The sequence below is a fragment of the Rugamonas sp. FW305-51 genome (genome assembly GCF_058786935.1).
In genome coordinates, this window is record NZ_JBYSZG010000026.1 from 1 (window position 1) to 55,072 (window position 55,072).

Annotated in this window: 57 protein-coding genes, 1 tRNA gene and 1 riboswitch (1 of these 59 cut by a window edge); of the genes, 28 read left to right on the forward strand and 30 right to left on the reverse strand. The window is 65.5% G+C overall.

Features of this window, described 5'->3' with window-relative positions:
• Window positions 1–58: 58 nt before the first annotated feature.
• The 10 genes from AC3WOS_RS17670 to petA form a co-directional block, all read right to left on the reverse strand.
• Window positions 59–481: an AAA family ATPase gene (locus AC3WOS_RS17670; protein WP_492717335.1), complete on the reverse strand. Its 423-nt coding sequence runs from the start codon at window positions 479–481 to the stop codon at window positions 59–61.
• Window positions 478–795, reverse strand: coding sequence for a hypothetical protein (locus AC3WOS_RS17675; RefSeq protein ID WP_492717336.1), 318 nt, complete (start codon window positions 793–795; stop codon window positions 478–480). Before AC3WOS_RS17675 ends, AC3WOS_RS17670 begins: the two co-directional genes overlap by 4 nt.
• A gap of 442 nt (window positions 796–1,237) precedes the next feature.
• Entirely contained in the window at window positions 1,238–1,474 is a 237-nt protein-coding gene (locus AC3WOS_RS17680; protein ID WP_492717337.1) for a helix-turn-helix transcriptional regulator, read from the reverse strand.
• A 189-nt stretch (window positions 1,475–1,663) separates the two neighbouring features.
• Window positions 1,664–2,887, reverse strand: coding sequence for a tyrosine-type recombinase/integrase (locus tag AC3WOS_RS17685; RefSeq protein ID WP_492717338.1), 1,224 nt, complete (start codon window positions 2,885–2,887; stop codon window positions 1,664–1,666).
• A gap of 176 nt (window positions 2,888–3,063) precedes the next feature.
• A tRNA-Thr gene (locus AC3WOS_RS17690) sits at window positions 3,064–3,139 on the reverse strand.
• A gap of 26 nt (window positions 3,140–3,165) precedes the next feature.
• A complete protein-coding gene (locus AC3WOS_RS17695; RefSeq protein ID WP_492717339.1) occupies window positions 3,166–3,639 on the reverse strand; it encodes a ClpXP protease specificity-enhancing factor in 474 nt (157 codons plus the stop codon).
• A gap of 82 nt (window positions 3,640–3,721) precedes the next feature.
• Window positions 3,722–4,333 carry a glutathione S-transferase N-terminal domain-containing protein gene (locus tag AC3WOS_RS17700; protein ID WP_017877976.1) on the reverse strand — a complete coding sequence of 204 codons (612 nt, stop codon included), beginning with the start codon at window positions 4,331–4,333 and terminating at the stop codon, window positions 3,722–3,724.
• A 128-nt stretch (window positions 4,334–4,461) separates the two neighbouring features.
• Window positions 4,462–5,226, reverse strand: coding sequence for a cytochrome c1 (locus AC3WOS_RS17705; RefSeq protein WP_492717340.1), 765 nt, complete (start codon window positions 5,224–5,226; stop codon window positions 4,462–4,464).
• A 33-nt stretch (window positions 5,227–5,259) separates the two neighbouring features.
• Window positions 5,260–6,672 (reverse strand): cytochrome b, encoded by a 1,413-nt coding sequence (locus AC3WOS_RS17710; protein ID WP_492717341.1) that lies wholly within the window; start codon window positions 6,670–6,672, stop codon window positions 5,260–5,262.
• A gap of 1 nt (window position 6,673) precedes the next feature.
• Window positions 6,674–7,282 carry a ubiquinol-cytochrome c reductase iron-sulfur subunit gene (petA, locus tag AC3WOS_RS17715; protein WP_492717342.1) on the reverse strand — a complete coding sequence of 203 codons (609 nt, stop codon included), beginning with the start codon at window positions 7,280–7,282 and terminating at the stop codon, window positions 6,674–6,676.
• Between the two features lie 343 nt (window positions 7,283–7,625).
• On the opposite strand from petA, the gene mscL reads away from it, so the two are divergent.
• From mscL to AC3WOS_RS17730, 3 genes are read left to right on the forward strand one after another with little or no spacing between them, the layout of a single operon-like run.
• Entirely contained in the window at window positions 7,626–8,060 is a 435-nt protein-coding gene (gene mscL, locus AC3WOS_RS17720) for a large conductance mechanosensitive channel protein MscL (protein WP_492717343.1), read from the forward strand.
• Window positions 8,061–8,114: 54 nt separating this feature from the next.
• Window positions 8,115–9,257: a Do family serine endopeptidase gene (locus AC3WOS_RS17725; RefSeq protein ID WP_492717344.1), complete on the forward strand. Its 1,143-nt coding sequence runs from the start codon at window positions 8,115–8,117 to the stop codon at window positions 9,255–9,257.
• Window positions 9,258–9,309: 52 nt separating this feature from the next.
• Entirely contained in the window at window positions 9,310–9,999 is a 690-nt protein-coding gene (locus AC3WOS_RS17730; RefSeq protein ID WP_492717345.1) for a DUF2461 domain-containing protein, read from the forward strand.
• A 150-nt stretch (window positions 10,000–10,149) separates the two neighbouring features.
• On the opposite strand, the gene AC3WOS_RS17735 is transcribed toward AC3WOS_RS17730, so the two are convergent.
• The 5 genes from AC3WOS_RS17735 to AC3WOS_RS17755 all read right to left on the reverse strand — a co-directional run bounded on the left by AC3WOS_RS17735 (window position 10,150) and on the right by AC3WOS_RS17755 (window position 13,134).
• A complete protein-coding gene (locus tag AC3WOS_RS17735; RefSeq protein ID WP_492717346.1) occupies window positions 10,150–11,202 on the reverse strand; it encodes an NAD(P)H-dependent glycerol-3-phosphate dehydrogenase in 1,053 nt (350 codons plus the stop codon).
• A gap of 46 nt (window positions 11,203–11,248) precedes the next feature.
• On the reverse strand, window positions 11,249–11,692 hold the full coding sequence (locus tag AC3WOS_RS17740) for an SH3 domain-containing protein (RefSeq protein ID WP_492717347.1): 444 nt from the start codon (window positions 11,690–11,692) through the stop codon (window positions 11,249–11,251).
• A gap of 129 nt (window positions 11,693–11,821) precedes the next feature.
• Window positions 11,822–12,298 (reverse strand): protein-export chaperone SecB, encoded by a 477-nt coding sequence (gene secB, locus AC3WOS_RS17745; RefSeq protein WP_492717348.1) that lies wholly within the window; start codon window positions 12,296–12,298, stop codon window positions 11,822–11,824.
• A 159-nt stretch (window positions 12,299–12,457) separates the two neighbouring features.
• Entirely contained in the window at window positions 12,458–12,718 is a 261-nt protein-coding gene (grxC, locus tag AC3WOS_RS17750) for a glutaredoxin 3 (RefSeq protein ID WP_492717349.1), read from the reverse strand.
• Window positions 12,719–12,732: 14 nt separating this feature from the next.
• Window positions 12,733–13,134 carry a rhodanese-like domain-containing protein gene (locus tag AC3WOS_RS17755; RefSeq protein ID WP_492717350.1) on the reverse strand — a complete coding sequence of 134 codons (402 nt, stop codon included), beginning with the start codon at window positions 13,132–13,134 and terminating at the stop codon, window positions 12,733–12,735.
• Window positions 13,135–13,240: 106 nt separating this feature from the next.
• Here AC3WOS_RS17755 and gpmA point away from each other — a divergent pair, with 106 nt between their 5' ends.
• The 18 genes from gpmA to AC3WOS_RS17845 all read left to right on the forward strand — a co-directional run bounded on the left by gpmA (window position 13,241) and on the right by AC3WOS_RS17845 (window position 33,638).
• Window positions 13,241–13,987 (forward strand): 2,3-diphosphoglycerate-dependent phosphoglycerate mutase, encoded by a 747-nt coding sequence (gene gpmA, locus AC3WOS_RS17760; RefSeq protein ID WP_492717351.1) that lies wholly within the window; start codon window positions 13,241–13,243, stop codon window positions 13,985–13,987.
• 67 nt (window positions 13,988–14,054) lie between these two features.
• Window positions 14,055–15,488 carry a murein hydrolase activator EnvC family protein gene (locus AC3WOS_RS17765; protein WP_492717406.1) on the forward strand — a complete coding sequence of 478 codons (1,434 nt, stop codon included), beginning with the start codon at window positions 14,055–14,057 and terminating at the stop codon, window positions 15,486–15,488.
• A 58-nt stretch (window positions 15,489–15,546) separates the two neighbouring features.
• Window positions 15,547–17,127: a S41 family peptidase gene (locus AC3WOS_RS17770; protein WP_492717352.1), complete on the forward strand. Its 1,581-nt coding sequence runs from the start codon at window positions 15,547–15,549 to the stop codon at window positions 17,125–17,127.
• A gap of 31 nt (window positions 17,128–17,158) precedes the next feature.
• A complete protein-coding gene (locus AC3WOS_RS17775) occupies window positions 17,159–17,923 on the forward strand; it encodes a HesA/MoeB/ThiF family protein (RefSeq protein ID WP_492717353.1) in 765 nt (254 codons plus the stop codon).
• Between the two features lie 70 nt (window positions 17,924–17,993).
• Entirely contained in the window at window positions 17,994–20,138 is a 2,145-nt protein-coding gene (locus AC3WOS_RS17780; RefSeq protein ID WP_492717354.1) for an amidohydrolase family protein, read from the forward strand.
• 125 nt (window positions 20,139–20,263) lie between these two features.
• A complete protein-coding gene (gene gspG / locus AC3WOS_RS17785; protein ID WP_492717355.1) occupies window positions 20,264–20,707 on the forward strand; it encodes a type II secretion system major pseudopilin GspG in 444 nt (147 codons plus the stop codon).
• A 17-nt stretch (window positions 20,708–20,724) separates the two neighbouring features.
• Entirely contained in the window at window positions 20,725–21,189 is a 465-nt protein-coding gene (locus AC3WOS_RS17790; RefSeq protein ID WP_492717356.1) for a GspH/FimT family pseudopilin, read from the forward strand.
• A gap of 3 nt (window positions 21,190–21,192) precedes the next feature.
• Complete coding sequence (gene gspI / locus AC3WOS_RS17795; protein ID WP_492717357.1) at window positions 21,193–21,582, forward strand: type II secretion system minor pseudopilin GspI; 390 nt, start codon at window positions 21,193–21,195, stop codon at window positions 21,580–21,582.
• Window positions 21,579–22,349 carry a PulJ/GspJ family protein gene (locus AC3WOS_RS17800; RefSeq protein ID WP_492717358.1) on the forward strand — a complete coding sequence of 257 codons (771 nt, stop codon included), beginning with the start codon at window positions 21,579–21,581 and terminating at the stop codon, window positions 22,347–22,349. The genes gspI and AC3WOS_RS17800 overlap by 4 nt, the downstream gene beginning before the upstream one ends.
• Complete coding sequence (gene gspK / locus AC3WOS_RS17805) at window positions 22,346–23,311, forward strand: type II secretion system minor pseudopilin GspK (protein WP_492717359.1); 966 nt, start codon at window positions 22,346–22,348, stop codon at window positions 23,309–23,311. Before AC3WOS_RS17800 ends, gspK begins: the two co-directional genes overlap by 4 nt.
• A 27-nt stretch (window positions 23,312–23,338) precedes the next feature.
• Entirely contained in the window at window positions 23,339–24,574 is a 1,236-nt protein-coding gene (gene gspL, locus AC3WOS_RS17810; protein WP_492717360.1) for a type II secretion system protein GspL, read from the forward strand.
• Complete coding sequence (locus AC3WOS_RS17815) at window positions 24,571–25,092, forward strand: type II secretion system protein M (RefSeq protein ID WP_492717361.1); 522 nt, start codon at window positions 24,571–24,573, stop codon at window positions 25,090–25,092. The genes gspL and AC3WOS_RS17815 overlap by 4 nt, the downstream gene beginning before the upstream one ends.
• A gap of 34 nt (window positions 25,093–25,126) precedes the next feature.
• Window positions 25,127–25,903, forward strand: a complete 777-nt coding sequence (gspN, locus tag AC3WOS_RS17820) for a type II secretion system protein N (protein ID WP_492717362.1) — start codon at window positions 25,127–25,129, stop codon at window positions 25,901–25,903.
• The gene (gene gspD, locus AC3WOS_RS17825) at window positions 25,900–28,131 is read left to right on the forward strand and encodes a type II secretion system secretin GspD (protein WP_492717363.1); all 2,232 of its coding nucleotides are present in this window, start codon (window positions 25,900–25,902) and stop codon (window positions 28,129–28,131) included. Before gspN ends, gspD begins: the two co-directional genes overlap by 4 nt.
• Before the next feature lie 9 nt (window positions 28,132–28,140).
• The gene (gene gspE / locus AC3WOS_RS17830) at window positions 28,141–29,562 is read left to right on the forward strand and encodes a type II secretion system ATPase GspE (RefSeq protein ID WP_492717364.1); all 1,422 of its coding nucleotides are present in this window, start codon (window positions 28,141–28,143) and stop codon (window positions 29,560–29,562) included.
• A 10-nt stretch (window positions 29,563–29,572) separates the two neighbouring features.
• Window positions 29,573–30,793: a type II secretion system inner membrane protein GspF gene (gene gspF / locus AC3WOS_RS17835; protein WP_492717365.1), complete on the forward strand. Its 1,221-nt coding sequence runs from the start codon at window positions 29,573–29,575 to the stop codon at window positions 30,791–30,793.
• Between the two features lie 11 nt (window positions 30,794–30,804).
• Window positions 30,805–31,383: a type II secretion system protein N gene (locus AC3WOS_RS17840; RefSeq protein WP_492717366.1), complete on the forward strand. Its 579-nt coding sequence runs from the start codon at window positions 30,805–30,807 to the stop codon at window positions 31,381–31,383.
• A 17-nt stretch (window positions 31,384–31,400) separates the two neighbouring features.
• Window positions 31,401–33,638, forward strand: a complete 2,238-nt coding sequence (locus AC3WOS_RS17845) for a patatin-like phospholipase family protein (RefSeq protein ID WP_492717367.1) — start codon at window positions 31,401–31,403, stop codon at window positions 33,636–33,638.
• Between the two features lie 46 nt (window positions 33,639–33,684).
• Here the strand turns inward: AC3WOS_RS17845 and AC3WOS_RS17850 are convergent, their stop codons facing one another.
• Window positions 33,685–34,434: a helix-turn-helix domain-containing protein gene (locus AC3WOS_RS17850; protein ID WP_492717368.1), complete on the reverse strand. Its 750-nt coding sequence runs from the start codon at window positions 34,432–34,434 to the stop codon at window positions 33,685–33,687.
• Between the two features lie 178 nt (window positions 34,435–34,612).
• On the opposite strand from AC3WOS_RS17850, the gene AC3WOS_RS17855 reads away from it, so the two are divergent.
• Window positions 34,613–35,227 carry an outer membrane beta-barrel protein gene (locus AC3WOS_RS17855; RefSeq protein WP_492717369.1) on the forward strand — a complete coding sequence of 205 codons (615 nt, stop codon included), beginning with the start codon at window positions 34,613–34,615 and terminating at the stop codon, window positions 35,225–35,227.
• A 63-nt stretch (window positions 35,228–35,290) separates the two neighbouring features.
• On the opposite strand, the gene AC3WOS_RS17860 is transcribed toward AC3WOS_RS17855, so the two are convergent.
• The 4 genes from AC3WOS_RS17860 to AC3WOS_RS17875 all read right to left on the reverse strand — a co-directional run bounded on the left by AC3WOS_RS17860 (window position 35,291) and on the right by AC3WOS_RS17875 (window position 38,772).
• Window positions 35,291–35,485: a hypothetical protein gene (locus AC3WOS_RS17860; protein WP_492717370.1), complete on the reverse strand. Its 195-nt coding sequence runs from the start codon at window positions 35,483–35,485 to the stop codon at window positions 35,291–35,293.
• 11 nt (window positions 35,486–35,496) lie between these two features.
• Entirely contained in the window at window positions 35,497–36,831 is a 1,335-nt protein-coding gene (hslU, locus tag AC3WOS_RS17865) for an ATP-dependent protease ATPase subunit HslU (RefSeq protein ID WP_492717371.1), read from the reverse strand.
• Window positions 36,832–36,835: 4 nt separating this feature from the next.
• Window positions 36,836–37,372: an ATP-dependent protease subunit HslV gene (hslV, locus tag AC3WOS_RS17870; RefSeq protein WP_492717372.1), complete on the reverse strand. Its 537-nt coding sequence runs from the start codon at window positions 37,370–37,372 to the stop codon at window positions 36,836–36,838.
• A 74-nt stretch (window positions 37,373–37,446) separates the two neighbouring features.
• Window positions 37,447–38,772 carry an STAS domain-containing protein gene (locus AC3WOS_RS17875; RefSeq protein ID WP_492717373.1) on the reverse strand — a complete coding sequence of 442 codons (1,326 nt, stop codon included), beginning with the start codon at window positions 38,770–38,772 and terminating at the stop codon, window positions 37,447–37,449.
• An 86-nt stretch (window positions 38,773–38,858) separates the two neighbouring features.
• On the opposite strand from AC3WOS_RS17875, the gene AC3WOS_RS17880 reads away from it, so the two are divergent.
• A complete protein-coding gene (locus tag AC3WOS_RS17880; protein WP_492717374.1) occupies window positions 38,859–39,092 on the forward strand; it encodes a hypothetical protein in 234 nt (77 codons plus the stop codon).
• A 13-nt stretch (window positions 39,093–39,105) separates the two neighbouring features.
• On the opposite strand, the gene dksA is transcribed toward AC3WOS_RS17880, so the two are convergent.
• The 6 genes from dksA to AC3WOS_RS17910 all read right to left on the reverse strand — a co-directional run bounded on the left by dksA (window position 39,106) and on the right by AC3WOS_RS17910 (window position 45,342).
• The gene (dksA, locus tag AC3WOS_RS17885; protein WP_492717375.1) at window positions 39,106–39,558 is read right to left on the reverse strand and encodes an RNA polymerase-binding protein DksA; all 453 of its coding nucleotides are present in this window, start codon (window positions 39,556–39,558) and stop codon (window positions 39,106–39,108) included.
• A 215-nt stretch (window positions 39,559–39,773) separates the two neighbouring features.
• On the reverse strand, window positions 39,774–40,826 hold the full coding sequence (locus AC3WOS_RS17890) for a CobW family GTP-binding protein (RefSeq protein ID WP_492717376.1): 1,053 nt from the start codon (window positions 40,824–40,826) through the stop codon (window positions 39,774–39,776).
• Window positions 40,827–40,966: 140 nt separating this feature from the next.
• Entirely contained in the window at window positions 40,967–41,920 is a 954-nt protein-coding gene (locus AC3WOS_RS17895; RefSeq protein ID WP_492717377.1) for a tyrosine recombinase XerC, read from the reverse strand.
• A gap of 7 nt (window positions 41,921–41,927) precedes the next feature.
• Window positions 41,928–42,599 carry a DUF484 family protein gene (locus AC3WOS_RS17900; protein WP_492717378.1) on the reverse strand — a complete coding sequence of 224 codons (672 nt, stop codon included), beginning with the start codon at window positions 42,597–42,599 and terminating at the stop codon, window positions 41,928–41,930.
• Window positions 42,600–42,753: 154 nt separating this feature from the next.
• Entirely contained in the window at window positions 42,754–44,049 is a 1,296-nt protein-coding gene (locus AC3WOS_RS17905; protein WP_492717379.1) for a porin, read from the reverse strand.
• A gap of 261 nt (window positions 44,050–44,310) precedes the next feature.
• A complete protein-coding gene (locus AC3WOS_RS17910) occupies window positions 44,311–45,342 on the reverse strand; it encodes a porin (protein ID WP_492717380.1) in 1,032 nt (343 codons plus the stop codon).
• Window positions 45,343–45,824: 482 nt separating this feature from the next.
• Between AC3WOS_RS17910 and AC3WOS_RS17915 the strand changes: the two genes are divergently transcribed.
• Window positions 45,825–47,345 carry a tetratricopeptide repeat protein gene (locus AC3WOS_RS17915; protein WP_492717381.1) on the forward strand — a complete coding sequence of 507 codons (1,521 nt, stop codon included), beginning with the start codon at window positions 45,825–45,827 and terminating at the stop codon, window positions 47,343–47,345.
• 160 nt (window positions 47,346–47,505) lie between these two features.
• Here the strand turns inward: AC3WOS_RS17915 and dapF are convergent, their stop codons facing one another.
• From dapF to AC3WOS_RS17930, 3 genes are read right to left on the reverse strand one after another with little or no spacing between them, the layout of a single operon-like run.
• Window positions 47,506–48,369, reverse strand: coding sequence for a diaminopimelate epimerase (gene dapF, locus AC3WOS_RS17920; protein WP_492717382.1), 864 nt, complete (start codon window positions 48,367–48,369; stop codon window positions 47,506–47,508).
• An 18-nt stretch (window positions 48,370–48,387) separates the two neighbouring features.
• Window positions 48,388–49,269, reverse strand: a complete 882-nt coding sequence (locus AC3WOS_RS17925; RefSeq protein ID WP_492717383.1) for an LpxL/LpxP family acyltransferase — start codon at window positions 49,267–49,269, stop codon at window positions 48,388–48,390.
• Window positions 49,266–50,150 (reverse strand): lysophospholipid acyltransferase family protein, encoded by an 885-nt coding sequence (locus AC3WOS_RS17930; protein ID WP_492717407.1) that lies wholly within the window; start codon window positions 50,148–50,150, stop codon window positions 49,266–49,268. The genes AC3WOS_RS17925 and AC3WOS_RS17930 overlap by 4 nt, the downstream gene beginning before the upstream one ends.
• Before the next feature lie 163 nt (window positions 50,151–50,313).
• Between AC3WOS_RS17930 and metK the strand changes: the two genes are divergently transcribed.
• From metK to metF, 4 genes are all read left to right on the forward strand, one after another.
• Window positions 50,314–51,480, forward strand: coding sequence for a methionine adenosyltransferase (gene metK / locus AC3WOS_RS17935; protein ID WP_182151443.1), 1,167 nt, complete (start codon window positions 50,314–50,316; stop codon window positions 51,478–51,480).
• Between the two features lie 115 nt (window positions 51,481–51,595).
• Window positions 51,596–51,665, forward strand: a riboswitch (S-adenosyl-L-homocysteine riboswitch).
• A gap of 26 nt (window positions 51,666–51,691) precedes the next feature.
• Window positions 51,692–53,119, forward strand: coding sequence for an adenosylhomocysteinase (ahcY, locus tag AC3WOS_RS17940; RefSeq protein ID WP_492717384.1), 1,428 nt, complete (start codon window positions 51,692–51,694; stop codon window positions 53,117–53,119).
• A gap of 135 nt (window positions 53,120–53,254) precedes the next feature.
• Window positions 53,255–53,611, forward strand: coding sequence for a phage holin family protein (locus AC3WOS_RS17945; RefSeq protein ID WP_492717385.1), 357 nt, complete (start codon window positions 53,255–53,257; stop codon window positions 53,609–53,611).
• Complete coding sequence (metF, locus tag AC3WOS_RS17950) at window positions 53,598–54,425, forward strand: methylenetetrahydrofolate reductase [NAD(P)H] (protein WP_492717386.1); 828 nt, start codon at window positions 53,598–53,600, stop codon at window positions 54,423–54,425. Before AC3WOS_RS17945 ends, metF begins: the two co-directional genes overlap by 14 nt.
• A 51-nt stretch (window positions 54,426–54,476) precedes the next feature.
• Here the strand turns inward: metF and AC3WOS_RS17955 are convergent, their stop codons facing one another.
• Window positions 54,477–55,072: the 3' portion of a 5-formyltetrahydrofolate cyclo-ligase gene (locus tag AC3WOS_RS17955; RefSeq protein WP_492717387.1), read on the reverse strand. It continues 22 nt past the right edge of the window; the window shows 596 of its 618 coding nt (coding positions 23–618); the start codon falls outside the window, past its right edge; its stop codon occupies window positions 54,477–54,479.

Here is a 55,072-nt window from a genome sequence, read left to right on the forward strand (position 1 = left end):
CGTTGTTCGCTGAACTTTTCAGCAAACATCCGCAGGCGGCTTGAGACAAGAGTGTCCGCTATTGACAGTACACCTCAATCAGACGCGGCACAAGTGTATCGTCGGCCACATCTTCACTGGACCAAATCAAAACGTTACCTGTTCCGTTGCTGCGGGTACCGTCGGGCCAGTTACCGCCTGCGGTGAGAACAGCGGCCAAGGCCAGAGCCAATGTAGTCTTGCCGGTGCCCGCAGCGCCGGCCAAGATTGTTAGCTTGCCGGCCGGGAGCCAGCCAGGCCATATCCAGCTTATTGCTTGGGGCTTGATCTCCGATCCGCGGCGAATTTTCACGACTCGTGCTTCTGCAGATGGGGTGGCGCGAACAATCGGCTGTGTATTGCCAGCCGTTTCCAGCAGTATCCGTGCTGCCCGCGCCTCATCGTCCTCCTGGCCGAGTTTAAAGCCCGACATTCTTTCGCTTATGTATCTATTCGGGATCATGGTTTTGCTAGCTTCAAAAAGGCAGTGCGATTGTGATCGCTGTCGATCAGTAGTAGCCGCCTTGGCCTCGATTGGTAGAGGCGGTCGGACAGTGCACGCAGTTGACCGTAACGTATCAGATCGCCAGGAAACGCCAAGACAACATCAAGACCGGCGACTGCACTGCATTCTGCTAGCGAAGGCAGGTTCGCAAAATCAATCTCGATAGCGTTTTGCTTCGGTGGTCGGAATCCGATGCCGAGCCAGATCGTGCCGTCGGCAGGTGCAAGGCCTAGCTCCGCTCGGATGCGCGCAAGTTCAGCGAGAGTGCTCATGCGGTAGCCACCGTCCTTTGCTGCTCATTATTTGACTGGTGGATCCTGCTTGCGCCAGTCACCTTGGGCGCCGGCTTGGTTGCGCGATCGCATGCGAACAGGCCTGCTTTTGCGCACGGTACGGCAAGCGCTACTTCCATGTTGCAGCGGAAACTTTTTAAGGCTTCGGCGAGTGGTGCCCGCTTTGCAGTATCTATGGTCTGAAGGAATGGCTTGGTGAACTCGAAAATACAGCTGCCCATGTAGTGGGCGACGCGAATATTGCGAGCGGCAGTTCTCAAGGTGGGAGACTCACAATATTCTTGGCCACCGGAGCTGTCCAAATGAATTGGAGTTTGGCCACTACGAGCACGCGAAGAGCGCGGAAGGAGGCATTCAAAACAGTTCGCGCCCTTCGCCCCCTTCGGTGCATTTCCTTGCGGCTTGATACCAAAACTTCGCATCAGCGTGCGTTCCTACCCGTTGGGCTTGGGACAGCTTGTTGCACAATAAAGGCGTCAACTTCGGCGGTATCCCAAACAGTGATAGATGTTCCCAGCTTAAATGGTTTTGGGAACTTTCCTTCACGAACCCAGCGCCATATGGTTGCAGGGCTTACTGGGAGCTTGCCTATCTTGGTTGGGGTACTGGCTAACTCACTGATTCGAATGACTTGCGGTGACACTTGATTCTCCGTCATGGCACGACATAGTGCGATGACGGGGATACTAACTTCTTAAACACGCTTTTAGCCGAAAAAGTGAACAAAAGGTAATCAAATTTTTTGGCGCCTCAATCTTCCGTTGCTGACTGAGGACCAATACTCTTATCTGCTAGGCAGCTGTCCGGCCAGCTTAAGTTGCTACAAATGAGAGGTCATCCATCAGGGCTAAGCCGCTCCTCGCAATTGAACTACTTCCGCACCGATGCGTAGCTTGTCCAAGTAGTCTGCCCATCGCTGCATCATTTCCCGTCGGGCTGGCAGATGGGCGGTTCGGTTGTAGGCCCGGCCGTTAGCATCCTTGACGGCATGCGCCAGCTGGTGTTCGATCAGATCTACGCGTTCGCCCAGTACTTCATCCATGATCGTACGCGCCATTGCCCGGAAGCCGTGACCAGTCATTACCTCCTTGGGGTAGCCCATGCCACGCAACGCGGCGTTAATCGTGTTCTCGCTCATGCATGTCTTGCTGCGAAGACTGGGGAAGACGTACTTGCCTGATCCGGTCACCGGGTGCAGCGAGCGCAGGATCTCGACCGCTTGCAACGATAGCGGCACCATGTGTTCAACCTTCATCTTCATCTTGCTGGCCGGTATGCGCCATTCTGCCGCGTCAAGGTCAATCTCGCTCCACTCAGCGGTACGGAGCTCACCAGGGCGCACGAACACCAGCGGCGCAAGCTTCAGCGCGGCGACAGCCGCCGGGAATCCGTTGTAGTCGTGGATCGCTCGCATGAGCGCGCCAGCCTGCTTGGGTTCTGTGATTGCGGAAAAATGCGTTCTCGGAACCGCTGCCAATGCCCCCTTAAGATCTGCCGTCACATCGCGCTCAGCCAAGCCGGCGGCAACTGCATACCTGAATACTTGCCCGCATATTTGTTTGACGCGGTGAGCTGTGTCGATCGCGCCCCGTGCCTCCATTTTTTGAACAGTCGTCAGCACATCCAGTGGCTTGATGGTGGATATAGGAGTCTTACCCAAGAAAGGGAAGACATTGTTTTCCAATGCAGAGGTGACTTTTTCCTGGGTATTGGCGCCCCGTTCTGCGGAAGTTTTCTGGAGCCACTGACGCGCCACGACCTCAAACGTTTGCTCTGCTGCTGCGGTCCTGGCTAGCTTTTCCTCGCGTTTGGCCTGGCTCGGATCGATAGGCGGTATCGATGCCAGAAGTTTGCGGGCCTCTTCACGGCGTGCCCTTGCTTGAGCTAGCGATACAGCAGGGTAAATCCCCAGCGCTAGCGTCTTCTGCTTGCCATTAAATCTGTAATTCATGCGCCAGCATTTTGCTGTCGCGGTTACCAGCAAATACATGCCGCCGCCGTCGCTGAGTTTGTCGCCAGCTGGCGCTCCACTGTGCTTCACCAGCCGGATACCTGTGTCCGTTAATGCCATTGCCTCGCCCTTTGTTGGTATGCAGTTTTTTCCACTTCGTCGATACCAACAAAAATCCCATCATTTTGTTGGTATCCCATGCTATTGCATAACTTGGGGCGAGACAACAAAAAACCCGCTTCACCTATGAGGCGAGCGGGTTTCGATACTGCGTAATACAGGGTGATGCATGTTGCTGGTGCCGACTGCCGGTTTCGAACTGGCCACCTGATGATTACAAATCAACTGCTCTACCAAATGAGCTAAGTCGGCGAAACTTGTACGGTGCGGATTATAGCTTATTTAATCCGCGTGAGGGTGGGGCGGCCACCCTTTTTGGGCGGGTCGTTATCGTCGTCGGGCGCGCCGGCCGGCGCACTTTTCGGCTCGCCCTGGGCGGGCGGCACGGCGCTCAGCGACGGTGCGGCCGGCGCTTCTTCCGGCGCCCCATCGGCATAGCCGAGCTGGGTTTCGAACGCCATGCCCTGGCCGTTTTCGTTGGCGTAGATGGCCATCACGTTGTTGACCGGGACGAAGATTTCGCGCGAGACGCCGCCGAAACGGGCGTGGAAACGGATGCTGTCGTTGTCCATCTTGAGGCCGGAGGTGGCGCCGAAACTGATGTTGAGGACGATTTCGCCCTTCTTCACATATTCCATCGGCACTGTGGTCGAGGCGTCGACCTTGACGGCCAGGTAGGGCGTGTAGCCGCTATCGGTGCACCATTCGTAGATGGCGCGCAGCATGTAGGGCTTGGTTGAGATTTCGGACATGATGAGTCAGCAGTAAAACGCGGCGCGCCGCCGCTGTGGGCCGCGGCGCGCCGATACTTCGAGTAAGGCGGTCGACGTCCGCTTAGCGGCGCATGACCTTTTCCGACGGGGTCAGCGCTTCGATGTAGGCCGGACGCGAGAAGATGCGCTCGGCATACTTCATCAGCGGCGCAGCCGTCTTCGACAGTTCGATGCCGTAGTGATCCAGACGCCACAGCAGCGGCGCCACGGCCACGTCCAGCATCGAGAACTCGTCGCCCAGCATGTACTTGTTCTTCAGGAACAGCGGGGCCAGCGTCGTCAGGCGGTCGCGGATTTCAGCGCGGGCCTTGTCGTGGCTCTTGTCGTTGCCCTTGGCGCGTTCGCTTTCGAGCACGTGCACGTGGACGAACAGTTCCTTTTCGAAATTGAACAGCATCAGGCGGGCGCGGGCGCGCATCAGCGGGTCGGCCGGCATCAGCTGCGGGTGCGGGAAACGCTCGTCGATGTACTCGTTGATGATGTTCGATTCGTACAGGATCAGTTCGCGCTCGACCAGGATGGGGACCTGGCCGTACGGGTTCATGGTCGAAATGTCTTCCGGCTTGTTGAACAGGTCGACGTCGCGCACTTCAAAGTCCATGCCTTTTTCAAACAGGACCAGGCGGCAGCGTTGGGAAAATGGGCAGGTTGTACCCGAATAGAGAACCATCATTTTTATAGTTCCTTAGAAACAAAGGGGGTGAACCCGAAAAAACGGATCACCCCAGATCGCGCCCGCCAGTGCGGGCCACGCAAACACATGCGCCGGGGGGATTGTAACAGCGCCCCCGGCACACTCACTTATTTGACTTCTTTCCAGTACGATGCGTTCAAGCGCCACGCCAGCAAGGCAAACAGCGTCATGAACATCACCACCGCTACGCCGAGGCGTTTGCGGGTACCCTGGGCAGGTTCAGCCATCCATTCCATATAGCCTACCAGATCGGCTACGGCCGTATCGTACTCGATCTTGGACAACTTGCCTGGAGTGACTTGTTCGAAGCCGGCGAAACGGTGCACTTTTTTGCCTTCTTCGTGCGGGTCCGCCACTTCTTCCATCTTTGCCGTCTGCACGCCCTGCAGTTCCCACAGCACGTGCGGCATGGCCACGTTGGCCAGCACCAAGTTGTTCCAGCCGGTGGGGCGGGTGTCATCCTTGTAGAAGGTGCGCAGATAGGTGTACAGGTAGTCGCCGCCGGTGCCGGCGCCCGACGCCTTGGCGCGGGCGATCACGGACAGGTCGGGCGGCACCACGCCGAACCATGCTTTCGCATCTTTCGGGTTCATGGTGGTAACCATCATGTCGCCCACTTTTTCACCGGAAAACAGCAGGTTGGCCTTGATCTGGTCTTCCGTCAAGCCCAGGTCCTTCAGGCGGTTGTAGCGCATGGAGGAGGCGTTGTGGCAGTTCAGGCAATAGTTGACGAACAGCTTGGCGCCGTTCTGCAGGGCGGCCATGTTGTTGGAACGGTCAGGAGCCTTGTCCAGCGGGTAACCACCTTCGTTGGCCAGTGCCAGGCCTGGCAGCAATGCCAGGATAGCGAGCAATTTCTTAGGAAAATTCATGTAATGTCCTTTGTGTGCTGAGCGTGGGTCGGCTTAGTGCGCGTGGAACGTCACACGGTCCGGCACTTTCTTGAAGCTACCCATGGTGCTCCACCACGGCATCAGCAGGAAGAAGCTGAAGTAGAACAGCGTGCACACTTGCGAAATCATGGTCTTGGTTTCCGTCGGCGGCTGGGTACCCAGGTAGCCCAGCGTCAGGAACGACAGGCCGAACAGCAGGTACACATATTTGTGCCAGTCAGGACGGTAGCGGATGGACTTGACGGGCGAATGGTCCAGCCATGGCAGGAACGCCAGGATCACGACCGAACCGCCGAAGAACACCACACCCCAGAATTTCGCGTCCAGCACCTGCGGCAGCATGCCGACGATGGCGACCAGGGCGATGGCGCCGATGGCCATCTTGACCTTGCTCGGCAGACGGGACTTGAGCCACACGAACGACACGTAGGCAGCCGTGGCGACCATCAGCACGTACATGAAGTCGGCCGTGGTGGCGCGCAGCACCGAGTAGAACGGCGTGAAGTACCAGGTCGGGGCGATGTGCAGCGGGGTCTTGAGCGAGTCGCCCGGCAGGAAGTTGTTGTACTCCAGGAAATAGCCGCCCATTTCCGGCGCGAAGAACACGACGGCGCTGAAGATGGTCAGGAACACGGACACGCCGAACAGGTCGTGCACGGTGTAGTACGGGTGCGATGGGATGGAGTCCAGCGGGTGACCGTCCGGGCCCAGGTTTTCCTTCACTTCGATGCCGTCCGGGTTGCTCGAACCGATTTCGTGCAGGGCGATCAGGTGCGCTGCCACCAGGCCCAGCAGGACCAGCGGAATGGCGATCACGTGGAACGCGAAGAAGCGGTTCAGGGTGGCGTCGGACACCACGTAGTCGCCGCGGATCCACAGCGACAGGTCAGGGCCGATGAAGGGGATGGCGCCGAACAGGTTGACGATCACCTGGGCACCCCAGTACGACATCTGGCCCCATGGCAGCAGGTAGCCGAAGAACGCTTCGGCCATCAGGCACAGGAAGATGGCGAAACCGAACAGCCAGATCAGTTCGCGTGGCTTGCGGTAGGAACCGTACATCAGGCCGCGCGTCATGTGCAGGTAGACGATGATGAAGAACGACGAGGCGCCGGTCGAGTGCATATAGCGCACCAGCCAGCCCCACGGTACTTCACGCATGATGTATTCGACCGAACCGAAGGCCAGGTTGGCGTCCGGCTTGTAGTGCATGGTCAGGAAGATACCGGTGACGATCTGCAGCACCAGCACCAGCATGGCCAGCGAACCGAAGATGTACCAGAAGTTGAAGTTTTTCGGAGCGTAGTACTTGCCCCATTGGTCGTTCCACAGCTTGGTCAGCGGGAAGCGGTCGTCGACCCAGCCCAGCGCCTTTTGCGCTACCGGTGCGTCGGCAGGGAATTTTGTTTCTTTGAAAGCCGCCATATTATGCCTCGCCCTTTTCGTCTTTGCCGATGACCAGTTTGGTGTCGCTCAGGTACATGTGGCGTGGCACTTGCAGGTTGTCCGGTGCCGGTTTGTTCTTGAACACGCGGCCGGCCATGTCGAAGGTCGAACCGTGGCAAGGGCACAGGAAGCCGCCTGCCCAGTCGTCCGGCAGCGAAGGCTGCGGACCGGGGGCGAATTTGGACGATGGCGAGCAACCCAGGTGGGTGCAGATGCCGACCGCCACCAGGATTTCCGGCTTGATCGAGCGGTGCTCGTTGCGGGCGTACTCGGGCGTGAATTCGGCCGGGTTACGCTTCGATTCCGCGTCCGCCACCTTGCCGTCGGTCTGCTTGAGCGAGGCGATCATTTCTGGCGTGCGCTTGAGGATCCACACGGGCTTGCCGCGCCATTCCACCGTTTTCATCTCGCCCGGATTGAGGGTGGAGATATCCACTTCCACCGGCGCGCCGGCGGCTTTTGCCCGCTCCGACGGCTGGAATGTACTTACCAAGGCTCCTGCGGTACCTACACCGACCACACTGCCCGCCGCACACGTGGCGACGAGCAAGCCACGTCGGCCGGAATCGACCTGCTTTTCGTTACTCATACAAACCCCAATCAGTCAAAATGCGAACAAAACTCGAAATCTTTGCGATGCGCTAATATAGCTGCCAGCAACCTTAAATTATATGTGAACAGTGTTGCGAATTAAAGCAAAAACGTTGCTCAGACCGTAATTGAGATCAAGCCGGAGCCACTCAGAACTTGAATTCTGGCGGCCCCGCCCCGATGTGAGGCCACCCGCCTGGTCCAATTGATGCATGTCAAGCTTATAGCGCAAATTGCATGCGCTGCGTGCAACTCTGTGCCTTGTTTGGCTTCTATTTGAAACAATAGTATGATCCAGACGCAAGTTTGTTCAAAATTGACCACAAAGCGAGGATAACAAGATGGCAATGATGCAGGAATTTAAAGAATTTGCCATGAAGGGCAACGTGGTCGACCTGGCCGTCGGTGTGATCGTGGGCGGCGCGTTCGGCAAGATCGTCGATTCCCTGGTGCAAGACATCATCATGCCTCCCGTCAGCAAACTGTTTGGCGGCCTCGATTTCGCCAATTACTATTTGCCGCTCAATGGCCAGAACCCGACCCTGAGCCTGGTGGAAGCGAAGAAACTGGGCGCCGTCTTCGCGTACGGTAACTTCGCCACCATCCTGTTAAACTTCGTCATACTGGCATTCGTGATCTTCCAGATGGTGCGCATCATGAACAAGGCCCGTCACCTGGCCGAACCGGTCAAGCCGGCCGAGCCGGAAGCGGCGCCGCCCACGCCGGAAGACGTGCTGCTGCTGCGCGAGATCCGCGACGCCCTGAAGAACCGCTAGACCCCCGGCCACGCCGCGCCCCATCGGGCGCCGTGTCCACCTGATAGAAACGCTATGCGACGACTGTGGTTATTGTTTGCGCAAACGGTGACCATCGTACTGGCACTGTATTTTGTCTATACGGCCCTGGGCAACGGGACCGTCGGTGGACGGGTTCCCCTGTCCGGCGGCCCCGCGCCGGCGCTGGCGCTGCAAACGTCGTCGGCCCACGCCTCGGGCACCTTCCGCCTGGCGGCGGCGCGGGCCATGCCGGCCGTCGTCAACATACTCACCAGCAAGGCGCCGCGGCGCGGCAAGCGCCTGCTGCGCGACCCCTTCTTCAAGAAATTCTTCGGCGAACGGGACGGGGAACCGGACGATGAGGAGTCCAGCCTCGGTTCCGGCGTCATCGTCAGCGCGGAAGGCTACATCCTTACCAACAACCACGTGGTGGAAGCGGCCGACGAGATCGAGGTGGTGCTGGCCGACGGCCGCAAGGCGGCCGCCAAGGTGGTGGGTACGGACCCGGAAACGGACCTGGCCGTCATCAAGATCGGCCTCGACAAGCTGCCCGTCATCGTGCTGGGCCAGCCGGAGCAGGCCCAGGTGGGCGACGTGGTGCTGGCCATCGGCAACCCGTTCGGCGTGGGCCAGACCGTGACCATGGGCATCATTTCCGCCCTGGGGCGCAACAACCTGCACATCAACCATTTCGAGAATTTCATCCAGACCGACGCCGCCATCAACTTCGGCAACTCGGGCGGCGCCCTGATCGATACCAACGGCAACTTGCTGGGCATTAACTCGGCGATCTATTCGCAGACGGGCGGCTCGGTCGGCATCGGTTTTGCCATCCCCGTCTCCACGGCCCGTTCCGTGATGGACGCGATCATCAAGTCCGGCCACGTGGTGCGGGGCTGGATCGGGGTGGAAACCCAGGAGATCACGCCGGAACTGGCGGAAAGCTTCGGCCTGAGCCGGCAGAGCGGCGCCATCATCGCCGGCGTGGTGCGCAACGGCCCGGCCGACAAGGGCGGCATGAAACCGGGCGACATCCTGCTGTCGGTGGAAGGACGTCCCGTAGCCGACACCAACGAAATGCTGAACCTGATCGCCCAGCTCACCCCGGGCGGCAAAGCGAAAATGACGGTGCTGCGCAAGAGCCGCGAGACGACGCTCGACATCGTCGTCGGCAAGCGGCCTGCCAGCGTCAAATAAGGCTGGCGCCCCTGGCGCGGCCACCATTCCTTCAAACATTACCGGACCCTGCATGCACCTGCGCGACCTGACCCAATTTCTCAACGAGCTGGAAGACAACAACAACCGTCCCTGGTTCATCATGAACAAGCCGCGCTACGACATCCTGCGCGAGGAATTCCTGCAAGTGGTGACGGAGCTGATCGCCGCGCTGGGCAAGTTCGATCCGGCCGTCAAGTTCTGCAATCCCAAGAAAGCCATGTTCCGCATCAACCGCGACGTGCGCTTTGCCAACGACAAGAGCCCGTACAAGACCCGTTTCTCAGCCGCCATCGCGCCCAACGACATGCGCCGGCCCAGCAAGTCGGGCGGGCCGACCTATTACATGCAGATGGATGGCAACGGCAAGCTGCTGTTCGGCGCCGGCGAGTACATGCCGCCGCCGGGCCGCCTGCGTGCCCTGCGCCAGCACATGGTGGACGACGCGGCCGGCTTCAGCAAGGTGCTCAAGAACAAGCGCCTGCGCGCCACCTTCGGCGACATCCAGAACGAAGGCAAGCTGATGCGTCCGCCCAAGGGCTTCGACCCGGAGGCCGAGCACATCGAATACATCAAGCTCAAGAGTTTCTTCGTGTGGACGGAAGTGGACCTGCCCATGAACCAGCCGGAACTGCTGGTGCCGACCATCGCCGGCGGCATGCACGATGCGTTCGCGCTGGTGAGCTGGATGCGGCAAGCGAAGGAAGAGGAAGTGGCCGAATAAGGCCGGCATGTCAGCCGGTGCCGGGCAGCTGGTCCGCGCTGCGGGACGCGTGCCGGCTTTCAGCCGCCGTCCCGGTTCACGGCCGGCCAGGAAATGCCTGCGGCGTCGCGGAACAGGCAGGCCGTTCCAGCCATCTCCCGTGAATTGGTCTTAATTGCCGCCAGAGGGCGCGATCTTCTCGTCGCGCGGATCGCGCGCCAGCAGGCGCGACACCATGGCCTTGGGCTGGTCGCCGTCGAACAGCACGCCGGCCACGGCATTGGTGATGGGCATGTCCACGCCCAGCGTGCGGGCCAGTTCGCGCACGGCCTTGGCGCACGGCACGCCCTCGGCCACATGGCCCAGCTCGTGGACGATGGCGTCCAGCGGCTTGCCCTGCGCCAGGCCCAGGCCCACGCGCCGGTTGCGCGACAGGTCGCCGGTGCAGGTCAGGATCAGGTCGCCCATGCCCGTCAAACCCATGAACGTCTCGATCTGGCCGCCCAGGCGGGTGCCGAGCCGGGTGATTTCCGCCAGTCCCCGCGTGATCAGGGCCGCGCGCGCATTGAGGCCCAGGCCCAGGCCATCGGCCACGCCGGTGGCGATGGCCAGCACATTCTTGACGGCGCCGCCCACTTCCACCCCCACCAGATCGGTACTGGCGTAGACCCGGATATTGCCGCCATGCACGGCGGAAACGACGGCGTCACGCAGCGGCGCCGAATCGGAAGCGATGGTCAGCGCGCACGGCAGGCCGCGCGCCACTTCCTGCGCGAACGAGGGGCCGGACAGGGCGCCGGCCGGCACCGCGTCGCCCAGCACCTGGCGCACGATCTGGTGCGGCAACAGACCGGTGCCGTATTCGAAGCCCTTGCACAGCCACACGAGGTTGGCGATGGGGCGGGTCTTCAGCTGTTCCAGCAGGGGCCGCAGGCCGGCCACGGGGCAGGCCGCGATCAGCAGGCCGTCCGGGCCGGCCGCGTGGGCCACGGCCGCATCGAAATCGTGCTCGACGGCCAGGCCGGCAGGGAAGGGGAAGCCGGGCAGGTAAGCCGGGTTTTCGCCGGCCGCGGCCATGGCTTGCATGGCGGCCGCGTCGCGGCCCCACAGGCGCACGGCGTGGCGCTGGGCCAGGGCGATGGCCACGGCCGTGCCCCAGGCGCCCGCGCCCAGCACGGTGATCTTGCGCGCAACGGCGCTCTTATTGCTTGGAATGTCTTGCATGGCGCCTCGAACAGCGTTGATTGGGCGGCATGGCGCCGCCCCGGCCTCACAGGCCCCAGATGTCGGTATTCTTGATAAAACCGGTCAGGCCGTCGCGGTGACGCACCTTGACCCAGCCGCCGGCGGCCGATTCGACCAGCTCCAGCAGCACGCCCTTGTCGGCGATGAAAACGGGGGCGCCATTGTCGTCCGCCGTGGCGCGAACCTTGACGTTGACGCTGCGTACGATGACGTTGCGCTTGGCGCTCAGGCCCTTCGCTTCAGTCCATGCCAGTTCGCCGCTCAGGTCGCGCACCTTGACCCAGTCGCCATAGGTCAGCACCACTTCCAACGGCGTGCCGCGCGGCACGATGAACAGCTTGCCGCCTTTGGTGGAGGGGGCGTCATACAGAATGGCCGGGGCGGCGCCCACCGTCTTGAAGTCGAACGCCTGGCTGCCGGCCGCGGCCAGCATCAGCAAGGCGCCTGCGATCCAACGGGGTAAAGTCATTGCTTGCCTTAGAGGTAACAAACCGGCGGGCGCGTCTGGCGCGGCCCGCCGGTCTGGCTTGCAGAAGTCATTTCAAAAAGCCCGTGGCGTCGTTATGGTGCCGGGCCACGGTCATTCTGAAACGCCTTCTCAGTTTGCTGGGGTGGCGTCGCCGTTGGCCTTGGCGGCCGCTTCGGCCATCGCTGCCATGCGCTGCTGGTAGAACACTTCGAAGTTGATCTCAGCCAGGTGCACAGGCGGGAAGCCGGCACGGGTGATCACGTCGGCGATGTTGGCGCGCAGGTAAGGGTAGACGATGTTCGGGCAACCGATGCCGAGCAGCGGGTCCAGCTGTTCGGCTGGAATGTTGCGCGCTTCGAAGATGCCGCCTTGCTTGCCTTCGACCAGGAAAGCCACTTTGTCCTTGATCTTGGCGGTCACGGTGATGGTCACGGTCGATTCGAAGATGCCCTCGGCCAGGGGCTCGGCGCCCACGTCCAGTGCCACTTCGATGGTCGGCGCTTCCTGTTCCAGGAAGATGGCTGGGGAATTCGGTTGTTCCAGCGACATGTCTTTCAGGTAGACGCGTTGGATTTGGAATACTGGTTGCAGGTTTTCTTCAGACATGGAACGCTTTCGTTATAGTGGAGACGAGCGGCTGTTGCCGCCCCGTATATGTTTGTTTGCGAGGTCTTCTGGAAGGCTCAAATCAAACGCGAGGGCAATTGTATCAAAACCAATTCGGAATCCTACTATTTCCACCCGCGCGTTGTATTTGGGGATGCCTTAACCTTTTAACAAGGGGTCCAGGCCGCCGGCCTGGTCCAGCGCGTACAGGTCGTCGAAGCCGCCCACATGGGTCTCGCCGATGTAAATCTGGGGCACCGTGCGGCGGCCCGTCTTTTCCATCATCAGCACGCGCTGTTCAGGGTCCAGGTCGACGCGGATCTTGTTGATCGCGGTCACGCCCTTCGCTTCCAGCAGGCGCTCGGCGCGCACGCAGTAGGGGCAGACGGCGGTGCTATACAGGGTGACAGGGGCAGTCATGCAGCATCCTTCCTTTATTTCGACAGCGGCAGGCCGGCGGTTTTCCACGCGGCAACACCACCATCCAGATTGACGACGTCGGCAAAACCGGCTTTCTGCAGCAGGCTGGCAGCCGAAGCGGCGCGGGCGCCGCTCTGGCACACCACGATCACGCTCTTGCTTTTCGCGCCGTCCAGTTCGCCGACCCGCTTGGCCAGTTCGCCCAGGGGGATGTTCTTGGCGTTAGGCAAGTGTCCGGCGGCGAACTCAGTGGCGTCGCGTACATCGACAATGGTGGCTTTGCCGCGGTTTATCAACTGCGTCACTTCCAGCGCCGAGGCGCGTTTGCCCCGTTGCGTCAGGGCCGGCCACAGCAGGGCGCCGCCCGAAACGAGTACGATGGCGATGATGAAAATATTATCAATGAAGAATTTCACGGTGGTCCAATGGTTATAGGCTATGCGCGCATTATAAAATAGAAGGCTGGAAGAGTTCTGTTAGCTGTGTTTTTCTGTCCGTTCACTCCTTTTTGAAGATAGTCATATGTATAAAATCGTATTCATGCGTCACGGCGAGTCTACCTGGAACCTGTCGAACCGCTTCACCGGCTGGACCGACGTCGACCTGACGGAGAAGGGCATTGCCGAGGCAACGGCGGCCGGCGCCGTGCTCAAGGAAGCCGGTTTCACCTTCGACCTGGCCTATACCTCGGTGCTCAAGCGCGCCATCCGCACCCTGTGGCTGACGCTGGACGCGATGGATATGATGTACCTGCCCATCAAGCATGACTGGCGCCTCAACGAGCGCCACTACGGCGCCCTGCAGGGCCTGGACAAGGGGGAGACGGCCGCCAAGTACGGCGACGAGCAGGTGCTGGTGTGGCGCCGCAGCTACGATACCCCGCCGCCGCCGCTGGCCGAGGATGACGAGCGCACCTCGTTCAACGACCCGCGCTACGCCGGCCTGCCCAAGTCGGCCATTCCCCTGACGGAATGCCTGAAGGATACCGTGGCCCGCGTGATGCCGGCCTGGGACGAGGAAATCGCCCCCGCCATCCGCGCCGGCAAGCAGATCCTGATCTCGGCCCACGGCAACAGCCTGCGCGCCCTGATCAAGATGCTCGACGGCATCAGCGATGAAGCCATCGTGGGCCTGAACATCCCCAACGGCCAGCCCCTGGTGTACGAGCTGGACGCGGACCTGAAGCCGATCCGCAGCTACTACCTGGGCGACGCGGCCGCCATCGCGGCGGCCCAGGCAGCCGTGGCCAACCAAGGGAAGGCCAAGTAATTTGTCGCTGCCTCATTTCCCCCGCCGCGGCGCGGCGGTCGTGCTGTGCGCTTTGCTGTCCTTGGCCATGGCCGGCAGCCCGGCCCAGGCCCGGACCACGGAACGCAGCAAGCAGAAAGCGGCGGCCGAGGCCGAGCGCGCCGGCTTGCAGCAAAAGCTCACGGCCCTCAAGCGCGACATCAGCAAGACCGAGTCGGCCAAGGATGACGCGGCCGACACGCTGGCCGCGTCCGAGCAAGCCATTTCCGACGCCAACCGCAGCCTGCGCGACCTGACGGCCGAGCAGGCCGCCACCAACGACAAGCTGGCCCGCCTGTCGGTGGAGCACGAGCGGCTGGTGGTGACGGTCGAGCAGCAGAAACAGCAGCTGTCCAGGCTGTTGCGCCAGCAGTATGTGGCGGGCAATGAGGATCGCATCAAGTTATTGTTGTCAGGTGACAACCCCAACCGCATCAACCGCGACCTGCAGATGATGGCCTATGTGTCGCAAGCCCAGGCCCGTCTGCTGGACGCGTTGCGGGCCAATTTGAAGGCGGTGGAAGCCAACCAGGCCGAGGCGCAGAACGCCAAGGACGAGCTGGCCGAAATCGCGGAAGAACAATTACAGCAAAAAGCCTTGCTGGAGCAGGAAAAAGGCCGCCGCGCGACCTTGCTGGCCACGCTGTCCAAGCGGCTGGCGGCCCAGCGCAAGGAAGCGGGCAATGTGGAACGGGACGAGCAGCGCATGGCCGGCCTGGTCGACAAGCTGGCGCGCCTGATCAAGGAACAGGCCGAAGCGGCCGCCGCCGAGCAGCGCCGCCAGCAGGAACTGGCCGCCGCCCGCGCCGCCAGGGCCAAGGCCGACGCGGAAGCGAAGGCCCAAGCGCTGGCCAAGGCCCACGCGGCCGAGGCGGCCGCGCGCGCCGAACGCGAGCGCCTGGCCAAGGCCGGCAAGGGCGGCGCCATCAAGCCGCTGCCGCCCGTCAAGCCGCCCGTCAAGCTGGAACCGATAGACGCGGACGAACCCAAGGCGGCCCAGCAGCCCAAGCCGGAACCGAAGGAGGAGCCGGCCGCGCGGCCAGCGGCCAATCCCGCCGATATCGCGCTGGCCCCGGCCGCCCCGGCCGGCGCCTTCGAAGCCATGAAAGGCCAGCTGCGCGCGCCCGTGGCCGGCAAGCTGGCCGCCAGGTTCGGCGCCAAGCGCGGCGACGGCCCCAGCTGGAAGGGCGTGTTCATCCGCGCCGCTGAAGGCACGGACATCCGCGCCATCGCCGGCGGCCGGGTGGTGTTTGCGGAATGGCTGCGCGGCTTCGGCAACCTCATCATCGTCGACCATGGCGGCCAGTACATGAGCATCTACGGCAATAACCAGTCGCTGCTGAAACGGGCCGGCGACATCGTCAAAGGGGGCGATGCCATCGCCAGCGCCGGAAACAGCGGCGGTAACGAAGAATCAGGTTTATACTTCGAGCTTCGCCACCAGGGCCGGCCGTTCGATCCGGCCGGCTGGGTCAGGTTCTAGCCGTTTTAGCTGTTTATTCCGCCGTTTAGTCTGCCTTTTTAGGCCGCACAGAGGTTTCATGGGCAACAAAGTCAAGAGTTTCGGCCTGATCGGCCTGGGCATGGTGGCCGGCATCACGGCCTCCCTGCAGTTTTCCGCTATCGCCCAAAAGGCCGGCGTATCGCCCCTGCCGCTCGAAGAGCTGCGCCAGCTGTCGGATGTGTTCAGCCTCATCAAGTCGGACTACGTGGAAAGCGTGGACGACAAGAAGCTGCTGACGGAAGCCATTTCCGGCATGGTATCCTCGCTCGACCCCCATTCCGTCTACCTGGATAAGAAGGCGTTCAAGGAGATGCGCGAGACGGTGGCCGGCAAGTTCGTCGGCATCGGCATCGAAGTGGGCATGGAAGATGGCTACATCAAGGTGGTGTCGCCGATCGAGGACACGCCCGCCTTCAAGGCCGGCATCAAGGCCGGCGACCTGATCACCCGCATCGACGGCAACCCGATCAAGGGCCTGACGCTGGAAGAGGCGGTCAAAAAGATGCGCGGCGAGCCCCATTCCAAGGTGCTGCTCAACATCACCCGCAAGGACCTGGACAAGCCGCTCACGCTGACCATCGTGCGCGAGGAAATCCGCGTCCAGAGCGTCAAGGCCAAGATGATCGAACCGGGCTACGCCTGGCTGCGCATCTCGCAGTTCCAGGAACCGACCGTGGAAGACATGGCCAGGAAGCTGGGCGCCCTGTACGCCCAGGACCCGCACATCAAGGGCCTGGTGCTGGATCTGCGCAACGATCCGGGCGGCGTGGTGCCGGGCGCGATCGGCGTCTCGGCCGCCTTCCTGCCCAAGGATGCCGTGATCGTCTCGACCAACGGCCAGCTGCTCGACTCCAAACAGACTTTCTATGGCCGCCGCGAATTCTACGCCGGCCGCAATGGCGGCGACCCGCTGGCCAAGCTGCCGGCCGCGCTCAAGGACGTGCCGCTGGTGGTGCTGGTCAACGGCGGCTCGGCCTCGGCTTCGGAAATCGTGGCCGGCGCGCTGCAGGACTACAAGCGCGCCATCATCATGGGTTCGCAGACCTTCGGCAAGGGCTCGGTGCAGACGCTGCGCCAGCTGACGGCCGACACGGCCGTCAAGCTGACCACGGCGCGCTACTACACGCCGCACAACCGTTCGATCCAGGCCAAGGGCATCGTGCCCGACCTGCTGGTGGACGAAACGGCCGACGGCGACGGCCTGAACGGCCTGCGCGTGCGCGAGGCCGACCTGCAGAAGCACCTGGGCAGCGACGAGGCGCTGGACGCGGCGCCAGGCGCCGCACAGGGTGGGACGGCGCGGGCCGACAAGCGCGACGAACTGGAAGAAGAACAGCGCCTGCTGGCCGCGGCCCGCAAGCAAAAGCCGTTCGAATACGGTTCCAAGGACGACTTCCAGCTGGCGCAGGCGCTGAACCACTTCAAGGGCTTGCCGATCAAGCTGGCCAAGGCGGACGGCGCGGCCGTGGCCGACGCCAAGGCTGATGCGAAGGCCGCCCCCAAGCCGGACGCGAAGGCCGACCAGCCGGACGCCACTGCGGCCGCCAAACCAGCCGCGAAAGCCGGCGCCAAGGCCGAAGCCCAACCCGACACCAAGCAGCATCCGATTAAAAAATGAGCGGCCGGCGCGCCAGTGCCGGTCTTGACCGATGAACGACTCGCAACTGCTGCGCTACTCGCGCCACATCCTCCTCGACGAAATCGGCATTGAAGGCCAGACCAGCCTGTTGCAGGCGCACGCGCTGGTGATCGGCGCCGGCGGCCTCGGTTCGCCGGCCGCCATGTACCTGGCCTCGGCCGGCGTGGGCAAGCTAACCCTGGTCGACAACGACACGGTGGACCTGACCAACCTGCAGCGCCAGATCGCCCATACCACGGCGCGCGTGGGCCAGCCCAAGGCCGCCTCGGCGCGCCAGACGCTGGAACAGATCAACCCCGAAATCGCCATCGACGCCCTGATCGAGCGCGTGGACGACGCCCGCCTGGCCGAACTGGTGGCGGCGGCCGACGTGGTGCTTGACTGCACCGACAACTTCGCCACCCGCCATGCCGTCAACCGCGCCTGCGTGGCCCACAACAAGCCGCTGGTGTCGGGCGCCGTGATCCGTTTCGACGGCCAGGTCAGCGTGTTCGACCCGCGCGGCGGCGACCAGCCGTGCTACTCCTGCCTGTTCCCGCAGGACCAGCAGTTCGAGGACGTGGCCTGTTCCACCATGGGCGTGTTCGCGCCGCTGGTGGGCGTGGTGGGCGCCATGCAGGCGGCCGAAGCGCTCAAGCTGATCATGGGCATAGGCCAGTCGCTGGCCGGCCGCCTGCTGCTGCTCGACGGCCTGCACATGGAGTGGACCAGTATCGCCGTGGCCCGCAACGGCGACTGCCCCGTGTGTGCCGGCCGCCACCCGCCGGTCAAATAGCGGTCAAATAGCGGCCAACAAAAATGACGACGTAGTTCCATCCCTTCCCCAAAAAACGGAGACCCACACGATGCTGAACCGCCTTTCCCTGCTGTCCCTGGCCCTGGCCGCCGCGTTTGCGCCCGCCTATGCCGCCAGTACCACCGAATACCCGATCATCGCCGAAAACGGCAAGCGCATCGGCCAGCAGGTGGTGCAGCACGAAGACGACGGCCTGACCAGGGTGCGCTTCAGCTACAAGGACAATGGCCGCGGGCCGGAACTGGATGAGCAGTTCCGCCTGGGCGCGGACGGCACCATGACGGAATACACGGTCAAGGGCAGCTCCACCTTCGGCAACGCCGTCAACGAACACTACGCACGCCATGGCGACCAGGCGGAATGGAAGTCCACCTCGGAGCAGGGCGGCAAGACCGTCAGCGGTCCGGCCGCCTACCTGCCCCTGAATGGTTCGTTCGAGGTGGCCTCGGCCGCCATCGGCGCGCTGGCCGCCACGGCCGACGGCAAGATGCCGCTGCTGCCGTCCGGCACCCTGAGCCAGCGCGTGCTCGATACGGTGGAGGTGACGTCCGACGACCCGGCCCACCCGCAGACCCGGACCGTGCAGCTGGTGGCGCAGACGGGCATCGGCCTGTCGCCGTCGTTCTACTGGGCCACCATGGCCGCCGCGGGTAGCAAACCACGCCTGTTCGGCGTCGTCATGCCCGGTTTCGCCAGCATGCTGGAGCAGGGCTGGCAGCACAACAGCGCCGCCCTGGCCGCGCGCCAGAAGGTGGCCGAAAACAAGATGCTCACCGATGTCGCGGCCCAGCTGCAGCACCCGCTCAACGGCCTGACCGTGGTGCGCAACGCCCGCGTATTCGACAGCGAGAAGGCCACGCTGGGCGCGCCGTCCGACGTCTACGTGCTGCGCGGCCGCATCACGGCCGTGCTGCCGGCCGGCGCCCCCGTGCGCGGCGCCGTCAACCAGATCGACGCGGCCGGCCGCGTGCTGCTGCCCGGCCTGTTCGACATGCACGGCCACGTGGACCGCTGGTCCGGCGCGCTGAACATGGCGGCCGGCGTGACCAGCGTGCGCGACATGGGCAACGACAACGCCCAGATGCAGCAGATGCTCGACGAGACGGCGGCCGGCAAGCTGCTGGCGCCGCAGGTGGTGCCGGCCGGTTTCCTGGAAGGCGAAAGCCCTTATTCGGCCAACGGCGGCTTCGTCATCAAGGACCTGGCGCAGGCGAAAAACGCCATCGACTGGTATGCCGAACATGGCTACCCGCAGCTGAAGATCTACAACTCCTTCCCCAAAGCGATCCTCAAGGAGACCGTGGCCTATGCCCATAGCCGCAGCATGCGCGTGTCCGGCCACATTCCGGCCGGGCTGCGCGCCCAGCATGCGCTGGACGCCGGCTACGACGAAATCCAGCACATCAACCAGGTGCTGCTGAACTTCCTCGTCACGCCGACGACGGAAACGCGCACCCTGGAACGCTTCACGCTGCCGGCGGAAAAAGTGGCGGACCTCGATTTCAATTCCAAACCGGTCAAGGACTTCGTGGCCGAACTGGCGAAAAAACAGATCTCGGTCGACCCCACCCTGGCCACCTTTGCCTTCCTCAAGCAGCGCGACGGCGAGATGAGCGAGCCGTTCGGCCCCATCGCCGACCACATGCCGCCGGACGTCAAGCGCGGCTTCTCGTCGGCCACCATGAAGATCGCGGACGAAGCCACCCACCAGCGCTACCAGAAGTCGTACGCCAAGATGGTGCAGTTCGTCGGCATCATGTACCGTGCCGGCGTGCCCATCGTGGCCGGCACGGACGAACTGGCCGGCTTCACGCTGCAGGCCGAACTGCAGATGCTGGTCAAGGCCGGCCTGACCCCGGCCCAGGCGCTGCAGATCGCCACCCGCAACGGCGCGCGCTACACCCGCACCAGCCATGAGCGGGGCAGCATCGAGCCGGGCAAGCTGGCCGACCTGGTGCTGGTGGACGGCGACCCGACCAGGGATATCGCCGACGTGCGCAAGGTGGCCGCCGTCATCACGCGCGGCTACCTGATCTACCCGCGTGAAATCGACGCCGCGCTGGGCATCGCGCCCTTCGTGCAGGAGGCGCCGGCCGTGCAGGCGCTGGCGCCGGTGTCGACCAACCACGCCTCGGCCGGCGGCAACGACGGCGCCCGTGCCCGTATCGAGGCGCTGGCCCGCCAGCGCGACTGAGGCGGCGATTAACCGCGCCTTAAGTGTGGCAGGGGCATAATCTTCGGCGCGGCTTTGCTGGTCGCGCCGGTTCGGCCTTATACTCTGCACTCTTTTCAAATATTCAACCTACACTTGCCGGTCCTATGAAAAAACAGTCCATCCCCCGCCGCCTTGCGCGCGGCTTTACGCTGATCGAAATCATGGTGGTGGTGGTCATCATGGGTGTGCTGGCGGCGCTGGTCGTGCCCAAGCTGCTCAGCCGCACGGGCGAATCGAAGGTCGCCGCGGCCAAGGTCGATATCGCCACCGTGATGCAGGCGCTCAAGCTGTACAAGCTCGATAACCAGCGCTACCCGACCACGGAGCAGGGCCTGCAGGCGCTGCTGAGCAAGCCCACCACCGGCCCGGCCGCCAACGGCTGGAAGGCCGGCGGCTACCTGGAAAAGATGCCCAAGGACCCGTGGGGCAATCCTTACCAGTTCCTGTCGCCCGGCATCAAGGGCGAGGTGGATGTGTTCTCGCTGGGCGCCGACGGCCAGCCGGGCGGCACCGGTGACGATGCCGACATCGGCTCGTGGGACAACTAAGGCAGGAGCCGCCTGCCATGCGCGCCGCGCCGCGCGGGTTCACCCTGATCGAACTGCTGGTGGTGATGGTCATCCTGGGCGTCACCCTGGGGCTGGTGTCGCTCAACGTGCTGCCCAGCCGCCAGCAGGGCATGCAGCAGGAAGCCCAGCGTATCGCCCTGCTGTTGCAGCTGGCGCGGGACGAGGCCATCGTGCGTAACCGCCTGATCGCGTTCGAGGCCGAGTCGGACCGCTACCGCTTCCTGGTCCGCAACGAGCAGCAGTGGCAGACCGTCACCGGCGACGACCTGCTGCGCGAACGCGAATTCAAGCACGCCCCCATCACGCTGCTGCTGGACCCGCCGTCCACCTCGCCCGGCCCCAGCCTGCGCATCACCTTCGGCCGCGAGCCGGTCGACAAACCCTTCGTGCTGACGCTGGCCAGCGACAGCGGCACCGTCGCCATCCGTGCGGACGGCATCGGCCACTTCACGGTCGACTGAGCCATGCGTGTATCTTTCCTCCCCATCGTCCGGCGCCAGCGCGGCTTCACGCTGCTGGAAGTGCTGGTGGCGCTCGTCATCGTCGGCACCGCGCTGGGCGCCTCGCTGCGCGCCGTGGGCAGCCTGACCCAGAACAGCAACGGCCTGCGCAGCGCCATGATGGCCACCTGGTCGGCCGAGAACCGGCTGGTGCAGATCCGCCTGGCCCGCACCTTCCCGGCCGTGGGCAAGCAGACCTTCGATTGCCCGCAGGGCGACATGCAGCTGGTGTGCCAGGAAGAGGTGATCGCCAGCCCCAATCCGCGCCTGCGCCGGGTCGAGGTCAGCGTGGTCGAGCAGGACCATCCCGAACGCCGCATCATCAAGCTGGTGCAGCTGGTGCTGAACCAATGAAGACCATGTCCCATCGGCCGCGCCGGCGCGGCTTCACCCTGATCGAGCTGCTGGTGGCCATTTCCATCCTGGCCATCGTGGCCGTGCTGGGCTGGCGCGGGCTGGACGGCATCATCCGTTCGCGCCAGGCGCTGACGGCGCAGATGGAACAGACCCGCGGCATGCAGCTGGCGTTCGCCCAGATGCAGAGCGATTGCGAAAACCTGGCGCCCACGGCGTTGCTGCACGCCCGCGCCAACCTGCTGGCCGAGACCGACCGCTTGACGCTGGTGCGCACGGTGTTGACGGAGAACGAGCCGTCGCGCCTGCAGGTGGTGTCCTACCGCGTGCGCGACGGCGTGCTGCTGCGGCGCGAATCGGCCGCCACCCGCGACCTGGTGCAGCTCGACATGCTGTGGCAGGCCGCGCGCAGCGACGCCGACCCGGCGCCGGCCGTCGCCTTGCAGTCGGGCGTGAACGGCATGACCATGCGCCTGTGGCAGAACGGCAGCTGGCGCGCGGCCATCGGCGTCACGCAACAGACGACGGTGCAGCAACCAGGCACGAACGGGCTGACCGGCACGGCCGGGCAAACGGGCACGAGCGGGCAGGGGGGATCAAGCGGGCAGGGCGGATCGAGCGGGCAGGGCGGATCGAACCCAACTACTGCAACCGCGCAGCCCACGACGCCGTTGTCCAACAATGCGCCGACCGGACTCGAAGTGTCGCTGCAGCTGCCGAACCTGCCGACGGCGCTGGTCAAGATCTTCCTGCTGGGGGCCGTATGATGGCGCGCCGCCTGCAACGCCAGCGCGGGGTGGCCGTCGTCACGGCGCTGCTGCTGACCACCCTGGCCGTGACCATCGTGGCCAGCCTGTTCTGGCAACAGCAGGTGCAGGTGCGCTCGATGGAAAACCAGCGCCTGCAACTGCAAACCCGCTGGATCCTGCGCGGCGCGCTCGATTGGGCGCGCCTGATCCTGCGCCAGGATGCCCTCGATAACCGCCAAGTCACCACGCTGGGTGGCGTGTGGGCCACGCCGCTGGCGGAAACCCGGCTGGACCAGTACGTGGAACGGGAACGGGTGGAGGGCGAAAACTTCAACGCCACGCTGTCGGGGCAGATGACGGATGCCCAGTCGCGTTACAATCTCGCCAATCTTGCCGTGAGCCGGGCGCCGGTGGCGGAACAGGTGGCCGTGTTCCAGCGCCTGCTGACCAATCTCCAGCTTGACGGGTCGCTGGCCCAGGCCGTGGCCGACCAGGTGGCGCGCACGCAGCAGCCGGCGCCGGCCGGCCAGGCTGCCCAGAACGCGCTGCCGGTGCAGGGTGGCACCGAACCGATGGAGCTGATGCGGGTGGAGGATTTGCTGGCCGTGGCAGGGTTCACGCCGCAGGCCATCGAACGCCTGCGCGACCTGGTGATCGTGCTGCCCACGCAGACGGCCGTCAATGTCAATACGGCGCCGGTGGAATTGCTGGCCGCATTGCCGGAAAATTTTTCGATGGCGGAGGCGGCGGCCTTGGCTTACCAGCGCAAACAGGCATACTTCATCAGCAAGCTTGATTTCACCGGCAAGCTGAATGGCAAGCAGGTGAACGCCAAGGTGCAGATTGATATCAGGAGCGACTACTTCCTGGTGCTGAGCAGGGTGCGCCTGGACCGCGCCAACCTCGATGCGCAGGCGCTGATACAGCGCGAGAACGGTGTAAATTACAAGACAGACCTGGTCTGGATACGGCAAAACTGAGACGGCGATGAACGAAAGCGAGATCCTTTGACTACCCTATTTATCCGCTATCCGGCCAAGGCCAGCATCGACAGCGGCGCGGCGCAGGCTTGCCCGTTCGCGCTGGTGGGCGACGGCGGCAATGTGCTGCAGCAGGGCGCGTCCCCGCTGGGCAACCTGGCCGACATGGTGGCCTCCGCGCGGCGGGTGACGCTGCTCTTGGCCGCGCCGGACGTGACGCTGCTGCGCGTGAGCGTGCCGCCGCTGTCGCCGGCGCGCCTGAAGGCGGCCCTGCCGGCGCTGGTGGAAGAACACATCCTGGGCGACCCGGCTGATTGCGTGCTGGCCGTGGGCCCGGCGCTGGACGGCGGCGCCGAACGCACGGTGGCCGTGGCGCAGCGCGCCTGGCTGGACGTGCTGGTCAAGGCGCTGCAGGCGCAGGGCGCGCACAGCATCTCGCTGCTGCCGGCGCAACTGTGCCTGCCGCTGCAGCCAGGCGCCGTGTCGGCCGCGCTCAGCGGCGCCGACGGCGGCTGCGAGCTGACGCTGCGCCAGTCGCAGACCGACGGCCTGGGCCTGGCCCTGCCGGCCGAACCGGAGGCCGTGCTGCAGACCTTGCGCGCGCTGGCCGGCGACTCGCCCGTCACCCTGTACCTGCCGGCGGCCGAGCTGCGCCGCTACGAGGCGCTGGCCGCCGGCCAGCCCGCCATCACGCTGCAGGAAGACCATTGGGCGCACTGGATCGCCGCCTCGCGCGCGGCGGCGCCGGACCTGGCCGCCGCCGTGGGCGCCAGCGGCGCGTCGGCGCGCCAGTGGCAGCGCTGGCGCTGGCCACTGCGGCTGGCCGTGCTGGCGCTGGCCGTCAACGTGGCGGGCCTGAACATCGAATGGCTGCGCATGAAGCGTGAAGCGGCCCAGGTCCACCAGTCCATGCTGCAGATCTTCAAGTCGGCCTATCCGAAGGAAACCGTGATCCTCGATCCGGCCGCCCAGATGCGCAAGAACATCGCGGCCGCCCGTGCCGACAGCGGCGCCCTGGCGGGCGACGAATTCGGCGCCCTGAGCGCCGCCTTCGGCGAAGCCTTGAACGGCCTGCCGAACCGCGACATCGTGGCCGCGCTGGAATATCGCGAACGCGCGCTGCAAGTGAAAATCAAGCCCAACACGGTCGATGCCGGCGCCATGGCCCAGATCCGCGCGGCCCTGGCCGCCCGCAAGCTGGACCTGTCGGAAGCTGCGCCCGGCATCTGGAAAATCCGCGTCGGCGGCGGGAGCAAAGCATGAGCACATTGAAGGCAAAGCTGGCGCAGTACCGCGCCGGCGCGGAACAATTCTGGCAGGCGCGTACGGACCAGGAGCGCAAGTTCCTGTCCGTGGGCGGCGCCGTGCTGGGCGTGGCGCTGGCCTATGCGGTGCTGGTGGCGCCGGCCATGGAAGGGCGCACCAGGCTGCGCCGGGAACTGCCTGAGCTGCGCCAGCAGGAGGCCGAGTTGCAGGCGCTGGCGCTGCAGGCGGCCGCGCTCAAGGGCCAGCCTGCCGTGGCGCCGCCGGCCATGACGCGCGACAGCCTCACGGCCAGCCTGGCCGCGCGCAGCCTGACGGCGCAGTCGGTCGCCATCACGGGCGAGTACGCGCGGCTGCAGTTCAATAGCGTGTCCTATCCCGGCCTGGTGGACTGGCTGGCCACCCAGCGCCGCGACGGCCGCATCACGGTCGAGGAAGCCGTGTTCAACGCCCAGAACACGCCGGGCCAGGTGGACGCCACGCTGACCTTGCACCAGGCCACGGGCGGCGCCCAATGACGCTGCGCCGCCTTTCGTCCGTGGCGGTCCGCCCATGAAGCGCGCCTCGCTCTGGCTGCTGACGATACTTCTCAGTGCCCTCGTCACGCTGCTGGTATGCTTGCCGGCCAGCTGGCTGGGCGCGCTGGTGGAACGCCAGACGGGCGGACGTTTGACGCTGGGGGACGCGCAGGGTACGCTGTGGCGCGGCTCGGCCTTTATCGGCGGCGCGGCCGGCGGCAACGGCCCCGTCACGCCGCTGCTGCCGGGGCGCTTTGTGTGGCAGGTGTCGCCACTGGCGCTGTTCGGCATGGTCGAACTGCGGCTGGAGAACGGTGAGGCGCTGGCCCAGCCGGTCACCTTCCGCGGCGGCTGGCACCAGTGGCAGCTCAGTCCATCGGCCCTGCTGCTGCCGGCCGAGGGCTTGTCCGGCCTGGGCGCGCCGCTCAACACGATCGCGCCGGCCGGCACCATGCGGCTGACGTGGACGGCGCTGGAGCTGGCCGCGGCCGGCGGCGCCGTCAGCGTCAACGGCCGCACCACGCTGGAAATGACGGACATGGCCTCCAAGCTGTCGTCGGTGCGGCCGCTGGGCAGCTATGCGCTGGCGCTGGACTGGCATGGCCAGCAGGCGCAGCTGACCTTAAATTCGGTCAAGGGGCCGTTGCTGCTCAGCGGCAGCGGCAGCCTCGATCAGGGCCGCCTGCAGTTTTCCGGGCAGGCGCAGGCGGCAGCAGGATATGAAGATACGTTGGCCAACCTCTTGAATTTACTGGGCCAGCGCCGTGCAAACAGCGACAAGAACATCATCGCCTTAGAGTTCAGACAATGAAAAAACAGACCGTGAGCAAATCGACCCTTCCCGCGCTGCGCCGCCTGAGCGCCGGTGCACTGCTGTGCTGCGCCATGGCCGCCGCCGCCGTGCCGCCCGCCGCCTGGGCCGCCAGCGACGATGCCGCGCTCAATTTCGTCGGCGCCGACATCGAATCGGTGATCAAGGCCGTGGGCCACTACACCAACATCACGTTCGTGATCGACCCGCGCGTCAAGGGCACGCTGACGCTGGTGTCGGAAAAGTCGATCAGCAAGTCGCAGGCGTTCTCGCTGCTGACCTCGGCCCTGCGCCTGCAAGGCTACGCGGTGGTTTCCGGCGACGGCTACGCCAAGGTGGTGCCGGAAGCGGAAGCGAAGCTGCAATCGGGCCCCACCCTGATCGGCACGGCGCCCAACGCCATCAAGGGCGACCAGATCGTCAGCCAGGTATTCCACCTGAACTTCGAGTCGGCCGCCAACCTGGTGACGGTGCTGCGGCCCCTGATCTCGCCCAACAACACCATCAACGCCAACCCCGGCAACAACTCGGTCGTCATCACCGACTACGCGGACAACCTCAAGCGCCTGACCAAGATCATCGCCGCGCTCGACGCGCCGGCCGCCACCGACCTGGATGTGATCCCGGTGCAGTACGCCATCGCCAGCGACCTGGCCACCATGCTCAACAAGCTGCTCGAGCCGGGTACGGGCGGCGGCGCCGCGGACGGGGGCCGCATCAGCGTGCTGGCCGATCCGCGCACCAATGCGCTGATCCTGCGCGCACCGTCGGCCGCCCGCGCCAACCTGGCCAAGTCACTAATCGCCAAGCTGGACCAGCCCACGGCGCAGCTGGGCAATGTGCACGTGGTGTACCTGAAGAACGCGGAGGCGACCAAGCTGGCGCAGACGCTGCGCGCCGTCGTCTCGAACGACGCCTCGGCCGGCGCCACCAGCGCCACCGGCACCGCCGCCCAAGGCAGCGCCACCAGTCCGGCCGGCATGACGGCCGGCGCGGCCGGCAACAGCCAGGGCACGGGCGCCAGCAGCGGCCCCACCAACCCGTTGCTGACCGGGGGCGGGACGCAGCAGCAGGCCGGTTCCGGTTCGGCCGGCTATATCCAGGCCGACGCGTCCACCAACACCCTGATCATCACGGCGCCCGAATCCGTGTACCGCAACCTGCGCGCCGTGATCGACCAGCTCGACGTGCGCCGGGCCCAGGTCTACATCGAATCGCTGATCGTGGAAGTCACGTCCGACAAGGCGTCCGAATTCGGCGTGCAGTGGATGGGCGCCACCGGCAATGAAAACAGCACCTACCGCGTGGGCGGACTGCAGTCCTACAACACGGGCGGCAGCAACAACAACCTGGCGGCGCTGGCCCTGGCGCAGCGCGCCAGCAAGAGCACCACGTCCAGTTCGACGAGCACGCCCACGGTGCCCGGCGCCGGCCTGTCGATCGGCGTGTTCAAGCAGGTCGCCGGCCAGCTGGGCCTGGGCGCGTTGGCGCATTCGCTGGAATCGGACGGCAACGCCAACATCCTGTCCACGCCGAACATGATCACGCTCGACAACGAGCTGGCCACGATCCAGGTGGGCCAGAACGTGCCTATCCTGACCGGCCAGTTCACCACCACCTCGGGTACCAATTCCAACCCGTTCCAGACCATCGACCGCAAGGAAGTTGGCCTGACGCTGAAGGTGCGGCCGCAGATTTCCGAAGGCGGCACCATCAAGATGGCGATCTACCACGAGACTTCCAACGTGGACAAATCGACCCTGACGGCGATCTCCGGTATCACCATCAACAAGCGCGTGATCGAGAACAACGTCATCGCCGACGACGGCCAGATCATCGTGCTGGGCGGCCTGATCGAGGACACCACGGGCGACGGAACCGACAAAGTGCGCGGCCTGGGCGACATACCCGTGCTGGGCAACCTGTTCAAGTACCAGACCCGCAGCCGCAAGAAGACCAACCTGATGATCTTCCTGCGCCCCGTGGTCATCCGCAGCAAGGAGCAGAGCGTCAGCCTGGCCACGGATCGCTACGATTACATGCGCAGCGCGCAGCTGGCCATCAAGCCGGCCGACAGCATCCTGGTCAACGATTTCGGCCAACCCGTGGCGCCGCCGCTGATCGACGGCCACCCTGCCGGCAGCGCCGGCGTGGCCCAGCCCGTGCCGCCGGCGCCCCAGCCCAAGCCGGACCAGGCGCCTGGCGCCGCCGCGCCCGTGCGCAACTAGGACGGCGCCATGAGCAACCTCCTGCCCTACGCCTTCGCGCGCGACTTCGTGCTGCTGGCCCACCCCAGCGACGAGGCGGCGAACACGGTCGAAGTGCTGACCTGCGGCGCCACGGCGCCGGCCGCCATCGCCGAAGTGTCGCGCCGCTTTGGCCGCATCACGCTCAAGAGCATGACGCGCGCCGACCTGGAGACGGCCATCGCCGCCGCCTACGCCAGCGCCGGCGGCAACGCCTCGCTGGTGGCCGACGAATTCGACGCCGAACTGGACCTGACCAAGCTGCTGCAGGACGTGCCGGCCATCGAGGACTTGCTCGAATCGTCCGACGACGCGCCCGTGATCCGCATGATCAATGCGCTCTTGACCCAGGCCCTGCGCGACGGCGCCTCCGACATCCACATCGAACCGTTCGAGCAGACCTCGGTGGTACGGTTCCGGGTCGATGGCAGCCTGCGCGACGTGGTCCGTCCGCGCAAGGCCATCCACGGTTCACTGATCTCGCGCATCAAGATCATGGCGCAGCTCGACATCGCCGAAAAGCGCCTGCCGCAGGACGGCCGCATCACGCTGCGCATCGGCGGCAAGCCGGTCGACGTGCGCGTGTCCACGCTGCCCACCGGCCACGGCGAACGGGCCGTGCTGCGCCTGTTGGACAAGGAAGCGGGCCGGCTCGACCTGCAGCACCTGGGCATGAGCGACGCCATGCTGCCCCAGTTCGACCACCTGATCAACCAGCCGCACGGCATCGTGCTGGTGACCGGCCCCACCGGCTCGGGCAAGACCACCACGCTGTACGCCGCGCTGTCGCTGCTGAACGCGGCCACCACCAACATCATGACGGTGGAAGACCCGATCGAATACGACCTGGCCGGCGTGGGCCAGACCCAGGTCAACACCCGCATCGACATGACCTTCGCCAAGGCCCTGCGCGCCATCCTGCGCCAGGACCCGGACGTGATCATGATCGGCGAGATCCGCGACCTGGAGACGGCGCAGATCGCCGTCCAGGCTTCGCTCACGGGCCACCTGGTGCTGGCCACGCTGCACACCAACGACGCCGCCGCCGCCGTCACCCGTCTGCTCGACATGGGCATCGAACCGTTCCTGCTGTCGTCCTCCCTCCTGGGCGTGCTGGCCCAGCGCCTGGTGCGCAAGCTGTGCCCCAGCTGCAAGAGCTTCGACGGCAACCAGTGGCACGCCGTCGGCTGCGCCCACTGCGGCCAGACCGGTTACCAGGGCCGGGTCGGCGTCTACGAGCTGCTGCAGACGACGGAGCAGATCCGGGCCCAGATCCACAACCGCGCCTCGGAGGCGGACGTGAAGGCGGCCGCCGTGGCCGACGGCATGCGCACCATGCGCGAGGACGGCGAACGCTGGCTGCGCGAGGGCGTGACCACCCAGGCCGAACTGCTGCGCGTGACCAAGGACTAGGCCCGTAACCATGCCCGCATTCCGTTATGAAGCCGTCGACACCGGCGGCGCCACCAAGAAGGGCGTGCTCAACGCCGACAGCGCCCGCTCCGCGCGGGCCGAGCTGCGCGGCCAGGGCCTGCTGCCGCTCAAGGTCGACGCCATCGGCGCCCAGGTCGACGCGGCCGGCGTGGCCAGGAGCCGCGGCTTCGGCGAACGCCTGTCGACCACCGAACTGGCCCTGTTCACGCGCCAGCTGGCCAGCCTGCTGGAAGCGGGGCTGCCGCTGGAACAAGCCTTCACGGCCCTGCTGGAACAGGCCGAGCGGCCCTATGTGCGCGACCTGATCGCCTCGATCCGCTCCGAAGTGATGGGCGGCGCGGCCCTGTCGGACGTGCTGTCGCGCCACCCGCGCGACTTCGCCGAGATCTACCGCGCGCTGGTCGCGTCGGGCGAGCAGATCGGCCACCTGTCGCGCGTGCTGTCGCGCCTGGCCGACTACATCGAACGGCGCAACGCGCTGGTGCAGAAGGTCAAGCTGGCCTTCACCTATCCGGCCATCGTGACGGTGGTGGCGTTTTCCATCGTGATCTTCCTGCTGACCTATGTGGTGCCGCAGATCGTGTCCGTGTTCGCCAACACCAAGCAGAAGCTGCCGTTCCTGACCATCGTCATGCTGGCCGTGTCGGACTTCGTGCGCCATTACGGCGTGCTGGTGGCCGTGCTGCTGGTGGGCGCCTGGTTCGCGTGGCGCCGCGCGCTGGAGAATCCGGTGCTCAAGCGGCGCTGGCACGGCTGGCTGCTGACGGCGCCCCTGTACGGCAAGTTCGAGCGCAGCCTGAACACGGCGCGCTTTGCCAGCACGCTGGCCATTACCACCGGCTCGGGCGTGCCCATCCTGCGGGCGCTGCAGACCAGCCGCGACACGCTGTCCAACGTGGCCATGCAGGAGCTGGTGGACGAGGCCAGCGACAACGTGCGCGAAGGCGTGAGCCTGGCGCGGGCGCTGTCGGCCCAGCAGCATTTCCCGCCCATGCTGATCCACATGATACGGGCCGGCGAGATCACCGGCGAGCTGCCGGCCATGCTGGACCGCGCGGCCAGCTCCCAGGAACAGGACCTGGAGCGGCGCACGCTGACCATCGCCGGCCTGCTGGAACCGGCCCTGATCCTGGCCATGGGCGTGGTGGTGCTGCTGATTGTGCTGGCGGTGCTGATGCCCATTATCGAAATCAATCAGCTGGTGCGCTGAACAAGGAACCCATGAAGCGTCTGCCTTTCATTCTCACCGTGGCCGCCGTGGCGGCCCTGTCCGCCTCGCTCGCCTACTGGGGCCTGCAGCTGTTCAAGCCGCAGCAGCGCCCGATCGCGGCCGCGCCCGCGGCGCAGGCGCCGGAGCCCAGCCTGGAGGCGGCCAAGGGCCTGTTCGGCGGCCAGACCGCCGTGGCCGTGGCCAGCAACTACCAGCTCAAGGGCGTGGTGGCGGCCGGCGATGGCCGCGACAGCGCCGCCATCGTGGCCGTGGACGGCAAGCCGGCCGTGGCGCTGGCCGTGGGGCGCGACGTGGCGCCCGGCGTGACGGTCAAGGAAGTCCATCCCAAATATGTGCTGCTGTCCGAAGGGGGCGTGGTCAAGCGCATCGACCTGGCCAGCGACGCGGGCGCGCAGGGCAATCCCAACCTGGCGCCGCCGTCCATCGTGCCGCCGCCCGGCCCGCAGCCGGCCGCGCAGCCGCCGGTCGTGATGCCGCAACCGCAGTTGCAGCAATCGCCGCCGCAACCGCCGGCAGCGGCGTCGCGCCAGGGCCCGGGGCCTGGCCCCGGCGCCGACCGCCAGCATTGACGCGACGGAGTAACGCCATGTGGTTCCCGCGTGTCCTGAGCGCCGTGCTGTGCTGCTGGCTGGTGGCGGCACAGGCCCAGTCGCCGGCGCCGACTGGCGCGCCCCTCGCCGATGGCGATCCTGCCCGCAAGCGGCCCCGCATCGCGCTGGTGCTGTCGGGCGGCGGCGCGCGCGGCTTTGCCCACATCGGCGTGCTGCGCGTGCTGCAGGAACTGCGGGTGCCCATCGATATCGTGGTCGGCACCAGCATGGGCAGCGTGGTGGGCGGCGCCTACGCGGCCGGCAGTTCCGTGCCCCAGCTCGAACAGCTGGTGCGCCGCACGGACTGGAACAGCGTGGTGGCCGACCGGCCTCCGCGCGATGAACTCAATTTCCGCCGCCGCGAGGAAGACTTGCTGCTGCCGTCGCGCATCGAGTTCGGCGCCACGCTGGAAGGCATCTCGCTGCCGCCGGCCGCCGCCGGCAACGAGGCGCTGGAACTGGCCCTGACCCGGGTGCTGCCGCAGGGCACGCGCGACCGGCCCGTCAACCGGCTGCCGCTGCCGTTCCGCTCCGTCGCCTCCGACCTCGTCACGGGCGAGCTGGTGGAGCTGGACGACACACCGCTGTTCCTGGCCATGCGCGCCTCGCTGGCCGTGCCCGGCGTGTTCGCGCCCGTGCGCGTGAAGGAGCGGCTGGTGGTCGATGGCGGCCTGGTGCGCAACCTGCCGGTGGACGTGGCACGCGCCATGGGGGCCGACGTCGTCATCGCCGTCAACGTGGGTACGCCGCTGGCGCCGGAGAAGGACTTGAGCAGCGCGATCCGGGTGGCCCAGCAGATGCTGCAGATCCTGACCGAACAGAACGTGCAGCGCTCGCTCAAGGAACTGGGCCCGCGCGACATCCTGCTGGCGCCCGACCTGCACGGCATCAGCTTCCTCGATTTTGCCCGCCACGACCGCGCCATCGCGGCCGGCGAAAAGGCGGCCCGCGCCCTGTCGGCCCAGCTGCTGCAGCTGGCCGTGCCCGAGGCGGACTACACGGCCTTCGAGCAGCGCCGCCTGGCCGGCCCCGTGGTGGCCGACCAGCCGCTGCCGCTGACCAGGCTGGCCGTGGAGCCGAGCGGCCACATCAACCCCAAGGCGCTGCAAGTGCAGTCCGGCCTGGTGCTGGGCCAGCCCGTCACCGTGGAGCAGGCGCAGCAGGCCGGCGCCCAGCTGTTCGGCCGGGGCGACCTGGCGCGGGTGGAGACGGAAGTGCGCGACGTGAACGGCGGGCGCGAAGTGCTGATCAAGCCCACCGAGGCCGACTGGGCCCGCAGCCGTCTGCGCGTGGGCCTGGAACTGGCCAGCGATTTCACGGACAACAATACCTTCGCCCTGAAGATGATGCATGTGCGCTCCTCGCTCAACGACTGGGGCGCCGAGTTGCGCAGCTCGGCCCGCATCGGCACCGAGCGCGCCTTCGAGGTGGAATTCTGGCAGCCGCTGGGCGCCGGCTCGCAGTGGTATGTGGCGCCGTCCGTCCGCTACGGCGCGGCCGCGGCGGACACCTTCAGCCTGGCCGGGCGGCGCCAGAACCGCATCGGCTACAACTATGCCGGCACCAGCGTGGTGCTGGGGCGCCAGCTGGGCGACTGGGGCGACGTGCACTTGGGCGTGGCGCGCCAGAGCACCAACCTGCGGGTGACGATACCGGAGGACGAGACGGTGCCGACGACCCGCGTGCACCAGACCGTGCAGTCGCTGGCCTACAGCATCGACACGCTCGATTCCGTCGCCTTCCCCACCCGTGGCGGCCTGTTCAACGTCAGGCTGGACCGGGCGGTGGTCAACGCCGGTACCCGCGTGTCGCTGATGCAGCAAAGCGTGGAAGGGTTGCGCGCCTTCCATTCCGGTAACTGGGCCGGTCACCTGTATGCGGAATGGGCCCGCAGCCAGCTCGGTTCGGCGCCGTTCAGCCTGGGCGGCTTTTTGCGCCTGTCCGGCACGGCGCCCGAATCGGTGGCCGGCAACCGCGTACTGCTGGGCCGCATGGTGATGGCGCGCACGGTGGGCGCCATGCCGGCCGCCCTGGGCGGCGACGTGCGGCTGGGCTTCTCGCTGGAGGCCGGCGCCGGCTACGGCGACGACCATCCGCTGCACTGGGCCAGCGTCAAGCAGGCGGCCAGCATCTTCACGGCCGTCGATACCCGTTTCGGGCCGCTGTACTTCGGCGCCGGCAGCACCAAGGGCAACAGCGGCACGCTGTACCTGTTCCTCGGCCCGGTCTGGTAAAGCCCGGCAGCGGCGGCCACTGGCCTTCCGCCAATGGCCGCCCGCGTCAGGCTGCCTGCGGCGGCTGGCGCCGCAAGGCCGTGAAGGCGGCAAACTCCCACGAACGAAATCCCACCAGCAAGGTGTAGCCGTCGCGCTCGGGCGCGGGCAGGCGGCGGTCGCCCTGGTGCAGCCGCGCCAGTTCGCCGGCCAGCAGCTGGATCTTGGCGGCCAGCTCCAGCGCGCTGGCCCGCGACAGCCGGGCGGGCAGGCACAGCAGCGCCTCGCCCGGGCCGTCGAACTGGCCGCTGAAATAATCGTTGACCACATGGCTGCGGAAAAATTGCTGCACGGGGCCGTCGGCCAGCCAGTGGAAGGCGTTCGACACCCGCAGCCGGTAGCGGTTCAGGGGCTTGAGCTCGATCAGGCGCAGCCGGTCCAGCTCGGCCAGCAGGACGATGCATTCCGGCTCGCTGAGCCGGTACGTTTCCAGCACCTGCTCCAGGCTCCAGTGGCCCAGGCAGCAGATCGCCATCAACAGCAGGCGCGGATTGGCCACCAGCGATTTTTCCTGCGGCAGGGTCAGGGTGTCGGCATGGGGCGTGGCGTCGGCCGCGCCGCGCAGCACGTCCTCCAGCGCGATGCCGGCCGCCTTGCAGATCTGCGCCAGGCGCGACAGCGCCATGTCCTGCTGGCCGAACATGCGCTTGACGCTGGACTCGCTCATGCCGATGCGGCCGGCCAGTTCCCGGTACGTCACGCCGGCCGCGCGCAGCTGGGTGCGCAATACCTGCAACAGCAATTGCGGTGAACTCATGCCTATCCCCGTGCTTGTCATAAAGGCAAAAAGGTAGCATGGTTCGCTACCATCCGTACAGGCATTTGCGCCCTGGTACTTTCTGCTAGGACTATTGGTGGAACGGGATCACACTGCGCGGCGATGTCACTCACAGCAGCGACGTCATCCAAGACTGAGACCGACAAGGGGAATGATGATGATGATGAAACGTACCGTGCGTGCCGCACTGCTGGCCGGCGCCTGCCTGGCCGCCAGCGGCGCCGCTGCCGCCGCCGACCTGTCGCCCGGCTACCTGGGCCTGGATATCGGCTGGCGCAACCACTACAACTTCGACTGCCTGAGCGGCAGCCCCTGCGAACGCAACACCGGCGCCAGCACCCGCGTGTATGGCGGCTATACCTTAGGCGAGAGCGAGGGGTTCGGCCTCCAGCATACCCGCGCCATCGAACTGGCTGTGTTCACCGGCGGCGCCGCCAAGGGCGCGTTCAAGGATGGCGCAGGCGCGCTCAGTGCGGGCCGGGGCAAGCTGTCGGGCGTCAGCGTGGTGCTGGCGACGGCCACCAAGCTCAGCGAGGACTGGGCCTGGACCACGCGCCTGGGCCTGGTCGCCGAACACGGCAAGGTCGACTACGCGGCCGGCGGCAGCGACAGCACCAACACGCTGGCCGTGACGGCGGGCACGGGCTTGTCCTACGCCATCGACAAGCATTGGGCGTTGAACGCGGACTGGAACTACCTGCCGGCCCGCATGGGCAAGGCCGCCAAGTCCAACCTGAATGTATTCTCGGTGGGCGCCGCCTACCACTTCTGACGCCGCCCGGCGTCTGTCACGCTTACCCGAGAGCGGGCGCCAGCACCGGCGCCCGCTGACGGTTCACTCTTCGTCCGGTTTTTTCAGCAGGGCCTTGGCCAGCGCCCGCTTGGCCGCCTGGCGCTGGGCCGACACGTTCTTCACGTGCGGGCCGGCCGCGCGCAGCTTGGCCGCCACCGCCACCGGATTGCGCGGCTTGGGCGACGGTCCCACGCGGAACTGCATCTTTTGCCGGGTCGCCAGCGCCTTGTTGGCCATCCTGTCCTCCCTTACAGCACGTAGCGCGACAGGTCTTCGTTGACGGCCAGCGCGTCGAGCCGGGCGTTGACGTAGGCCGCGTCGATGGTGAGGTGCTGGTCCGACGTTTCCGTGGCCGTGAACGAGATTTCCTCCAGCAGCTTTTCCATCACCGTGTACAGCCGGCGCGCGCCGATGTTCTCGGTGCGCTCGTTGACGGAAAACGCGATCTCGGCCAGGCGGTTGATGCCTTCCGGCGCGAACTCGAGCGTGACGTTCTCGGTGGCCAGCAGCGCCTCGTACTGCTTGGTCAGACAGGCGTCGGTGCTGGTGAGGATGCGCTCGAAATCGGCAATCGACAGCGACTCCAGTTCCACCCGGATCGGGAAGCGGCCCTGCAGCTCCGGGATCAGGTCCGACGGCTTGGCCAGGTGGAAGGCGCCGGACGCGATGAACAGGATGTGGTCGGTGCGTATCATGCCGTACTTGGTGTTGACGGTGGTGCCTTCCACCAGCGGCAGCAGGTCGCGCTGCACGCCGGCGCGCGACACGTCGGCCCCGCCCACTTCCGAGCGCGAAGCGATCTTGTCGATCTCGTCGAGGAACACGATGCCGTTCTGCTCCACGTTCTGGATCGCCTTCTGCTTCATCTCGTCTTCGTTGATGAGCTTGGCCGCCTCCTCGTCCACCAGGAACTTCATGGCGTCCTTGATCTTGAGCTTGCGCGACTTCTTGCGCCCGCCGCCTATGCCCGAGAACATGGACTTGATCTGCTCCGTCATTTCCTCCATGCCGGGCGGGGCCATGATTTCCATCTGGGGCCCCGTCTCGGCCAGCTCGAGCTCGATTTCCTTGTCGTCCAGCTCGCCCTGGCGCAAGCGCTTGCGGAACGTCTGGCGCGTGGTGTCGCCGGCCGGCGGCTCCGTGCCGCCCGCGTTGAAGCCGAAGTCGCGCGCCGGCGGCACCAGGATGTCGATCACCCGGTCCTCGGCCGCATCCTCGGCCCGGGCCCGCACCTTGGCCATCTCGGCCGAACGGGTCTGCTTGATGCCGATGTCGATCAGGTCGCGGATGATGGTGTCCACGTCGCGCCCCACGTAGCCCACTTCCGTGAACTTGGTCGCTTCGATCTTGATGAAGGGGGCGTCGGCCAGCTTGGCCAGGCGGCGCGCGATCTCGGTCTTGCCGACCCCGGTCGGGCCTATCATCAGGATGTTCTTGGGCGTGATTTCGTGGCGCAGCGGTTCGGCCACCTGTTGCCGGCGCCAGCGGTTGCGCAGGGCGATGGCGACGGCGCGCTTGGCCTTGGCCTGGCCGACCACGTGTTTATCGAGTTCGCTGACGATTTCCTGTGGTGTCATGTTCATTGGCTCAGTCCAGGGTTTCGATGATGTGGGACAGGTTGGTGTAGATGCACAGCTGGCCGGCGATGGTCAGTGACTTTTTGACGATATCGGCCGGCGCCAGTTCCGTATTTTCCTGCAGGGCCAGCGCGGCCGACTGGGCGTAGGTGCCGCCCGAGCCGATGGCGCCGATGCCGTTTTCCGGCTCCAGCACGTCGCCGTTGCCGGTGATGACCAGGGTCGACTCGCTGTCGGCCACCAGCAGCATCGCTTCCAGCCGGCGCAGCACGCGGTCGGTGCGCCAGTCCTTGGCCAGCTCGACCGAGGCGCGCAGCAGGTTGCCCTGGTGTTTTTCCAGCTTGCCTTCGAAACGGTCGAGCAGGGTGAAGGCGTCGGCCGTGCCGCCGGCGAAGCCGACCAGCACCTTGCCCTGGTACAGCTTGCGCACTTTGCGGGCCGTGCCTTTCATGACGATATTGCCGAGCGTGACCTGGCCGTCGCCGCCCAGGGCGACCTGCTTGCCGCGGCGCACGCACAGGATGGTGGTGCCGTGAAATTGTTCCATATTGACCTCGGTTGGTGTTAGCGTCTCTTGCAAGTCCAGCACATGGGGCTGGCCGCGCAAAATTGCAAGGCGGGTCAGTACTTGTGCGGGTAGATCTTGGCCAGGTCGGCGTAGCCCAGCAGCCGCAGCAAGGCCGCCACCAGGTGGTTGACGTCGCGAAATTCGACTTTCTTGCCGCCTTGCACCAGCGCCTGCAAGCGGGCCTGCAGCGTGTTGGCAGCGCCGAACTCGACCCGTGCCAGGCGCGAGCAGTCGAACACCAGGGTCTGGTACTGTTCAGCATAGGCGGCCAGCGCGCCAAGTAAAGTATCGAGCGGCGCTTCCACCACGGTGGGCAACAGGTAGCGGTCGGGCGCGCCGGCCAGGGGCTGGCGGCTGGCCGTGGCCACGGCGCGCGGCGCCACGAACGAGGGCGGCGACACTTCGAACGTGACGCAATAATCCATGCCCGTTTCCTCGAAATCCTTTTCGCGGTTGAGCAGCTGCAACAGTTCCAGCAGCAGCAGCCAGGGCGCGGTGCCCCCCTCGCGCTGGCCCACGGCCACGGTGGACTGGATCAGGGCGGCCAAGTGGTCGGCCGCCACCACGATCAGTTCGCGCTGGCCCCCGTGCAGCTGCTGCAGCACGGGCAGCAGCAGGGCGCAGCCGTCCGGGGTGACGCCCTGCAGCCGGCTGAAATCGAGCCGCAGCACGGGGTGGCTGGCCATCTGCTGGCGCAGCCGCTCCAGCTGGGGCGCGATGGCGCCGTCCAGCTGGCCGGTAAACGATTCCGTCGGCGTCACGCCGGACCAGGCCGGGCCGCTGGCCGCCGCCGCAGCCGGTAGCGGCGCGCGCCACGGCGGCGGCGACGTTTCGAAGGTGCTGGCGTAGTCGATCGACAGGCTGTCGAACTTGTCCTGCTGGCCGGTGACCTGGTACAGGTCGAACAGCATCCACCACAGCGTGCGGTCCTGGGCCCCGGCCGGCGGCAGGTTGTCCACCAGCATCTGTTCGGCCATGGCGGCCTGGCCGTTGGCGTAGACGATGGCGATTTCCTCCACCACGGGCGCGGTCTGGGCCGCCACCGCCTGGGCCGGCAGCTCGTCCTCGCCCAGCAGTTCCGTGGAATTGTCGTCCAGCAGGGGCAGGGTGGGATTGTCGCCGGCCACGGCGGGGCGGGGCGGGCGCGCGGGGCGGCTGCCCCAGGCCGGTTCCGTGTCGTGGAAGATGTCGAGCGCCATGGCCGCTTCGATGGCGTCGATCTTCATGGCCGTGGCGCGCGCCAGGTCGCGCTGCAGGGCCTGGGAATTGGGACGACTCAGCTCGCTGTTCGGGGCCAGGCGCGCGCCATCGTCGGCGTCGGCCGTGGCGGCCGGCGCGCGCTGCGCGTCCTGTTTCCTGAAGAGCGAAAAAATGCCCACGTCGTGTCCCGTTGTGTTGCACGCTGGCCGGCACTTGTGACGCGTGCCGTAGGATATCTAGTGTAGCTCATGGGAAAGGTCTTGCCATGGGCATGCGCAAGCGGATACAACAATTTTCACCAATTCCCACGCCGGGCGGCGCACGATGGCGAAAAATGCGGGCGAAAAAAAATGGGGACGTACCCCTTTTCGAAAAAATGGGGACGTCCCCCTTTTTACCCCTGCTCGATTTCTTCGTCAAAATCAAGCTTGCCGTCCCCCGGCACAGGGCGCTGGACCCAAAAAAAAAAGCACGCGAGGGCATCGCGTGCTTCCGGTGACGGCGGGAACGACTCAGTCGCCGTACAGTTTCTGCTTCAGTTCGCGGCGCTGCTGGGCTTCCAGCGACAGGGTGGCCGTGGGGCGGGCGATCAGGCGGGGGATGCCGATCGGCTCGCCCGTCTCTTCGCACCAGCCGTAGTCGCCGGCGTCGATAGCCACGATCGATTGCTGCACTTTTTTCAGCAGTTTGCGCTCGCGGTCGCGGGTACGCAGTTCCAGTGCGTGCTCTTCCTCGATGGTGGCGCGGTCGGCGGGATCGGGCACCAGCACGGTTTCGCGCAAGTGTTCCGTGGTCTCGCCGGCGTTTTTCAACAATTCTTTTTCAAGCGCCTGCAGCTTGGCCTTGAAAAATGCCATTTGCGCCGGGTTCATGTAATCCTTGTCATCCATCTTCAGAATTTCTTCTTCGGTCAGGATGCGTTCAGTGCTCGCGGCGGGGGTCGATTTATTAGTTTTAGTAGTCATCACTTCGCTTACCTTCGATACGACAGAGTTTTCAAATGGATCGGCTGCTGTGGCGTTTGGCCGCACAGCCGCACCGGTATCCGCATAGGCACTATTGAGCTTGCCGGATGTTACAGCATTTATTCTTTAGTAACTGTCTTCCGCATCACACTCGCCGGGGCGAGTCGCCTTCCTGCCCGGTTCCGGGGGAGCCTGTCTCTTAAAACCCGGATAGTTTATACCAAACATTGTTCCAACCCGCGAATAAAGATGTCTTTCGGTAGATTTTTGCCAATAAATACCATTTTACTGCCACGGTTTTCCGTTTCCCCCCATTTGGCGCCCAGGTCGCTGCCCATGATCTGGTGCACGCCCTGGAACACCACCTTGCGTTGCGCATCTTTCATCCACAATACGCCTTTATAGCGCAGCATGCGAGGACCGTACACCTGGACCAGGCCGTTCAGGAATTCGTCCAGTTTGGCGCTGTCGAACGGACGCTCGCTCTTGTAGACGAAAGCGGCGATATCGTCCGTGTGGTGGCTGTGGTGGTGGTCGTGGGCGTGGCTGGGGTGGTCGCAGTGTTCGCCATGGACGTGCTCATGGTCATGCCCATGGTCGTGTTCTTCCTCGGCGGCCAGGAAGTCCGGGTCCAGTTCCAGCTTGTCGTTCAGGTTAAAGCCCTTCAAGTCCAGCACTTCCGTCAGCGCGGTGCGGCCGAAGTCGGAGCGCACGATGGGCGCGCGCGGGTTGATGTGCTTGATGCGGTCAGTCAGCGCGGCCAGCTCCTCGGCCGTCACCAGGTCGGTCTTGGACAGCAGCAGCTTGTCGGCAAAACCGATCTGGCGCTGGGCTTCCTCGTGCTGGTCCAGCTGCTGCATGGCGTGGCGGGCATCGACCACGGTGACCACGGCGTCGAGCATGTAGTGAGTGCCCACTTCCTCATCGACGAAGAAGGTCTGGGCCACGGGGCCGGGGTTGGCCAGGCCCGTCGTTTCGATCACCACGCGGTCGAAGGCGATCTGGCCGGCGTCCCGTTTCCGGGCCAGGGCCGTCAGGGCCACGATCAGGTCGCCCCGCACGGTGCAGCAGATGCAGCCATTGTTCATTTCCACGATCTGTTCCTGGCTGTCCTGCACCAGGATTTCATTGTCGATGTTTTCCTGGCCGAATTCGTTTTCGATGACGGCGATGCGCATGCCGTGCTGCTCCTGCAGGATGCGGTTGAGCAGCGTGGTTTTGCCGGCGCCGAGAAAGCCCGTCAGGATGGTGGTGGGGATGAGAGCCATGGTTGCTTGCCGAGTCGAAGTGAGTGGGATTGCCGGTCTGGCGCGATGCAGACAAGCTGCCGATTATGCCGGAATTTCGCAAACGGTTGCAAACGGCCCGTTTGATGCGTATCAGCCTGCTTTGCGCAGCGCTGGATGCCTCACTTGATTTTAGCGCGCGGATGGGCCTGGTCGTAGACCTGGGCCAGGTGCTGGAAGTCGAGCGCCGTGTAGACCTGGGTCGAGCTGATGCTGGCGTGGCCCAGCATGTCCTGCACGGCCCGCAGGTCGCCCGACGATTGCAGCACGTGGGAAGCGAACGAGTGGCGCAGCATGTGCGGGTGGACATGCACCGGCATGCCGCTGGCCAGCCCGTGCGCCTTGAGCCGCTGTTGCACCACGCGTGGCGTGATGCGCCGGCCCTGGGTGTTGACGAACAGGGCGGCGCTGCCGTCGGCCGGGGCCGGGCGCACGGCGATCCAGGCCGCCAGCGCCGCCAGCGCCGCGCTGCCCACGGGCACCTTGCGCATCTTGCCGCCCTTGCCCGTGACCACCGCTTCGCCCTGTTCCCGGTCCAGCCAGCCCAGCGAGGCGGGCAGGGCGCCGTCGGCCTTGCGGTAGTGCATGTCCATGCCGGCCAGTTCCGACACCCGCAGCCCGCTAGAATATAAGAGTTCGAACATTGCCCGGTTGCACAGTTCGGCCGGTTCCGGCGCCGCGCCCGGCTGGGGCCGGCCGCCGCCGCTGACCAGCTGCACGGCGTCGTCCACCGACAGGGCACGCGGCAGGCCGCGGGCCCGCTTGGGGGCGCGCACGCCGCTGGCCGGGTTGGCCGGCAGCACTGCCTGGCCGCCCAGCCAGTCGAAAAAGCCGCGCCAGCACGACAGCTTGCGGGCGATCGAGCGTGGTTCCAGCCCCTGGCCGTGCAGGGTGGCGGCCAGCCGGCGCAAGTCGGCCTGGTTCAGCTGCTGCCAGTCGCGGCCGGCCGTGAGGGTGGCCAGCTGGCGCAAGTCGCGGCCATAGGCGCTGGTGGTGTGGGGCGACAGCTGGCGCTGGGTGCGCAGCTGTTCCAGGTAGGCGCCGGCCCAGTCGTCCTTGCTGCGCCCGGCGTCCATGGCGGCCTCAGGCCAGCAGCGGGGCCAGCGCCGTGCTGCTGGTTTCGCCGATGTGGACCAGGAAGTCGGTCGCCATCAGGGCCGTGAAGCGGGCCGGGTCGGCCGAGCCCAGGATCAGCAGGCCGAAGGCGCTGCCCTTGCTGCCGGGCTGGCGCAGGGGAATGATGACGGTCGACTGCACGCTGGCCGCGTCGTCCAGCCAGCGCACGGCTTCGAAGTCCTTGTTGCTGCCGCAGTAGGGCGCCAGCAGGCTGTTGGCGAACAGGCGCGCATCGTCCGACACGCCGCGCGTGTACCAGGCGTCGCCATGTTCGGGCGCCGTGTTCCACAGGCGCAAGGTCACCTGCGGCACGTCGAAGGCCGTGCGCAGGCCGTCGGCCACGGCGCCGGCCAGGGCGTCGGCGCCGCGCGCCGTCAGCAGGGCCTGGGTCCAGCGGTGGAACTTGTTGGCGATCGCTTCATTCTCGGCGGCCAGGCGCATCAGCTCGGCCATGCGCAATTCCAGCGCCTTGTACTTGTCGCGCATCACTTCCATCTGGCGTTCCTGCAGCGAGACGGCGCGCCCCATCAGCGGGCTGGACAGTTTGATCTCGCCCAGCAGGTTGGCGTGCTCTTCAAAGAAGTGCGGGTGATCGGTCAGGTATTGCGCGACGGCGGCGGAGTCCAGGAGGGCGGTCATTGATGGTGTCGTTCTAATTAAGAGAGGGGAAAGCAAGTGGCATTTTAACCGAGTGTGCCAGTTGCCATGGGCCATCTGTGCGTTTTGTGCCGCGCAAATGCAAAAGACGCCCGCAGGCGTCCTGGCTGTCCTGCCGGGCAAGCCCGGCGCCGGATCAGAAGCGGTGCCGCATGCCCAGCTGGATACCCTTGCTGGCCTCGCCCGGGTGGGCCGTGAAGCCGCCCGAGGCGCTGGCCGCGCCGATCGCATACTGGCCATCGTTCTGGTTCTTGATGTAGGCCACCACCGCATACAGGTCGGTACGCTTGGACAGGTTGTAGTCGTAGCCCAGGCCGTACTGGGTGGCGTCGCTGTTGGAGGCGCTGCGGTCGTCCTGGCGCACCACGGAGGCCATGATGCGGCCCTGGCCCACGCGGTAGTGGAAGCCCAGCTGGTAGCTGACGGCGTCGAGCAGGAAGGTGCGGCGCAGCGTGGCGTTGAGCTGGCCGGCCAGCACGGGACCGAGGGCGGGGCCGAAGGCGGCGAAGGTGGGCGCCAGCGCATCGTTGGCGTAGCGGATGATGACGGAATTGTCGTTGTTCTGCTTGTGGACGCCGGCAAACAGTTTCCACTGGTCGATGGAGTACGAGCCGCCCACCGTGGTGGTGACCAGGCCCCGCGCGCCGACCTGGTCGGTGCCGTAGTTGTGGCCCAGGCCCAGGTCCCAGCCGTTGGCCTTGTAGCGCAGGTTGGCGCCCCAGGAACGCTTGTCCATGCCGATGTAGCCCGATTTTTCCGTGCCGTACATCAGGGCTGCGGCCACCCCGTTGGGCAGTTCCATGCGGTATTGCACCGACTTGTCGGAACGGATGGCGATGCCGGCCGTTAACAGGCCGCCCGTGCCACCCACGATGCCGCCCCAGCCGGCCGCCGTGCCCGACTCGAACACGTCGGCATTGTTGAACACTTCATAGTCCGGCGTGTACATGCGGCCCAGCAGCACGGCGCCCACGGGCGTGACCAGGCCGGCCATCGAGGTGCGGTCGAACAGGGCGTTGTTGATGTTGACGTTGATGGCCGGCTGCAGGGCCGACTGTACCCCGGCCAGCAGCTTGGCGGCCGTGGCGGTGCCGCCGGCGGCGGCCGGCACGGTGAAGGCCAGGCCCTTGGTCAGCGCGTAGCCCTGGTTGCTCGACAGGTTGCCGGCCTGCTGGCTGCCATTGTCGATCTGCACCCGCGCTTCCAGGTTGAACACGGCCTTGTAGCCATTGCCCATGTCTTCCATGCCCTTGAAGCCGAGGCGGGAACCGTCGGCGATGCCGCTCACGACCTTGGTCCTGGCATCGTTGCCGCCATTGTTGGCAAACATCAGGCCGCCGTCGGCGATGCCATACACGGTGATGGACGACTGGGCCAGGGCCGGCGCCCCGAAGCAGGCTGCGATCACACCGGCCAATACGCGTACTCTCATGTTGTCTCCTTGTTTTATCCGTCTTATTGTGGGCGCGATTAAAACGAACGTACGTGCTAATCTGCGCACTCCGAATATGACATTGTTGGCAGACCCTGTACAGCAAGGCGCGCGGGCGCCACGCATAAGGTTGCGTTGAAGACACATTTGGCTTGGGATTCAAAGAAAGTGCGCGCCATCCGACCGGGGCGCGGGCAAAAAAAACGGACCAGGTGGCCTGGTCCGTTGCGGTGACGGCATGCGGCCCGGGGGCCGCCGCGATCAGAAGTTGTGGTGAATGCCCAGGCCGTAGAAGTTGACCGTGGTGGCGGCACGCTTGTTGGACGCGTCCACATACAGATAGGTGCGGGCCGACAGGCTGTACTCGTAGCCCAGCGACGCCTGCTTGGTCTTGACCACGCCGTCCGGGGTCTTCTGGCCATAGCCGGCCAGGATCTTGCCGGCGCCGACGGTGTAGTTGGCGCCCAGGATCCAGGATTTGGTTTCGGCGTTGGTGAACACGGTCTGGCCCTGGTCCTGCTTCTGGTAGGACGCCATCAGTTTCAGCGCGGGAATCGGCTTGACGGAAGCGGCAACGGACCACAGTTTCGTTTCCAGCGCATTCTTCTCGTAGGCGGCCATGGCGGCGAACATGCCGTTGTCCACGGTGGCGCTCAGCGAGTAAGGCGTGGTGCTCGGCACGGCGTTGGCGGGGATGGCCACCGAGTTGGCAGTGGCAGCGACGGCGGCGTTGCCGTTCGCTTCCTTGGCCTGGATGGTGGCGTTCACCTGGAACACGCCGGCGATGACGGGCGTGTTATAGAAGAAGGCGTTCGAGAAACGGTTGGCCGAGTTGCCGGTCTGGTCCAGCGGCGAGCTGGTGTAGCCGGCCACTTGCAGGTCGGTCTGGTAGCCGGCCACCGATGGGATGCCGCTCCATGGCTCGAAGGCGGTAATCGATTCCTGGAAGGCGGTCAGGCCACGGCCCAGGCGCACGGTACCGAAATCACCTTGCAGGCCGACGCGGCTCTGGCCCTGGAACAGGGGGCGGCTGTTGGCGCCGGACGTGTTTTCGATGGTACCGGTATCGGGCTCATAGCGAATTTCCAGTTGGAACAGCGCCTTCAGGCCGCTGCCCAGGTCTTCCACGCCTTTGAAGCCCAGTTTGTTGTTGTCGCGCTTGCCGATGCTGGTGGTGCCGCCCGATTTTTTGGTGACGCCTGCATCCACCGTGCCGTAGATGGTCACGGACGATTGCGCATACGCAGCGGAAAACGCGCCCATGAGTGCCAGAGCCACTAATGATTTTTTCATTTGTTGTTCCTTTTGAAAGTGAGTCGTACAAACGTCTAAAAGCCGTCAAGTGCGCGCTACGCCACCTGGGATGAGCTGAACCTTAATGGCTGCCTGCGTCAATGTTGCTGGTTTGGTTGATTACGGGGGTGAGTCTTGGTCGAAAGGGGCAAAACGGGGTAGCCCTGTTGTATTTTTGAAACGCTTGATCGGCGATCCAGAAACGGGTTGCTTGAATGATTTCCTTTCACATATGGATCAGGGATTGCCTTCAGCCTACACGGCACCTTGGGGCGCCATTTGCGTCATATCAAGGGAGATACCGTGGCGTCGCGTGCACGCCACGGTAGCGGCCGCGCGCCGCGCTACACTGCAGCCTGTGTTTATCTGGCCGTATCTTCTTCTTTCATGGCAAGATATTGTCACAACATCGGCCGTCCCAAGCTCGCGCAGACAGCACGGACGGACCGCCCGCTTCCATGAATCACACTCATAGTGAGACGATGGCAAATCGAGAAGAACTAGGGATCATCCGGGGGGCCCGCGCCGGAGACGCGGTGAGCCAACTGGCATTGGGCAAGCTCTACCTGTTTGGTGGGGCCAGCTTGCCGCGCAGCATGCCGACCGCCTTGCACTGGCTGAGCCGGGCGGCCCAGCAGCAGCAGGACGAGGCGTGGATGCTGATCGGCCACCACATTCCATTTGAATACGCACAACATTGCCAGCCGACCGTGCTGCCTTGGTACGACCGGGCCTACGATGCCGGCGTGGCGCCGGCCGGCCTGGTGCTGGCCCAGCTGGTGCTCGGCCAGCCCATGGCGCCTTCGTGCCACGCGCTGCGGGCCAAGGCCATGGCGGCGCTGGAAAGCGCGGCCCGCGCCGGTTGCGCGGAAGCACAGCAGTTGTTGGCCAGTCAACGCGGCGAAGCGGCGCCGCCGGCCGTCGCAGCGCCGGCCGCGGCGGCCGGCGTGGATGGCCCGGCCTGGTCCGGGCCGGGCGCGGCCCAGTTCGCGGCGCTGGAACAGGCGTGGCAGGCGCACGATTACCGCGGCTATTTGCGCGCGGCGCTGCCGCTGGCGCGCGCCGTACTGCAGGGTGCGCCGGCCGACGCCGAGGCGGCGCGGGTGGCGGCCTGGCCCGTCGAGCCGCAGCAGGTGCAACTGCTGGCGCGCTGCGCCGAGGCGCTCGACGGCCTGGCCGAGCACGATCCGGAACTGCAGCAGTGCCGCGAGCTGGCCGCCCACGGCGGCGACCGCCACGCGCAGCTGGCCCTGGGCCTGTGGTTCGCCCGCATGAATTGCGCCGGCGAACGGCTGGCGGCCGGCATCGCCGCCGTCAACTTCAAGCGCGCCATCCGCTGGCTGACGCTGGCCGGCGAGCAAGGCATGGCCGAGGCGTGGTACGCCCTGTCGCGCATCTACCTGAAACCGGAATTTTCCCAGCGCTCCGTGGCCGAGGCCCAGGCCTACCTGGAGCGGGCGGCCGAGATGGGGCACCGGCTGGCCCAGCTCGAATGCGGCCTGTACGCGTGGCGCACCCGCCGCAATGGCGAATTGAGCGATGTGCGGGCCGCCTACTGGTTGCAAAAGGCGGCGGCCCAGGGCTGCGCCGAGGCCGAGGCCGTGCTGGCCAAGATCGCCGCGCCCATCGCCGCCCCGGGCTGGACCGAGGCCGTGCTGCCGCTGTTGACGCGGGCCCTGGCCGACAGCCAGCCGCTGCTGGCGGCCCGCATCGAGCTGGCCAGCCTGTTCGGCCTGACCCGGGCCGAAACGTTGTTGCTCGATGTGAAGGCGGCCGACCATGGGCACTGCCTGGTGGTCGATATCCGCGCCAGCTACGGACGCAGCAAGCGGCGCCTGATCCTGCTGCGCACGGCACAGCAGCGCCAGGCGCTGGACCGCATCGTGCGGCAGTTCGAACATGTGGACAGCGGCCCGGACGGGCTGGAAGGCAATTACCGCCAGCGTTTGTACCGCCTCAAGACGTGGCTGGGGGCGGGCCTGCCCAGCCTGCTGGCGGCCTGAACCGGCGCTACCCAAGCTGCGCCGCCGGACTGGCGGGGACGTAAAAAATGGGGACGTACCCCTTTTTGAAAAATGGGGACGTACCCCTTTTTTGGTCCCCCAAAAAAAGGGGTCAGCCCCCGTGGGGCTGACCCTGTCATCCGGTCCCGGCGGCCGGGATTCAGATCTCGATTTCGCCTTCGAACACGGTCACGGCCGGCCCCGTCAGGAACACGGACTGGCCTTCGCCGGCCCAGGCGATGGACAGCTGGCCGCCGCGGGCATCGACCCGCACGGGCGAGTCCAGCAGGCCGCGCCGGATGCCGGCCACCACGGCCGCGCACGACCCCGTGCCGCAAGCGAGCGTTTCGCCGGCGCCCCGCTCGTACACGCGCAGCTTGATGTGGTGGCGGTCGACGATCTGCATGAAACCGGCGTTGACCCGGTTCGGGAAGCGCACGTGGTGCTCGATCAGCGGCCCCGTCAGTTCCACCGGCGCCTGATCGACATCGTCGACCACCTGCACCGCGTGCGGGTTGCCCATGGATACGGCCGACACCAGCACCTGCTCGCGCGCGCCGCCCAGTTCCAGCACCAGCGGCCACAGGGTATCGCGGCCCTGGGCCTGGCCTTGCAGGCCGTCCGCGTCGAACGGCACGCGGGCCGCTTCCAGCACGGGCGCGCCCATGTCGACCGTGATGCTGCCGTCGTCTTCCAGCCGGGGCGCGATCACGCCGGCCTTGGTCTCGACCGTGATGCGGCGGGCACTGCTCAAGCCTTTTTCCGCCACAAACTTGACGAAGGCGCGCGAGCCGTTGCCGCACTGCTCCACTTCGCCGCCGTCGGCGTTGAAGATGCGGTAGCGGAAATCGCAGCCGGGCTGGGTGGGTTTTTCCACCAGCAGGATCTGGTCGGCGCCCACGCCGAAGCGGCGGTCGCCCAGCTTCTGCCACTGGGCGGGCGTGAAATCGATCTGCTGGTGGATGGCGTCGATCACGACGAAGTCGTTGCCGGCGCCGTGCATCTTGGTAAATTTCAGTTTCATCGTAGGCTATCCGTCAGATCAGGGGGCGGGCCGCTGGTACAGCGACGCTTCGCCTTGGGGCCGGGTCTTGAACCGCTTGTGCGTCCAGAAATACTCGGCCGGGGCCACGCGGACCTCGTCCTCGATAAAGGCGTTCATCCTGCGGGTGGCGGCCACCATGTCGGGGCCGGGGTAATTGTCCCACACGGGATAGAACTTGACACGCCAGCCCTGGAAATTGGGCAGGAAAGTGGCGATCACGGGCATGACCTGGGCCCCCGTGGTGGCGGCGATGCGGGCCGTGGCCGTCAGGGTGGCGGCCTGGATGCCGAAGAAGGGCACGAATTCCGCATCCTTTTCGCCGAAATCCATGTCTGGCAGCATGAAATAGGGCAGCTTTTCCTTCAGGGCTCGCAAGATGGGCTTGATGCCATCCTGGCGCGTAAACAGGCGCACGGGCTTGAAACGGGAGCGGCCCTGGCGCAGCACCTTGTCGAAGGCAGCGTTCTTTTGCTGCACGTACATGGACGATGCGCTCGCTTCCATGGCGATGGCGACACCGGCCACGTCCAGGCAGACGAAATGGGGGCACAGCAGGATGGTCGGTTTTTCCGTCATCTGGGCCACGGGCACGGGCCCCGGCTCCACCGTGATCAGGCGCCGCAGCCGCGCTTCCGAGGCCCACCACAGGATGCCCCGTTCCCACACGCTGCGCGAATAGGCCTGGAAATGCTGGCGCGCCAGCGCCACCCGCTGCTGTTCCGTCAATTCCGGCATGCACAGGCGCAAATTGGTGAGGGCGATATGGCGCCGCGAGCGCAGCAGGACAAACAGGATGCTGCCCACCAGGTTGCCGAAGCGGCCCAGCAGGGGCAGGGGCAGCCAGTGCAGCAGCCACATCAAACCCAACATGGCTTTCATGCACCCTCCTGCACGGCGTCGGGCGCGGCGGCGCCGGCCGGCACCTTGTAGCGGTTGTAACTCCAGAAATATTGCGCCGGGGCGCGGGCGATCAGCTGTTCCATCGCGGCATTGATGGTGCGGGCCTGCTGGGCGGCCGTGCCGTCCAGCTTGGCCGTGAAGGGCACGAAGCGGATCAGGTAGCCCTTGCCGTGCGGCAAGCGCTCGGCGTAGGTGACGATGACGGTGGCGTCGCCCATCTGGGCCAGCTTGGCCGGCAACGTCATGGTGTAGGCGGGGCGGCCGAAGAAGTCGGCCCACACGCCTTCGCCCTCCTGCGGCACCTGGTCCGGCAGCAGGCCGATGGGGCGGCCTTTTTTCAGCGTCTTGGCCAGGATGCGCACGCCCGACATATTGGCCGGGGCCAGCAGCAGGTTGTCGCGGGCGCGGGCGCCCTCGATCAGCGGTTTCAGCGCCGCCTTCTTGGGCGGGCGGTACATCACCGTCAGTTCCGTGCGCAGGGCGATTTCCTGCGCCACGATCTCAAAGCAACCGAGGTGAGGCGTGAGGAACACGATGCCGCGTCCCGCGTCCAGTTCTGCCTGCACCAGCTGCCAGTTTTCATCGCTGGCGTGGCGCGACACCCGCTCCGGTGCGCCGCACCAGATGAAGGGCAGCTCCACGATGCTCTTGCCCGCTTCCGCGATGGCGGCCGGCAGATGGGCGCTGTAGCCGGCCTGGGCCAGGTTGTCGCGCATGCGGCGGCGGTAGGAGGGCGAGGCCAGGTAGACCAGCCAGCCCAGCGCAGCCCCCAGCGCATGTAACAGCGGTAAGGGGAAGATGGAAAGAAAGCGGAACAGGAGTACGAGCATGGAGTAGGTATATTGATATGCGGCAAAAATCGATCGTTGCCTAGCCAAAATTTTTTTAAGAAGCGTAAAATACCACGTATGCAGTATCCGCTGAGTTAACAGACAACTTGCGAGGCGGAATATAAATATCGCTAAAGCGTCGCAAGCCGTATTGGTAAGCGACAACAATTTTCACCAATATCAGGAGCTTGCGATGTCTAACGATTACCTCTTTACCTCTGAATCCGTATCCGAAGGCCACCCCGACAAGGTAGCCGACCAGATTTCGGACGCCATCCTGGACGCCATCCTGGCCCAGGACCCGAAAGCCCGCGTGGCCGCCGAAACGCTGTGCAACACCGGTCTGGTGGTGCTGGCCGGCGAGATCACGACGCACGCGAACGTGGATTATATTCAAGTTGCGCGTGAAACCATCAAACGTATCGGTTACGACAACACGGACTACGGCATCGACTACCGCGGCTGCGCCGTGCTGGTGGGCTACGACAAGCAGTCGCCCGACATCGCCCAGGGCGTGGACGAAGGCGCCGGCATCGACCTGGACCAGGGCGCCGGCGACCAGGGCCTGATGTTCGGCTACGCCTGCGACGAGACGGCCGAGCTGATGCCGGCCGCCATCCACTATGCGCACCGCCTGGTCGAGCGCCAGTCGCAGCTGCGCAAGGATGGCCGCCTGCCGTGGCTGCGTCCGGACGCCAAGTCGCAGGTCACGCTGCGCTATGTCAACGGCCGCCCGGTGGCCGTGGACACGGTGGTGCTGTCGACCCAGCACTCGCCCGAGATCAGCCACAAGCACATCGAAGAAGCCGTGATCGAGGACATCATCAAGCAAGTGCTGCCCCGTGAATGGTTGAACGAGACGCGCTATCTGGTCAACCCCACGGGCCGCTTCGTCATCGGCGGCCCGCAGGGCGACTGCGGCCTGACGGGCCGCAAGATCATCGTCGACACCTACGGTGGCGCCAGCCCGCACGGCGGCGGCGCGTTCTCCGGCAAGGACCCGTCCAAGGTCGACCGTTCGGCCGCCTACGCGGCCCGCTACGTGGCCAAGAACGTGGTGGCGGCCGGCCTGGCGCGCCAGTGCCAGGTGCAGGTCAGCTACGCCATCGGCGTGGCCAAGCCGATCAACATCACCGTCTACACGGAAGGCACGGGCGTCATCTCCGACGAGAAGATCGCCGCGCTGGTGATGGAGCACTTCGACCTGCGTCCGAAAGGCATCGTGCAGATGCTGGATCTGCTGCGTCCCATCTACCAGAAGACGGCCGCTTACGGCCACTTCGGCCGCGAAGAGCCGGAATTCACGTGGGAGCGCACCGACAAGGCCGCCATCCTGCGCGACGCCGCCGGCCTCAAGTAAGCAAGCGGAGAAAAGGGGACGTACCCCATTTTCAGGAAAAGCTGAAAATGGGGTACGTCCCCATTTTTTTGAGGGGCGTAGCGGTTTTCGACCGCCATTTTCTTGTAAAATACCGCTTCCGAGGAGCGTTGCGACGAATCGACCCGATTCGCCAGGCTCGGAATCTGCAACCGCGCTCACGTTACTTTTTTCTAACTGAAAGGAGGGCGTGATGAACGCCGTACTCAAATCCGCACAAGACTACCTGGTCGCCGACATCTCCCTGGCCGCCTGGGGCAACAAAGAAATCAAGATCGCTGAAACGGAAATGCCGGGCTTGATGGCCATCCGCGAGGAATTCGCCGCCAGCCAGGTCCTCAAGGGCGCCCGCATCACCGGTTCGCTGCACATGACGATCCAGACCGCCGTGCTGATCCAGACCCTGGAGGCGCTGGGCGCCCAGGTGCGTTGGGCTTCGTGCAACATCTACTCGACCCAGGACCACGCCGCCGCCGCCATCGCCGCCAACGGCACCCCCGTGTTCGCCATCAAGGGCGAAACGCTGGACGAATACTGGGACTACACCCACCGCATCTTCGAGTGGCCCGCCGACGCGGCCGGCAACCCCGTCTATTCCAACATGATCCTGGACGACGGCGGCGACGCCACGCTGCTGCTGCACCTGGGCGCGCGCGCCGAGCAGGATAGCTCCGTGCTGGCCAACCCCGGTTCGGAAGAGGAAATCTGCCTGTTCAACGCCATCAAGGCCCACCTGGCCAAGGATGCCACCTGGTACTCCAAGCGCCTGCCGCACATCCTGGGCGTGACCGAGGAAACCACCACCGGCGTGCACCGCCTGTACCAGATGCACAAGGAAGGCAAGCTCGCTTTCCCCGCCATTAACGTCAACGACTCCGTCACCAAGTCCAAGTTCGACAACCTGTACGGCTGCCGCGAGTCGCTGGTGGACGGCATCAAGCGCGCCACCGACGTGATGATCGCCGGCAAGGTCGCCGTCATCGCCGGCTATGGCGACGTGGGCAAGGGCTCGGCCCAGGCCATGCGCGCCCTGTCGGCCCAGGTGTGGGTCACCGAGATCGACCCCATCTGCGCCCTGCAGGCGGCCATGGAAGGCTACCGCGTGGTGACCATGGATTACGCGGCCGAGCACGGCGACATCTTCGTCACCTGCACCGGCAACTACCACATCCTGACGGAACAGCACATGCTGGCCATGAAGGACCAGGCCATCGTCTGCAACATCGGTCACTTCGACAACGAGATCGATGTCGCCTCGCTCAAGAAGTACACCTGGGAAAACATCAAGCCCCAGGTCGACCATGTGATCTTCCCGAGCGGCAAGCGCATCATCCTGCTGGCCGAAGGCCGCCTGGTCAACCTCGGTTGCGGCACGGGCCATCCGTCGTACGTGATGAGCTCTTCGTTCGCCAACCAGACCATCGCCCAGATCGAGCTGTACGCCAACACGGCCAACTACCCGGTCGGCGTGTACGTGCTGCCCAAGCACCTGGACGAGAAAGTGGCGCGCCTGCAGCTGAAAAAGCTCAACGCCCAGCTGACCGTGCTGACCGAAGAGCAGGCCGCCTACATCGGCGTGTCGCAACAGGGGCCGTACAAGCCCGAGCACTACCGCTACTAAGGCGATGCGGCCCGCCGTCCCGCCGGCGCCCCGTGGCGCCCGGGACGGCGGGTCCATCCCCGTCGCGGTCGCGCGGCATGCCGGGCTGTTCCGGCTGCCGCGATTTCCCGTCTTTTCTGCAGCGAGCCTCTCATCATGCGTCTGGTCCTTACCTGGTTAATCAATGCCGCTGCCCTGTTGGCAGTGCCCTACCTGATGCATTCCGTCGATGTCACAAGCATAGGCGCAGCCCTCGTCGCAGCCCTCGTGTTGGGTCTGGTAAATACGCTGATCCGCCCCGTGCTGCTGTTGCTGACCCTGCCCGTGACCGTGCTGTCGCTGGGCCTGTTCATCTTCGTCATCAATGGCTTCATGTTCTGGCTGGTGGCCCAGTGGGTGCAAGGCTTCCACGTCGACAGTTTCTGGTCGGCCATGGGGGGCGCACTGCTGTACAGCGTGATTTCCTGGGCTTTGTCTACCTTACTTTTGAAGAACGCCGATGGACAACCCTAATTTCAGTATCGAATTCTTTCCGCCCAAGACGGCGGAAGGGGCGGAGAAGCTGCGCGTCACGCGCGCCAAGCTGTCCGAACTGCATCCCAAGTATTTTTCCGTGACCTTTGGCGCCGGCGGCACCACCCAGCGCGGCACGCTCGACACCGTGCTCGAAATCATGGCCGCCGGCGAACAGGCCGCGCCCCACCTGTCGTGCGTGGGCGGCACGCGCGAATCGATCCGCGCCATCCTGGCCGAGTTCAAGGCCAACAACATCCGCCGCATCGTGGCCCTGCGCGGCGACCTGCCCAGCGGCTACGGCGCGGCCGGCGAATTCCGCTACGCCAACGAACTGGTGGAATTCATCCGCGCCGAAACGGGCGACTGGTTCCACATCGAAGTGGCGGCCTATCCGGAAACCCACCCGCAAGCCCGTTCGCCGCAGGACGACCTGCTGGCCTTCGAGCGCAAGGTGAAGGCGGGCGCCGACGCCGCCATCACCCAGTACTTCTACAATGCCGACGCCTACTTCTACTTCATGGAACAGTGCGGCAAGCTGGGCATCACGGTGCCGGTGGTGCCGGGCATTATGCCGATCACCAACTACACGCAGCTGATGCGCTTTTCCGACATGTGCGGCGCCGAGATCCCGCGCTGGGTGCGCCTCAAGCTGGCCAGCTTTGGCGACGACACGGCGTCCATCAAGGCCTTCGGCCTGGACGTGGTGACGGCCCTGGGCCAGCGCCTGCTGGCCGGCGGCGCGCCCGGCCTGCACTTCTACAGCATGAACCAGGCGGCGCCGACGACGGCGCTGTGGCAGCGCCTGGCGTAAGGGGCTGTGCGGCGGGCCAGGCCGGCACTGTCGGTCAGGCCCACGTGTCCGTCAGGCCCGCGGGTCTGGCGTGGCCGCGCCGCTTTCCGTGACGATGCAGTCGAGCGCGATGTCGTGCGGGTCGTCGCCGAACGGGGCCAGCTGGCAAGCGTAGGCCACGCCCACCGTTTGCGGCCGCGGCAGCGCTTCCAGCGTGCGGTCGTAGAAACCGCCGCCGTAGCCGAGCCGGTAGCCGTGGCGGTTGTAGCCCAGGCAGGGCACCAGCAGCGCCGGCGGCCGCGGACGCAGCCGCAACTGGGCCGGCACCGCCACGCCCATCCCATCCTTCACCATCGGCTCGCCGATGTCCCACTGCGCGAACGCCAGCGGCGCATGTTTTTCCACCACCACCGGCAGCAGCAGCCGCACCCCGCGCCGCGCCAGTTCGGCATAGGCGGCCTGCAGGTCCGGCTCGTCCCGCAATGGCCAGTAGACGCCCAGTTCGGTGGTGGCGGACATGGCCGACCAGGCCAGCACATGGCGGCCGATCGCCGCGTCCCAGGCGGCGCGGGTGGGCGCGTCCAGCGCGCGCCGCGCGGCCAGCAATTGCTTGCGCAAATCGGCCTTGGACAGGGGCGTTGCCGCTGGCGGGACCGTCGTGGCGCGTG

Coding starts and splice junctions, on each gene's coding strand:
- dksA (WP_492717375.1), bottom strand. CDS start 39,558: ATGACTACTAAAACTAATAAATCGACCCCCGCCGCGAGCACTGAACGC.
- AC3WOS_RS17730 (WP_492717345.1), top strand. CDS start 9,310: ATGCACCTGCGCGACCTGACCCAATTTCTCAACGAGCTGGAAGACAAC.
- gpmA (WP_492717351.1), top strand. CDS start 13,241: ATGTATAAAATCGTATTCATGCGTCACGGCGAGTCTACCTGGAACCTG.
- metF (WP_492717386.1), top strand. CDS start 53,598: ATGGACAACCCTAATTTCAGTATCGAATTCTTTCCGCCCAAGACGGCG.
- gspD (WP_492717363.1), top strand. CDS start 25,900: ATGAAAAAACAGACCGTGAGCAAATCGACCCTTCCCGCGCTGCGCCGC.
- AC3WOS_RS17895 (WP_492717377.1), bottom strand. CDS start 41,920: ATGGACGCCGGGCGCAGCAAGGACGACTGGGCCGGCGCCTACCTGGAA.
- AC3WOS_RS17695 (WP_492717339.1), bottom strand. CDS start 3,639: ATGTCCGAAATCTCAACCAAGCCCTACATGCTGCGCGCCATCTACGAA.
- mscL (WP_492717343.1), top strand. CDS start 7,626: ATGGCAATGATGCAGGAATTTAAAGAATTTGCCATGAAGGGCAACGTG.
- secB (WP_492717348.1), bottom strand. CDS start 12,298: ATGTCTGAAGAAAACCTGCAACCAGTATTCCAAATCCAACGCGTCTAC.
- gspE (WP_492717364.1), top strand. CDS start 28,141: ATGAGCAACCTCCTGCCCTACGCCTTCGCGCGCGACTTCGTGCTGCTG.
- AC3WOS_RS17890 (WP_492717376.1), bottom strand. CDS start 40,826: ATGGCTCTCATCCCCACCACCATCCTGACGGGCTTTCTCGGCGCCGGC.
- gspN (WP_492717362.1), top strand. CDS start 25,127: ATGAAGCGCGCCTCGCTCTGGCTGCTGACGATACTTCTCAGTGCCCTC.
- AC3WOS_RS17855 (WP_492717369.1), top strand. CDS start 34,613: ATGATGATGAAACGTACCGTGCGTGCCGCACTGCTGGCCGGCGCCTGC.
- AC3WOS_RS17905 (WP_492717379.1), bottom strand. CDS start 44,049: ATGAGAGTACGCGTATTGGCCGGTGTGATCGCAGCCTGCTTCGGGGCG.
- AC3WOS_RS17765 (WP_492717406.1), top strand. CDS start 14,055: ATGGCCGGCAGCCCGGCCCAGGCCCGGACCACGGAACGCAGCAAGCAG.
- gspG (WP_492717355.1), top strand. CDS start 20,264: ATGAAAAAACAGTCCATCCCCCGCCGCCTTGCGCGCGGCTTTACGCTG.
- AC3WOS_RS17845 (WP_492717367.1), top strand. CDS start 31,401: ATGTGGTTCCCGCGTGTCCTGAGCGCCGTGCTGTGCTGCTGGCTGGTG.
- AC3WOS_RS17770 (WP_492717352.1), top strand. CDS start 15,547: ATGGGCAACAAAGTCAAGAGTTTCGGCCTGATCGGCCTGGGCATGGTG.
- petA (WP_492717342.1), bottom strand. CDS start 7,282: ATGAGTAACGAAAAGCAGGTCGATTCCGGCCGACGTGGCTTGCTCGTC.
- AC3WOS_RS17680 (WP_492717337.1), bottom strand. CDS start 1,474: ATGACGGAGAATCAAGTGTCACCGCAAGTCATTCGAATCAGTGAGTTA.
- AC3WOS_RS17925 (WP_492717383.1), bottom strand. CDS start 49,269: ATGAAAGCCATGTTGGGTTTGATGTGGCTGCTGCACTGGCTGCCCCTG.
- AC3WOS_RS17815 (WP_492717361.1), top strand. CDS start 24,571: ATGAGCACATTGAAGGCAAAGCTGGCGCAGTACCGCGCCGGCGCGGAA.
- AC3WOS_RS17800 (WP_492717358.1), top strand. CDS start 21,579: ATGAAGACCATGTCCCATCGGCCGCGCCGGCGCGGCTTCACCCTGATC.
- AC3WOS_RS17675 (WP_492717336.1), bottom strand. CDS start 795: ATGAGCACTCTCGCTGAACTTGCGCGCATCCGAGCGGAGCTAGGCCTT.
- hslV (WP_492717372.1), bottom strand. CDS start 37,372: ATGGAACAATTTCACGGCACCACCATCCTGTGCGTGCGCCGCGGCAAG.
- AC3WOS_RS17945 (WP_492717385.1), top strand. CDS start 53,255: ATGCGTCTGGTCCTTACCTGGTTAATCAATGCCGCTGCCCTGTTGGCA.
- AC3WOS_RS17725 (WP_492717344.1), top strand. CDS start 8,115: ATGCGACGACTGTGGTTATTGTTTGCGCAAACGGTGACCATCGTACTG.
- AC3WOS_RS17910 (WP_492717380.1), bottom strand. CDS start 45,342: ATGAAAAAATCATTAGTGGCTCTGGCACTCATGGGCGCGTTTTCCGCT.
- gspI (WP_492717357.1), top strand. CDS start 21,193: ATGCGTGTATCTTTCCTCCCCATCGTCCGGCGCCAGCGCGGCTTCACG.
- AC3WOS_RS17700 (WP_017877976.1), bottom strand. CDS start 4,333: ATGATGGTTCTCTATTCGGGTACAACCTGCCCATTTTCCCAACGCTGC.
- AC3WOS_RS17900 (WP_492717378.1), bottom strand. CDS start 42,599: ATGACCGCCCTCCTGGACTCCGCCGCCGTCGCGCAATACCTGACCGAT.
- AC3WOS_RS17915 (WP_492717381.1), top strand. CDS start 45,825: ATGGCAAATCGAGAAGAACTAGGGATCATCCGGGGGGCCCGCGCCGGA.
- AC3WOS_RS17850 (WP_492717368.1), bottom strand. CDS start 34,434: ATGAGTTCACCGCAATTGCTGTTGCAGGTATTGCGCACCCAGCTGCGC.
- AC3WOS_RS17740 (WP_492717347.1), bottom strand. CDS start 11,692: ATGACTTTACCCCGTTGGATCGCAGGCGCCTTGCTGATGCTGGCCGCG.
- gspF (WP_492717365.1), top strand. CDS start 29,573: ATGCCCGCATTCCGTTATGAAGCCGTCGACACCGGCGGCGCCACCAAG.
- AC3WOS_RS17860 (WP_492717370.1), bottom strand. CDS start 35,485: ATGGCCAACAAGGCGCTGGCGACCCGGCAAAAGATGCAGTTCCGCGTG.
- AC3WOS_RS17775 (WP_492717353.1), top strand. CDS start 17,159: ATGAACGACTCGCAACTGCTGCGCTACTCGCGCCACATCCTCCTCGAC.
- dapF (WP_492717382.1), bottom strand. CDS start 48,369: ATGAAACTGAAATTTACCAAGATGCACGGCGCCGGCAACGACTTCGTC.
- gspK (WP_492717359.1), top strand. CDS start 22,346: ATGATGGCGCGCCGCCTGCAACGCCAGCGCGGGGTGGCCGTCGTCACG.
- AC3WOS_RS17710 (WP_492717341.1), bottom strand. CDS start 6,672: ATGGCGGCTTTCAAAGAAACAAAATTCCCTGCCGACGCACCGGTAGCG.
- AC3WOS_RS17705 (WP_492717340.1), bottom strand. CDS start 5,226: ATGAATTTTCCTAAGAAATTGCTCGCTATCCTGGCATTGCTGCCAGGC.
- AC3WOS_RS17685 (WP_492717338.1), bottom strand. CDS start 2,887: ATGGCATTAACGGACACAGGTATCCGGCTGGTGAAGCACAGTGGAGCG.
- AC3WOS_RS17735 (WP_492717346.1), bottom strand. CDS start 11,202: ATGCAAGACATTCCAAGCAATAAGAGCGCCGTTGCGCGCAAGATCACC.
- grxC (WP_492717349.1), bottom strand. CDS start 12,718: ATGACTGCCCCTGTCACCCTGTATAGCACCGCCGTCTGCCCCTACTGC.
- ahcY (WP_492717384.1), top strand. CDS start 51,692: ATGAACGCCGTACTCAAATCCGCACAAGACTACCTGGTCGCCGACATC.
- AC3WOS_RS17880 (WP_492717374.1), top strand. CDS start 38,859: ATGGGCATGCGCAAGCGGATACAACAATTTTCACCAATTCCCACGCCG.
- AC3WOS_RS17780 (WP_492717354.1), top strand. CDS start 17,994: ATGCTGAACCGCCTTTCCCTGCTGTCCCTGGCCCTGGCCGCCGCGTTT.
- hslU (WP_492717371.1), bottom strand. CDS start 36,831: ATGAACATGACACCACAGGAAATCGTCAGCGAACTCGATAAACACGTG.
- AC3WOS_RS17840 (WP_492717366.1), top strand. CDS start 30,805: ATGAAGCGTCTGCCTTTCATTCTCACCGTGGCCGCCGTGGCGGCCCTG.
- metK (WP_182151443.1), top strand. CDS start 50,314: ATGTCTAACGATTACCTCTTTACCTCTGAATCCGTATCCGAAGGCCAC.
- AC3WOS_RS17790 (WP_492717356.1), top strand. CDS start 20,725: ATGCGCGCCGCGCCGCGCGGGTTCACCCTGATCGAACTGCTGGTGGTG.
- AC3WOS_RS17670 (WP_492717335.1), bottom strand. CDS start 481: ATGATCCCGAATAGATACATAAGCGAAAGAATGTCGGGCTTTAAACTC.